Source organism: Haloarcula sp. Atlit-120R, from assembly GCF_003665885.1.
Lineage (GTDB): Archaea > Halobacteriota > Halobacteria > Halobacteriales > Haloarculaceae > Haloarcula > Haloarcula taiwanensis.
In genome coordinates this window covers 1,327,743-1,383,444 of record NZ_QPLN01000001.1, presented here as the reverse complement: position 1 = coordinate 1,383,444, position 55,702 = coordinate 1,327,743, and the positions used below count along the sequence as shown (strand labels likewise).

General features: G+C 65.7%; 59 protein-coding genes (2 of these 59 only partly in view). 37 read left to right on the top strand and 22 right to left on the bottom strand.

Going from position 1 to position 55,702, the window contains the following annotated elements; all coding sequences use genetic code 11:
* Positions 1–287, top strand: the end of a protein-coding gene (locus DVK01_RS07175; RefSeq protein ID WP_121536120.1) for an HAD family phosphatase. The gene continues 370 nt to the left of window position 1, outside the view; the window shows 287 of its 657 coding nt (coding positions 371–657); its start codon lies beyond the left edge, outside the window; the stop codon is at positions 285–287.
* A 187-nt stretch (positions 288–474) separates the two neighbouring features.
* On the opposite strand, the gene DVK01_RS07170 is transcribed toward DVK01_RS07175, so the two are convergent.
* Positions 475–714: a hypothetical protein gene (locus tag DVK01_RS07170; protein WP_232794503.1), complete on the bottom strand. Its 240-nt coding sequence runs from the start codon at positions 712–714 to the stop codon at positions 475–477.
* Between the two features lie 205 nt (positions 715–919).
* Complete coding sequence (locus tag DVK01_RS07165; RefSeq protein WP_101351384.1) at positions 920–3,289, bottom strand: DEAD/DEAH box helicase; 2,370 nt, start codon at positions 3,287–3,289, stop codon at positions 920–922.
* A gap of 184 nt (positions 3,290–3,473) precedes the next feature.
* Here DVK01_RS07165 and DVK01_RS07160 point away from each other — a divergent pair, with 184 nt between their 5' ends.
* Both DVK01_RS07160 and lipA read left to right on the top strand, forming a co-directional pair.
* Positions 3,474–4,307, top strand: a complete 834-nt coding sequence (locus tag DVK01_RS07160) for a bifunctional 2-polyprenyl-6-hydroxyphenol methylase/3-demethylubiquinol 3-O-methyltransferase UbiG (protein ID WP_121536118.1) — start codon at positions 3,474–3,476, stop codon at positions 4,305–4,307.
* 25 nt (positions 4,308–4,332) lie between these two features.
* A complete protein-coding gene (gene lipA / locus DVK01_RS07155) occupies positions 4,333–5,388 on the top strand; it encodes a lipoyl synthase (RefSeq protein ID WP_255410205.1) in 1,056 nt (351 codons plus the stop codon).
* Positions 5,389–5,394: 6 nt separating this feature from the next.
* On the opposite strand, the gene DVK01_RS07150 is transcribed toward lipA, so the two are convergent.
* From DVK01_RS07150 to DVK01_RS07140, 3 genes are all read right to left on the bottom strand, one after another.
* Positions 5,395–7,284 (bottom strand): archaea-specific SMC-related protein, encoded by a 1,890-nt coding sequence (locus tag DVK01_RS07150; protein WP_101349007.1) that lies wholly within the window; start codon positions 7,282–7,284, stop codon positions 5,395–5,397.
* 206 nt (positions 7,285–7,490) lie between these two features.
* A complete protein-coding gene (rdfA, locus tag DVK01_RS07145) occupies positions 7,491–8,123 on the bottom strand; it encodes a rod-determining factor RdfA (RefSeq protein ID WP_101349006.1) in 633 nt (210 codons plus the stop codon).
* A gap of 33 nt (positions 8,124–8,156) precedes the next feature.
* Complete coding sequence (locus DVK01_RS07140; protein WP_121536114.1) at positions 8,157–9,284, bottom strand: sensor histidine kinase KdpD; 1,128 nt, start codon at positions 9,282–9,284, stop codon at positions 8,157–8,159.
* Between the two features lie 238 nt (positions 9,285–9,522).
* Between DVK01_RS07140 and DVK01_RS07135 the strand changes: the two genes are divergently transcribed.
* The 14 genes from DVK01_RS07135 (at position 9,523) to DVK01_RS07070 (ending at position 23,266) form a co-directional block, all read left to right on the top strand.
* Positions 9,523–10,380 (top strand): hypothetical protein, encoded by an 858-nt coding sequence (locus tag DVK01_RS07135; protein WP_121536112.1) that lies wholly within the window; start codon positions 9,523–9,525, stop codon positions 10,378–10,380.
* Positions 10,381–10,386: 6 nt separating this feature from the next.
* Positions 10,387–12,132: an ABC transporter ATP-binding protein gene (locus DVK01_RS07130; protein WP_121536110.1), complete on the top strand. Its 1,746-nt coding sequence runs from the start codon at positions 10,387–10,389 to the stop codon at positions 12,130–12,132.
* Entirely contained in the window at positions 12,129–12,938 is an 810-nt protein-coding gene (locus DVK01_RS07125; RefSeq protein ID WP_121536108.1) for an energy-coupling factor transporter transmembrane protein EcfT, read from the top strand. The genes DVK01_RS07130 and DVK01_RS07125 overlap by 4 nt, the downstream gene beginning before the upstream one ends.
* 131 nt (positions 12,939–13,069) lie before the next feature.
* Positions 13,070–13,819, top strand: coding sequence for a 2-phosphosulfolactate phosphatase (locus DVK01_RS07120; RefSeq protein ID WP_121536106.1), 750 nt, complete (start codon positions 13,070–13,072; stop codon positions 13,817–13,819).
* Between the two features lie 3 nt (positions 13,820–13,822).
* A complete protein-coding gene (locus tag DVK01_RS07115; protein WP_121536104.1) occupies positions 13,823–14,593 on the top strand; it encodes a PHP domain-containing protein in 771 nt (256 codons plus the stop codon).
* Positions 14,594–14,872: 279 nt separating this feature from the next.
* Entirely contained in the window at positions 14,873–15,979 is a 1,107-nt protein-coding gene (pdhA, locus tag DVK01_RS07110; protein WP_101348999.1) for a pyruvate dehydrogenase (acetyl-transferring) E1 component subunit alpha, read from the top strand.
* Positions 15,976–16,974, top strand: coding sequence for an alpha-ketoacid dehydrogenase subunit beta (locus tag DVK01_RS07105; protein WP_101348998.1), 999 nt, complete (start codon positions 15,976–15,978; stop codon positions 16,972–16,974). The genes pdhA and DVK01_RS07105 overlap by 4 nt, the downstream gene beginning before the upstream one ends.
* A gap of 3 nt (positions 16,975–16,977) precedes the next feature.
* Positions 16,978–18,618: a dihydrolipoamide acetyltransferase family protein gene (locus tag DVK01_RS07100; protein WP_121536102.1), complete on the top strand. Its 1,641-nt coding sequence runs from the start codon at positions 16,978–16,980 to the stop codon at positions 18,616–18,618.
* A 143-nt stretch (positions 18,619–18,761) separates the two neighbouring features.
* Positions 18,762–19,070 (top strand): hypothetical protein, encoded by a 309-nt coding sequence (locus DVK01_RS07095; protein WP_121512080.1) that lies wholly within the window; start codon positions 18,762–18,764, stop codon positions 19,068–19,070.
* A 39-nt stretch (positions 19,071–19,109) separates the two neighbouring features.
* Complete coding sequence (gene lpdA, locus DVK01_RS07090) at positions 19,110–20,528, top strand: dihydrolipoyl dehydrogenase (protein ID WP_121536100.1); 1,419 nt, start codon at positions 19,110–19,112, stop codon at positions 20,526–20,528.
* A gap of 142 nt (positions 20,529–20,670) precedes the next feature.
* Positions 20,671–21,300, top strand: coding sequence for a hypothetical protein (locus tag DVK01_RS07085; RefSeq protein WP_101348995.1), 630 nt, complete (start codon positions 20,671–20,673; stop codon positions 21,298–21,300).
* 225 nt (positions 21,301–21,525) lie between these two features.
* Positions 21,526–22,341: a prephenate dehydratase gene (gene pheA / locus DVK01_RS07080; protein ID WP_101348994.1), complete on the top strand. Its 816-nt coding sequence runs from the start codon at positions 21,526–21,528 to the stop codon at positions 22,339–22,341.
* Positions 22,342–22,403: 62 nt separating this feature from the next.
* On the top strand, positions 22,404–22,811 hold the full coding sequence (locus DVK01_RS07075) for an Hsp20/alpha crystallin family protein (RefSeq protein ID WP_101348993.1): 408 nt from the start codon (positions 22,404–22,406) through the stop codon (positions 22,809–22,811).
* Positions 22,812–22,813: 2 nt separating this feature from the next.
* Positions 22,814–23,266, top strand: a complete 453-nt coding sequence (locus DVK01_RS07070) for a peroxiredoxin (RefSeq protein WP_101348992.1) — start codon at positions 22,814–22,816, stop codon at positions 23,264–23,266.
* A gap of 32 nt (positions 23,267–23,298) precedes the next feature.
* Here DVK01_RS07070 and leuS read toward each other — a convergent pair whose 3' ends face one another.
* Positions 23,299–25,974, bottom strand: coding sequence for a leucine--tRNA ligase (gene leuS / locus DVK01_RS07065; protein ID WP_121536098.1), 2,676 nt, complete (start codon positions 25,972–25,974; stop codon positions 23,299–23,301).
* A gap of 147 nt (positions 25,975–26,121) precedes the next feature.
* Between leuS and DVK01_RS22810 the strand changes: the two genes are divergently transcribed.
* The 4 genes from DVK01_RS22810 (at position 26,122) to DVK01_RS07050 (ending at position 27,639) form a co-directional block, all read left to right on the top strand.
* Positions 26,122–26,919 (top strand): response regulator, encoded by a 798-nt coding sequence (locus DVK01_RS22810; protein WP_158598760.1) that lies wholly within the window; start codon positions 26,122–26,124, stop codon positions 26,917–26,919.
* Positions 26,920–27,027: 108 nt separating this feature from the next.
* A complete protein-coding gene (locus tag DVK01_RS07055) occupies positions 27,028–27,213 on the top strand; it encodes a hypothetical protein (protein WP_101348989.1) in 186 nt (61 codons plus the stop codon).
* Positions 27,213–27,380 (top strand): hypothetical protein, encoded by a 168-nt coding sequence (locus DVK01_RS22150; protein WP_014039217.1) that lies wholly within the window; start codon positions 27,213–27,215, stop codon positions 27,378–27,380. Before DVK01_RS07055 ends, DVK01_RS22150 begins: the two co-directional genes overlap by 1 nt.
* 43 nt (positions 27,381–27,423) lie before the next feature.
* Positions 27,424–27,639, top strand: coding sequence for a hypothetical protein (locus DVK01_RS07050; RefSeq protein ID WP_121536094.1), 216 nt, complete (start codon positions 27,424–27,426; stop codon positions 27,637–27,639).
* Here the strand turns inward: DVK01_RS07050 and DVK01_RS07045 are convergent, their stop codons facing one another.
* Positions 27,640–28,635 (bottom strand): ornithine cyclodeaminase family protein, encoded by a 996-nt coding sequence (locus DVK01_RS07045; RefSeq protein ID WP_121536091.1) that lies wholly within the window; start codon positions 28,633–28,635, stop codon positions 27,640–27,642.
* Positions 28,636–28,711: 76 nt separating this feature from the next.
* On the opposite strand from DVK01_RS07045, the gene DVK01_RS07040 reads away from it, so the two are divergent.
* On the top strand, positions 28,712–29,575 hold the full coding sequence (locus DVK01_RS07040; RefSeq protein WP_101348986.1) for a hypothetical protein: 864 nt from the start codon (positions 28,712–28,714) through the stop codon (positions 29,573–29,575).
* 296 nt (positions 29,576–29,871) lie between these two features.
* Here the strand turns inward: DVK01_RS07040 and thsB are convergent, their stop codons facing one another.
* Positions 29,872–31,551 (bottom strand): TCP-1/cpn60 chaperonin family protein, encoded by a 1,680-nt coding sequence (gene thsB, locus DVK01_RS07035; protein ID WP_394337668.1) that lies wholly within the window; start codon positions 31,549–31,551, stop codon positions 29,872–29,874.
* A gap of 174 nt (positions 31,552–31,725) precedes the next feature.
* Positions 31,726–32,115, bottom strand: a complete 390-nt coding sequence (locus DVK01_RS07030) for a hypothetical protein (RefSeq protein WP_101348985.1) — start codon at positions 32,113–32,115, stop codon at positions 31,726–31,728.
* Positions 32,116–32,229: 114 nt separating this feature from the next.
* On the opposite strand from DVK01_RS07030, the gene mutS reads away from it, so the two are divergent.
* Entirely contained in the window at positions 32,230–35,058 is a 2,829-nt protein-coding gene (mutS, locus tag DVK01_RS07025; protein ID WP_121536088.1) for a DNA mismatch repair protein MutS, read from the top strand.
* Positions 35,059–35,067: 9 nt separating this feature from the next.
* Here the strand turns inward: mutS and DVK01_RS07020 are convergent, their stop codons facing one another.
* Positions 35,068–35,784, bottom strand: a complete 717-nt coding sequence (locus DVK01_RS07020) for a bacterio-opsin activator domain-containing protein (RefSeq protein ID WP_101348983.1) — start codon at positions 35,782–35,784, stop codon at positions 35,068–35,070.
* 119 nt (positions 35,785–35,903) lie between these two features.
* Between DVK01_RS07020 and DVK01_RS07015 the strand changes: the two genes are divergently transcribed.
* Complete coding sequence (locus DVK01_RS07015) at positions 35,904–36,152, top strand: HalOD1 output domain-containing protein (RefSeq protein WP_101348982.1); 249 nt, start codon at positions 35,904–35,906, stop codon at positions 36,150–36,152.
* Between the two features lie 15 nt (positions 36,153–36,167).
* On the opposite strand, the gene nucS is transcribed toward DVK01_RS07015, so the two are convergent.
* Positions 36,168–36,887 carry an endonuclease NucS gene (gene nucS / locus DVK01_RS07010; RefSeq protein ID WP_121536085.1) on the bottom strand — a complete coding sequence of 240 codons (720 nt, stop codon included), beginning with the start codon at positions 36,885–36,887 and terminating at the stop codon, positions 36,168–36,170.
* Between the two features lie 9 nt (positions 36,888–36,896).
* On the bottom strand, positions 36,897–37,334 hold the full coding sequence (locus DVK01_RS07005) for a DUF6735 family protein (protein WP_121536082.1): 438 nt from the start codon (positions 37,332–37,334) through the stop codon (positions 36,897–36,899).
* 183 nt (positions 37,335–37,517) lie between these two features.
* Here DVK01_RS07005 and DVK01_RS07000 point away from each other — a divergent pair, with 183 nt between their 5' ends.
* The 7 genes from DVK01_RS07000 to DVK01_RS06975 all read left to right on the top strand — a co-directional run bounded on the left by DVK01_RS07000 (position 37,518) and on the right by DVK01_RS06975 (position 42,422).
* On the top strand, positions 37,518–37,805 hold the full coding sequence (locus tag DVK01_RS07000; RefSeq protein ID WP_101348979.1) for a zinc ribbon domain-containing protein: 288 nt from the start codon (positions 37,518–37,520) through the stop codon (positions 37,803–37,805).
* 109 nt (positions 37,806–37,914) lie between these two features.
* The gene (locus DVK01_RS06995; RefSeq protein ID WP_101348978.1) at positions 37,915–39,207 is read left to right on the top strand and encodes a hypothetical protein; all 1,293 of its coding nucleotides are present in this window, start codon (positions 37,915–37,917) and stop codon (positions 39,205–39,207) included.
* A 30-nt stretch (positions 39,208–39,237) separates the two neighbouring features.
* Entirely contained in the window at positions 39,238–40,221 is a 984-nt protein-coding gene (locus DVK01_RS06990) for a Gfo/Idh/MocA family protein (RefSeq protein ID WP_101348977.1), read from the top strand.
* A 117-nt stretch (positions 40,222–40,338) separates the two neighbouring features.
* Positions 40,339–41,133 (top strand): aldo/keto reductase, encoded by a 795-nt coding sequence (locus DVK01_RS06985; RefSeq protein ID WP_101351382.1) that lies wholly within the window; start codon positions 40,339–40,341, stop codon positions 41,131–41,133.
* A 6-nt stretch (positions 41,134–41,139) separates the two neighbouring features.
* Complete coding sequence (locus DVK01_RS06980) at positions 41,140–41,325, top strand: hypothetical protein (RefSeq protein ID WP_101348976.1); 186 nt, start codon at positions 41,140–41,142, stop codon at positions 41,323–41,325.
* Between the two features lie 74 nt (positions 41,326–41,399).
* Complete coding sequence (locus DVK01_RS22145) at positions 41,400–41,537, top strand: hypothetical protein (protein WP_004516449.1); 138 nt, start codon at positions 41,400–41,402, stop codon at positions 41,535–41,537.
* A gap of 168 nt (positions 41,538–41,705) precedes the next feature.
* Positions 41,706–42,422, top strand: a complete 717-nt coding sequence (locus tag DVK01_RS06975) for a type 1 glutamine amidotransferase (RefSeq protein WP_101348975.1) — start codon at positions 41,706–41,708, stop codon at positions 42,420–42,422.
* Positions 42,423–42,446: 24 nt separating this feature from the next.
* Here the strand turns inward: DVK01_RS06975 and DVK01_RS06970 are convergent, their stop codons facing one another.
* The 3 genes from DVK01_RS06970 to DVK01_RS06965 form a co-directional block, all read right to left on the bottom strand.
* Complete coding sequence (locus tag DVK01_RS06970; protein WP_101348974.1) at positions 42,447–42,914, bottom strand: cupin domain-containing protein; 468 nt, start codon at positions 42,912–42,914, stop codon at positions 42,447–42,449.
* A gap of 97 nt (positions 42,915–43,011) precedes the next feature.
* Positions 43,012–43,176: a DUF6757 family protein gene (locus tag DVK01_RS22140; RefSeq protein ID WP_004516452.1), complete on the bottom strand. Its 165-nt coding sequence runs from the start codon at positions 43,174–43,176 to the stop codon at positions 43,012–43,014.
* A gap of 54 nt (positions 43,177–43,230) precedes the next feature.
* A complete protein-coding gene (locus DVK01_RS06965; RefSeq protein ID WP_101348973.1) occupies positions 43,231–44,007 on the bottom strand; it encodes a PHP domain-containing protein in 777 nt (258 codons plus the stop codon).
* 146 nt (positions 44,008–44,153) lie between these two features.
* Here DVK01_RS06965 and DVK01_RS06960 point away from each other — a divergent pair, with 146 nt between their 5' ends.
* Positions 44,154–44,441 carry a DUF2795 domain-containing protein gene (locus tag DVK01_RS06960; protein WP_080508797.1) on the top strand — a complete coding sequence of 96 codons (288 nt, stop codon included), beginning with the start codon at positions 44,154–44,156 and terminating at the stop codon, positions 44,439–44,441.
* Positions 44,442–44,557: 116 nt separating this feature from the next.
* Here the strand turns inward: DVK01_RS06960 and DVK01_RS06955 are convergent, their stop codons facing one another.
* From DVK01_RS06955 to DVK01_RS06940, 4 genes are all read right to left on the bottom strand, one after another.
* Positions 44,558–44,968, bottom strand: coding sequence for a hypothetical protein (locus DVK01_RS06955; protein WP_101348972.1), 411 nt, complete (start codon positions 44,966–44,968; stop codon positions 44,558–44,560).
* Positions 44,965–45,651 (bottom strand): ATPase domain-containing protein, encoded by a 687-nt coding sequence (locus tag DVK01_RS06950; RefSeq protein WP_053966959.1) that lies wholly within the window; start codon positions 45,649–45,651, stop codon positions 44,965–44,967. The genes DVK01_RS06955 and DVK01_RS06950 overlap by 4 nt, the downstream gene beginning before the upstream one ends.
* Positions 45,652–45,724: 73 nt before the next feature.
* Positions 45,725–46,432: a hypothetical protein gene (locus DVK01_RS06945; RefSeq protein ID WP_121536079.1), complete on the bottom strand. Its 708-nt coding sequence runs from the start codon at positions 46,430–46,432 to the stop codon at positions 45,725–45,727.
* 50 nt (positions 46,433–46,482) lie between these two features.
* Complete coding sequence (locus DVK01_RS06940; RefSeq protein ID WP_101348970.1) at positions 46,483–47,388, bottom strand: acyltransferase; 906 nt, start codon at positions 47,386–47,388, stop codon at positions 46,483–46,485.
* 131 nt (positions 47,389–47,519) lie between these two features.
* Here DVK01_RS06940 and DVK01_RS06935 point away from each other — a divergent pair, with 131 nt between their 5' ends.
* Together DVK01_RS06935 and DVK01_RS06930 are read left to right on the top strand one after the other, a co-directional pair.
* Positions 47,520–48,533 (top strand): CPBP family intramembrane glutamic endopeptidase, encoded by a 1,014-nt coding sequence (locus tag DVK01_RS06935; RefSeq protein ID WP_101348969.1) that lies wholly within the window; start codon positions 47,520–47,522, stop codon positions 48,531–48,533.
* A gap of 24 nt (positions 48,534–48,557) precedes the next feature.
* Positions 48,558–49,610 carry an aldo/keto reductase gene (locus DVK01_RS06930; protein WP_101348968.1) on the top strand — a complete coding sequence of 351 codons (1,053 nt, stop codon included), beginning with the start codon at positions 48,558–48,560 and terminating at the stop codon, positions 49,608–49,610.
* A 421-nt stretch (positions 49,611–50,031) separates the two neighbouring features.
* On the opposite strand, the gene radA is transcribed toward DVK01_RS06930, so the two are convergent.
* From radA to htpX, 3 genes are all read right to left on the bottom strand, one after another.
* Positions 50,032–51,081 carry a DNA repair and recombination protein RadA gene (gene radA, locus DVK01_RS06925; protein ID WP_101348967.1) on the bottom strand — a complete coding sequence of 350 codons (1,050 nt, stop codon included), beginning with the start codon at positions 51,079–51,081 and terminating at the stop codon, positions 50,032–50,034.
* A 132-nt stretch (positions 51,082–51,213) separates the two neighbouring features.
* Positions 51,214–51,831, bottom strand: coding sequence for a hypothetical protein (locus DVK01_RS06920; RefSeq protein WP_101348966.1), 618 nt, complete (start codon positions 51,829–51,831; stop codon positions 51,214–51,216).
* Positions 51,832–51,933: 102 nt separating this feature from the next.
* Positions 51,934–52,812, bottom strand: a complete 879-nt coding sequence (gene htpX, locus DVK01_RS06915; RefSeq protein WP_101348965.1) for a zinc metalloprotease HtpX — start codon at positions 52,810–52,812, stop codon at positions 51,934–51,936.
* Positions 52,813–52,940: 128 nt separating this feature from the next.
* Here htpX and DVK01_RS06910 point away from each other — a divergent pair, with 128 nt between their 5' ends.
* The 3 genes from DVK01_RS06910 to DVK01_RS06900 all read left to right on the top strand — a co-directional run.
* Positions 52,941–53,834 (top strand): NAD(P)-dependent oxidoreductase, encoded by an 894-nt coding sequence (locus DVK01_RS06910; RefSeq protein WP_101348964.1) that lies wholly within the window; start codon positions 52,941–52,943, stop codon positions 53,832–53,834.
* 84 nt (positions 53,835–53,918) lie between these two features.
* Positions 53,919–55,055 carry a 60S ribosomal export protein NMD3 gene (locus DVK01_RS06905; protein WP_121536076.1) on the top strand — a complete coding sequence of 379 codons (1,137 nt, stop codon included), beginning with the start codon at positions 53,919–53,921 and terminating at the stop codon, positions 55,053–55,055.
* On the top strand, positions 55,048–55,702 hold the 5' portion of the coding sequence (locus tag DVK01_RS06900; RefSeq protein ID WP_101348962.1) for a class I SAM-dependent methyltransferase family protein. It continues 386 nt past the right edge of the window; the window shows 655 of its 1,041 coding nt (coding positions 1–655); it begins with the start codon at positions 55,048–55,050; the stop codon falls past the right edge of the window. Before DVK01_RS06905 ends, DVK01_RS06900 begins: the two co-directional genes overlap by 8 nt.

Genomic DNA, 55,702 nt, shown 5'->3' with positions numbered 1-55,702 from the left:
GCTTCGACCTCCTCTCGAAGTTCGATGTCGCCATCAGCGCAAATGACATCGACGGTCCCGGGAAGCCGGAGCCGGACATCTACGAGCAGGGCGCCGCAGAGCTGGGCGTTGTGCCCGAGGACTGCTGGGCCGTCGAGGACTCCACCGCGGGCGCACGCGCCGCCGTCGCCGCCGGAATGACGACCGTCGGGTTCCGTGGCGACGGCGACGAGACGGACCTCTCGATGGTTCACGAGACCGCAGACGATGCCGCGTCGCTGCGACAGGTACTGTTAGGGAGTGTGTAACGGCTGCGAGTCTGTGCGGAAGTGGAGAGATGACAGACGCAGAAGCAGCGGTATGGCGCTCCGATACAGAATTGAGCCAGAAACCGAGAGGCAATACCGGACAGGTGTTAGTACGGTGCGCAGAAGTTCAAGAGGCACAGAACAGTGTGCAGGAAATGCCAGCGTGGAGGGGAAAGACCCGGCCAGGTCAGGCGGGGTCACCGTATCCGCGGCCCGCGAGGAGGCCGAAGATGTTGAGGGCAACGACACCCACGAAGATGAGGAAGCTCTGACTGTCCAGTCCGCCCAGCAGTAGCGGCGGATATGCCAGTGGCGTAACGATAGCCAGCCAGAACGCGATGAATTGCAGGGGACGAACGAGTGATCGGAGGGCGACGCTACTGGGGGCGGCTTCCATCGGGGAACGGAAGGGCGATGCACTGGACATTGTGGGCTTCCTCAGTTCTTCGTAAGAACCCATACCCCAATATAAACGCCAGACCCTTGGGGAGAATTCGTGCTCTTTTCGGAATGTTAACCGGATTTCAGCACCTTTCAGCGATGTTTCACAGAGCACTGTAACGCTTTTAGAGGTGTTTATAAATTTTATCGGCCATTCTAAGCGTGTTTCAGAGCAGGAGTCGAAACGGCGATTACCGAACGAGAACTGACCGGGTTTCGGTTATCGTCGGGAGCGGCAACGCGGGGAACGCGACCTCGACGGTGAACGTGAGTTCGTCCGCGTCCGCGCCGAAGACGGCCACCGGAAGCGTCGCTTCACCGAGATACGACGGTTTGGCGGTCATCTCACGCCCGTTGACAGTGACCCGCAGGCCCGCACGGGCACTGCCACCAGTGTTTTTCACCGTCACCTCCCGCATATCGTTGTCACCGGGCGCGATGGTCTCGGGGAACTCACCCCAGTCGATGGAGACAACAGGGAGGTCCCGGGCGTTGGCCAGCACTTGCTCGGCGACGCCTTCGGAGAGTCCGGCACGGACGAGGCCGTCTTCGCCGGCTTCGACCACCTCGGCGGGCGAGGACAGGCCCGCGGCGGCGAGCTTGCCCGCGCGACCGCTGCCGACACCGTCGATGGCGGTCAGCCCCACCGCATCGGCACTGATGCCGTGTTCAACGCGGGCCTCGACCCGGCAGGCCAGGTTCGCGTAGCGAGCCGGCCCGAGCGTGTCGACGAACTCCCGCATCGCCGCGAGCAGGCGCAGGGCGTTCTGGCGGATGACCCACGCGTCGCTTTTGAGTTCGGTCGGCGTCGTCCCGGTCATGCCCGAGCGGAGGATGGCAAGCACCTTCCGCTGGCCGGCGTCGAGACTGTCGTCGACACTGTCTCCCAGCACCGCGTGGACAGCGTCCTCCTCGTCGGAGCGGGCGCTGACGCTGTCGAACTCCGTCGCGCCGGCCACCGCGGTCAGCAGGTCGTCCGCGTCAACAGAGACAGCGGAATCCGGGTCCGCGGCGTCCTGACACCGTTCGGCGACATCAGCGAACCGGCGTGCGGTCGACAGCCGGAGGTAGAACTTCGAGGCGAGCTGGCCGAGTCGCGTCGGCTCGACGTTGAGGCCGTCCTGCTCGACGAAGCCCTCGTCGACAAGCGCCGAGAGCGTATCGCTGACCCGGTTTCGGAGATCGCTGCCGGCGTCATATTCGTCGGGGGCCGACTGCGAGCGGGCGTAGTAAAACGTGGTCCCGAGCCACTCCATTACGTCGTCCACGTCGTCGATGGTGCCGAGCGCGATTTCGGCGTTCAGGTGGGCGTCGAGTTCGGCCGCCAGCCGGGACTCGATCTCCTTGCCGTCACGGAGCAGGCGGCGGTACTTGTCGGCGTCCGAACGGTCACAGACGACCCAGGCGTAGCCCATGTCGTCGTAGCCGGGCCGGCCCGCGCGGCCGAGCATCTGAAGCACGTCGAGCGGGCTCATGTCGACCTCGCCCTCCAGCGGGTCGTGGAGTTTGGTGTCGCGGATGACGACACAGCGGGCGGGGAGGTTCACGCCCCAGGCCAGCGTCGACGTCGAGAACAGCAGTTGTATCTTCCCCTCCTTGAACCACTGCTCGACGCGGTTCTTGTCCTCACGCGCGAGGCCGGCGTGGTGGAAGCCGACGCCGTCGAGCACGGACTGGCGGAGCGTGTCGTTCGAGAGGTCCGCGGCGTCGTTGTGGAAGTCGTAGTCTCCGCGTGCGCCCATCGGAATATCTCGCTCGACAATTTCGTCGCGGGCCTTCTTCGCGGCCTGGACGGTATCCTGCCGCGAGGAGACGAACACGAGCGCCTGACCCTCCTCGCGGATGTGTGGCTCGGCGAGGTCCAGCGCCCGGTAGAGCCGGCGGTACTTGTCGGCGAAGGCGTTCTCGCCGTGGGAATACGTCTTCACGTCGGCGTTGAGTGGGACCGGGCGGTACTTTTCACCGAAGGCGAAGGTGGTCTCGTCGGGAGCGTCTAGCCAGTCAGCCACGTCGTCGATGTTCGGCATCGTCGCCGACAGCGCCACGACACGCGGGTCACAGAGCCGGCGCAGGCGCGAGACGGTGACTTCGAGCACCGCCCCGCGACGGTCCGAGTCCAGCAGGTGGACCTCGTCGATGACACAGCAGTCCACGTCAGTGATAAAGGAGTAGCGGCTGGTCTCGTGTTTCCGGGTGGCCGAGTCGGCCTTCTCCGGCGTCATCACGAGGATGTCGGCCCGCTCGGCGCGGCGGGGGTTCAGGTCCCGCTCGCCGGTGACGACGTAGACGGAGTAGCCCAGGTCCTCGAACCGTTCCCACTCGCTCTCTTTCTCGTTGGTGAGCGCACGCAACGGCGCGAGAAAGAGCGCGGTCCCGTCCTCGGCGAGGGTCTTGCAGATGGCCAGTTCCGCCAGCGCGGTCTTCCCGCTGGCCGTCGGCGCGCTGACGACGACGTTGTCGTCGCGGTTCAGCAGGGCCGGCAGGGCCGCCGACTGCATCCGGTTGAACTCCTCGAAGGGGAAGGCGTCGGCAAACTCGGGGAGCACCTCCGCGACCGCCACAGTCGGCTCGCTGTCGGTTCGGGATGGCACGTCACAGTCGCAGTTCCGCGACGGCAAAGGCGTTTCTATGGGGGAACCGAAGTGTGGGAGAAGATATAGTTCCGGAGCCATTGCGTAGCTGCCCGCTGTGAGCGCCTCACACGCCTGCCCAAAGATTAACCCGGCCGGCTGACAGTGCGCAAGCGTGCCCCTCAGCGACCCCGAAGACTACTACGACGAGAACGACGAGAGCGAGTGGGACCGTCTGGCGGCCACGCTACACGGGCAGTTAGAGTGGACGGGGACCGTCGAACAGCTCGAAGCGACCCTCCCCGACACGGGACGCGTCCTCGACGTGGGCGGCGGCGCTGGTCGGTACGCCGTCTGGCTGGCCGAACAAGGGTACGATGTCACGCTCGTCGACCCCAGCGAGGGCCAGCGGGCTCTCGCACAGAAGAAGATCGCCGAGCACGGGCACGAGGAGCGGGTGACCGTCAGGGCGGGGGACGTACGCGACCTCGAGTTCGACCGGGACGCATTCGACGCGACGCTGTGTCTGGGTGGGCCGCTCTCGCACGTGCTCGACGCCGACGGACGCGTGGCTGCCGTGCAGGAGCTTATGCGGGTGACAAAAGCTGCGTGTCCAGTGTTTGCATCCGTTATGGGGCGGCTCAATTGGCTGGTGCTCTCGCTGGTTGGCGGGTCGGACCACCTTGTCCATGCGGCCGAACTGGCCGAAACGGGCGATTACGACCGTCCGTTCGTGGCGCAACTCGGTCACGACGCGGCGTTCACCGAGACCCATTTTTTCCGTGCCGACGAGTTCGAGGCGCTGCTAGAGGCGGGCGGAGCAACCGTCGAGACGCTGGTCGGGCTGGAAGGGCTGGCGTCGGTACTTGCCGCCGCCCCGCTCCGGGGAACCGCTGACGAGCTGTCAGCGCGCGAGCGGGCCGGTGTCCGAGCGCTCGTCGACGAACTCCGGACGGACCGGACCGCCGTCGACATGTCCGCACACATGCTTGCCGTCTGTCGGGCATGAGCCGGCAACGCGGACAGCAAAGTGAGTGCTCGGAAGTACGCCGCCGACCACCGTTTCGATCCGGTTGCCGGACCAGTCGATTGTCGTTCACACGCTATACGGGAGACCGCGTGAGCCCCGCACGTTTTTCACCGGGCGAACCGAACTCCGGATAATGAGTCGTTCGCGCAAGCCTGACTGGCTGAAGATGCGGCCACCGTCGGGCGAGCGGTTCACCGATATCAAGCAGACGCTCCGGGATCGAAACCTCAACACGGTCTGTGAGGAGGCTAACTGCCCCAACCTCGGGGAGTGCTGGAGCGGGCGCGACGGACCGGGGACAGCCACGTTCATGCTGATGGGCGACCGCTGTTCGCGGGGCTGTAACTTCTGTGACGTGGAGACGGGCGGGATGGAGCCGTTGGACCCTGACGAGCCACAACAGGTGGCCGACGCTGTCGCGGATATCGGGCTGGACTACGTAGTACTGACGAGTGTCGACCGCGACGACTTGCCCGACCAGGGCGCGGGCCACTTCGCCGAGACGATCCGGGCCATCAAAGAGCGTGACCCGTCAATCCTCGTCGAGTGTCTCATCCCCGATTTTCAGGGTGAGCCGGACCTCGTCCGGAAGATTATAGACGCCGACCCGGACGTCATCGCCCACAACATCGAGACGGTCGACCGCCTCCAGTGGCCGGTCCGGGACCGTCGGGCGGGCTACGAGCAGTCCCTCTCGGTGCTCCGGCAGGTCGACCGAGAGAGCGACGTGTACACGAAGACCAGCCTGATGCTTGGCGTCGGCGAGTACGCCCACGAGGTGTACCAGACGCTGTCGGACCTCCGGCAGGCCGGCGTCGACGTGGTGACGTTCGGCCAGTACCTCCAGCCCTCCCGCTCGCACCTCGAAGTCTCGGAGTACGTCCACCCGGACGCCTTCGACACCTGGCGGCAGGTCGCTGAGGAGGAGTTCGACTTCCTGTACTGCGCTTCGGGGCCGATGGTCCGCTCGTCGTACCGGGCGGGCGAACTGTTCGTCGAGAGCGTCCTGCGCGACGGCGACGACCCCGCCGAGGCCCGCGAGAGGGCGCGGAGCGCCTGACCGCCGTCAGACGTTTCGAATCCGGTGGTAGGAGTCCGGGAGCGCCTGCGCGTCCTCGGGGAGGAGCGCGACGACGAGGAAGTCCGTGTATGGCCTGACGTACCCCACCAGGTCGCTGATTCGCTCCGAGTCGATGGCTTCCAGCGAGTCCAGCAGCATGAACGGGACCGTCTCGTACACCTCGTGGACGAGGTAGCCGGCGAGGGCGAACACCAGCCCCGTGACCTCGCGCTCGGACTCGCTGAGGTGCTCAATGACGTCCTCGTAGGTCGTTCCGTCGTCGGTCCGGCGGACGATGTGGAGGACGAACTCGCTCTCGGGGAGCCCGGTCCCCGACCCGTCTTCCTCGGGCTGTCGTTCGATCCAGATGCGGGCGAGCCGCGAGTAGTCGAGGACGTCCAGCACCTGGCTCATGTGGTCGTTGAACTCCGCGACCGCGGCCCGTTCGAGGCGTTCGATATGCCCCCGAAGCGACGCTATCTCCGCGTCGATGTCGTCCCGCCGAGCGACGAGGTCCTCGCGCTGGTCGAGTTCGCGCTGCAGGGCGTCGATGTCCTCGGCGACGGTCGCCCGGTCGGACCGGAGCTGTTCGAGTTCGAACTCCAGGCGGTTGACGGCGCGGTGTCGGTCGAGCGTGTCGGACTGGGCCGGCGCGTCGGGGCCGCCGACCGACTCCCGGACCGCCTCGACCTCGCTCCGGAGGTCCTCACGGCGCTGTTGAAGTTCCTCGACGCGGCGGGCGCGGTCGTCGCGTTCGGCCGTGAGTTCGTCCAGCCGGTTTTCGAGGTCCTCGCGCTGGCGCTTGCTCTCCCGGAGCTCCGCCTGTCGGTCGAGCAGCGCGTCGATGCGCTCGCTGACCGCGGCGCGTTCCTCGCGGCGCTCCGACTGGAGCGTCCGGAGCTGGTCGACCGTCCGCTCGATGTCGGCGGGGTCGACGGCCGACCCGCAGGTCCAGCAGACGACCCCGTCGGACTCCGACCGGTCCGCGGTCGGCGGCCGTGGAATCGAGCGGTCGTCGCCCTCGAGCAGGCGCTCGTTGAACTGGATGGTCTGTTGGAGCTCCGTGATGTCGGAGTCGAGGCGCTGTTTCCGCTCACGGCAGTCGGACAGCTCGGACGCCACCGCGTCCAGTTCCTCTTCGGGGGCCGCCGGGAGGTCCGAGAGCGACCGTTCGAGGTCCGCACACTCCTCGCGGACGGCGTCGAGGCTGTCCCGTTCCGCTTCGAGTTCGAACTCGACCTGGTCGAGTTCCGTCGTCAGGTCCTGCAGCGTCTCGAGCCGGTCGGTCGGGTCGCCGTCGGCCGCGGTCGTCCGGTCGAGGTCCCGGCGCGCCGCCTCCAGGTCGGCCTCGGTCGACTCGATTTCCGCGTCGAGTTCGTCCCGGCGCGCCCGCAGGTCCGGCAGGTCCGACTCCAGCGACGACAGTTCCTCGAGCCGCCGACCGATTTCCCGGCGTTCCGAGCGCAGAGACTCGATGTCGCGCTGGATAGACTCGGTGTCGACCGGCCGCATGAGGACGTCACGGAGGGCCGCGTCCTCGGTGACGGCCTGTCGCGCCTCGTTTGATTCCAGCAGGAACGCGAACAGTTCGGCGACGGTCACGTCCGCGTCGAGGTACGGCGACCCGTCGAACGTGACCGCGCCGTCCTCGCGCGTGAGCGTGCGCGTGTACGACTCGCCACGGAGGGTGAGTTCCACCGAGCCCGCCGCCGCGTCGCTTTTCAGCGACGGCGCTTCGCTGCCCAGCGCGGCCATCAGGCCCTGGAGGAGCGAGGTCCGGTTCGTCGCGTTCCGTCCCGTGAGAATCGAGACGCCGGCAGCGAGCGTCACCTCGGTCGATTCGATACCGCCGACGTTCTCGACGTGCAGTTCCGCCGTCTCGGAGGACGGAGCCATGCGTCAGCCCAGGCGCGAACCGCTGAAAGTCGTTTCCGTCCGAGCGGCAAACCCGTTACAGCCGTACGACTGGAACGGGTTTCGCGGACTCGTCGAAACAGCCGGACGTGCAGCCAGTCGCCGGTCCGGCCGAGGCCCGCAAATCCTGTTACAGCCGTACGTGTGGAACGGGTTTCGAGTCAGCGGCGAAATCACCCGACGGCGACCTACTGGCAGTCACAGCCGCCCCGCGAGAGCAGGTCGTGGAGTTCGTACTGCGCGTCGCAGGTCGGGCAGTGGACCTGCACGTCGACGTACACGTCGGCGTCGTCGACGGTGAGTTCGCCCGCGTTCGAGAGGTCTTGGACGGTCCCCTCGGTGACGCGTTCGAGTCGGCCGACGAGCCTGTCGAGGCTCCGCTTCCGGCGGTCGAGGGCGTCACCGTCGTCAGCCCGCTCCGACGGCGGCGTCACTCCGCGACAGGAGGTGAGATACGAGCGGACGGCGCGGTGCGAGACGAAGTCGGAGCGGAGGGCGTCGACGTCGAGGCCGCTCCGGCGGAGGCGGTGGCGGGCCTTGGTGCGCGCGCCGGTCGACGCCTCGTCGTCCGTGAGCAGGCGGTACAGGTTCGCCGCTTCGCCGTCGAGCGGGGCCTCGTTCTCCGCGGCGAGGGCCGCCTCGACGAGGCGATGGTTGAACTCGGTCGCCAGTTCGCGGAGGCTGGCCCCCGCGTCGCCGTCGGCGGTCCAGCGGCGTTCGAGGGTCGCGCCCACGCCGTCCAGGTCGTACTCGTCGATGAGCCTGCTGACCTTGTTCTCGGGCCCCCGCTTCGACCCGCTCGTCGCGTCGGTGTCGGTCACAGCCGAGGGTACGGCAAGCGAACACTAAACCGTTTAGCGAGGCGAGCGTGCGTCCACCGGGTCGAAATCGGGGAGCGGGCCGCTGCTGGCGACCCGCAACACGACGGTGAAGACGGCACCCCCGGTCTCGGCGTCGGCGACCCGAACGTCGCCGCCGAACTCCGCGACGAGAGTCTTGACGAGATAGAGCCCGAACCCGGAGGTCGGCGGCCCGTCGCCGGACTCGGTCCTGGCGAAGACGGCGTCTTTCCGGTCGTCGGGAATCCCCGGCCCGTTGTCGGCGACGCGGACGTGGACGGCGTCGCCGACCCGCTCGGCGCTGACGCGGACTGTCGGCGTCGCCGCGTCGTTGTGTTCGACGGCGTTCGTCAGGAGGTTCCGGAAGACGGCGGGGAGCATGCTGTGGGCGACCACGTCGACGCGGGGGAGCGAGCCGTCGATTTCGACCCGCGCGCCGTCGTACCGGGCCCGTAGCTTCTCGACCTCGCCCTCGATGGTCGGGGCCAGCGACCGCCGTTCGAGGTCGACCGTCTCGGCCGTCGTCAGCGCGTCCGTGAACTCCTCGGTGGTCTCGGTCAGGTCGATGATGCCGTTCGCGGCGGCAACGATTCGGCCGAGGCGGTCGTCGGCATCGGCCCCCGCCTCGCGCTGGAGCACCGAGGCCCACCCCCGGATGACCATCGTGTCGTTCCGGACGTCGTTCCTGAGAAGGCGGTTCAGCACCTCCAGCTGGTCGGTCCGGGACTGGAGTTCCTGTTCTCGCTCCCGGCGAGCGACCGTCCAGCGGTAGATGCCGACGACCAGCAGGACGGTGCCGACCGCCTGCGCGCCGTTCTCGAACAGGAGCCCGTAGGCGTTCGGGGGGCTGACGAACTCGTCCAGGAAGTCCGTCAGCGCGAACAGGTGGAAGACGGTGAGCCCGCCCATCAGCGGGCGGTACAGTCGCCGCTCCGGAATGCGCTGGACGACGAAGACGGCCGCGAGGAGCGCGAGCACGACCGCGCCCTCGCCGACGACGTCGGGGAGCGCGTGGGCGGTCTCCCAGGGCCAGAGGAGCAACTGGACGAGGACGTACAGCGCGGACCCGGCGACGACGGCGCAGGCGGGCCAGTAGGTGTCGGCGAAGGTCTCCCAGTCACTCCCGTCCGAGAGCGGACGCATCGTCGTATCGTCCTCGAAGCGGCCATCTAAGGGTGACTATGAGCACTCTATCGACGACATTGGAATATATAGACCGGCTCGTAGCGTACTGCCTGCGCGTGGCGAGCGACGGAGTGCCGAGAGCAATTGTTCGAACGTATCGCCATATAGACGTATACAGAGCTGTTGTCGACCAATAGCTATCAGAGTACTATTATAAGCGTTCAAATAGGGAACCAGATGTCGGTTGGGCTGAAGCATGAGCGCAACGTCGACCGCGTCAGAGAGCTGGTTCACGTTCGACAAACAGGACATGATGGTGTTCATCCTCGTCATGTCCCTCACGGGGTTGCAAAACGCCGTGACAGAGATACTCCCGGAGTTCACGCTGGGGCCGCTCGAACTCGGGGTCGGTGAGTTCGTCTTCATCCCCGTCGTCCTGGTCCTCCTCTTTCGGACCTACTGGGCGGCGCTCGCCGTCCCGGTCGGCGAAATCGTGTTCGGCGAAATCCTGCTGGGCGAGTTCGACGGGCTCGGGGCGATGGAGGGGCTCCTCCTGATTCCGGTCTGTTACTACTTCGCCGCGAAGCTCCTGCAGGACCCGGAGAACACGACTCAACTCGCCCTCGTCGTGTTCCTCGCGGAGGGCTTAGAGGAGTTCTTCGCGATGTTCATCGACATCGGCAAGGTGTACGTCGGCGTCGAGGAACTGGAGGCCGTCCCCGGGCTCCCCGAGAGCATCCTCGTGCTGGAGGCCGTCGACCTCGTCACGCAGATGGTCATCACCGGCATCGTCTTCGGCGTCATCCCGGCGCTGTACCTCTACCCGAAGCTCCACGGCAAGGTCGAACCGCTGCTGGGGATGGAGCCCTACGAGGGCGAGCGCGGGGCCTCGATGTGGCGCGGGTTCTCCGCGAAGGCGTTCCTCGCGATGCTTGTGGCCTTCCCGCTGGCGTTCGTCGCCGAAGCGGCCAGCGAGGTCGGCGGCGCGATAAACGTCGTCTGGGAGCCCGAATTCCTGGAGGTGTACGGCCAGACCTTCATCGCGGTCCCCATCGCGGTCTCGGCCGTCGTCGCCGCCGTCGTCTGGTACCGAGCGACCCAGCGGCCGTCCTGAACAGCGATGGACGAAACACACGACGCCGCCATCGTCGTCGACGACCTGTCGTTTCGCTACCCCGGGACCGACGAGAACGTCCTCGACGGGGCCGACGTGACCATCGAGCCGGGCGAGTTCGTCGCCGTCGTCGGCGGGAACGGCTCCGGCAAGACGACCCTCTGTAAGTCGTTCAACGGCATCGTCCCCCACTTCTACGAGGGGACGTTCGACGGGCGCGTCACGGTCGCCGGGCTCGACACCGCGAGCAGTTCGGTCGCCGAACTCTCACAGCACGTCGGCTACGTGTTCCAGGAGTTCGACAATCAGCTGGTCAACCCCACGGTGTTCGAGGAGGTGGCGTTCGCGCCGCTGAATTACGGCCGGGAGGACTACCGCGAGCGGGTCCACCGCACACTCGACCTGCTGGACCTCGACGGGCTCGAAGACCGGTTCATCTGGGAGCTATCGGGCGGTCAGAAGCACCTCGTCGCCCTCGCGGCGGCGCTGTCGCTCGACCCCGAGATACTCGTCGTCGACGAGCCGGCGGCCCAACTGGACCCCGTCAACGCCCGGTCGACCTACGAGCACCTCACCGACCTCAACGCCGACCACGGGAAGACGGTGGTCACCATCGAACACCACACCGAGTTCATCGCGGAGTACTGCGAGAGCGTCGTGCTGGTCGCCGATGGAGCGGTCCAGTGGAAGCTCCCGGTAGAGGACGCGCTGAACAGGCTCGACGACCTCCGGGCACAGGACGTCCACCCGCCGCAGGTGACCCGCGTCGCCGAGCGGGTGTGTGACGGCGACGGGGACCTCCCCGTGACCGTCGCCGACGGCGCGGCGCGGTTCGAAGGGCGGGCGGCCGGCGGCGCGCGAGCAGACGGCGCGGTCGAACCGTCCCCCGCGTCCGCCGCGGCCGACGCCGGGCGGGAGCCGGTCATCTCGCTCACGGACGTGTCCCACAGCTACGAGACGCTCCGCGAAGGGACGCGACAGGCGCTCGACGGCCTCTCGCTGGACCTCTACCCGGACGAGCGGGTCGTCCTCGTCGGAAGCAACGGCGCGGGCAAGTCGACGCTGCTGCGCCTCGTCACCGGCATCGAGCGCGCCGACGCGGGCGAGGTGACCGTCGACGGCGTCGACGCCGGGGCGGCGCTGCCGGAGACGCTCGCCGAGGACGTGGTGTACGTTCACCAGAACCCCGAGGAGATGTTCATCGAGGACGAGGTGCGCGCCGACGTGGCCCACTACCTCCGCGACCGTGGGTACCCGGACGTGGACCAGCGGGTCGACGACGTGATAGAGTTCCTCGACCTCGACGCGCTCCAGCACCGCGACGGCCGCCTGCTGAGCGTCGGCCAGCAACGGCGCGCCTCGCTGGCCATCGGGCTGGCGACGGACCCCTCTATCGTCCTGCTCGACGAGCCGACGGGGAGCCTGGACCTGGCGAGTCGGGCGGAGGTCGGGCGGACCATCGACCGGGCGGGCCAGCGCGTCGAGACGGTCGTCGTCGCGACCCACGACCTCGAACTGGCGGCGTCGTGGGCGACCCGCGTCGTCGTCCTCGACGAGGGCCGGGTCATCGCCGACGGACCGCCGGAGACGGTCTTTTCGGACGCCGAGACGCTGGAACGGGCGAGCCTGCGACCACCGCAGGTCGTCCGGCTGAGCGAGCGCCTCGGGCTCTCGCCCGCGCCGTTGACCGTGGAAGACCTCGCGAGTCGGCTTGAAACCGCCGAGAGCGCCGCCGCGGAGGCCGAGCGATGACGTACCTCGACGGGCTCCGGGACGCCACCTCGGTCGACGCCATCAAGAACGACCTGCTGAAGACGGCCTACGAGAACGAGGGGTCGTTCCTGCACCGACTGGACCCCCGCGTGCTGTTGCTGTGGTACGTCGTCTTCCTGTTCGTCCCGTGGCTGTTCTACGACGTGGGGGTCCTGCTGGCCCTGCTGGCGTTCGTCTCGCTGCTCGCGTACGCCTCCCGGGTGAGCCTCTTTCTGGTCGCGCTGATGGCGTTTACCGTCGCCTCGACGCTGGCGTCGTACGCCGTCGTGACCGCGTTCACGGGCGACCCGCTGGCCGCGATACGGGCGCTGATTCCGTTCACGCTGAAACTGACCATCATCTCGGTGTCGAGCCTGGCCGTCTTCTCCAGCATGGGGCCGAAGACGCTCGCGCGGGGACTTCGGAGCCTCGGCATCCCCCGGCAGTTCACGTTCCTCATCACGTACGGCTACCGGATGCTGCCGGTGCTGTTCGAGGAGTACCACGACCTCGTCAACGCCTATCGGCTCCGCAGCGCCGCGCCGGAGTCGCCGGGCCGCTTCCGGTGGCGACACTACGCCTACCTGCTGAAAACGTCGATGCGGGCGTTCTATCCGATGATATTCAACGTCGCGAAGCGCAGCCGGGTCACCGTCGAAGCGATGGAGACGCGGGGGTTCTCACACTCCCTGCACGACGAGGCGAGCAAGGAACTGCAGTTGGCCGACATGCGGGTCCGGCCCCGCGACGTCGGGTTCTTCGCCGGGTCGCTGGCCGTGGTCGCAGTCATCGCCATCGCGCTGTGAGCGCGGCCGCCAGCGTCCGGCGCTCCCGACCGGCAGGGACCCCGTCGGCCGAAAAAACGGCTATATAGACGTATGCAGCCTGGTATAGCACTCTTAGTTCGAATTAAATAACGTGGAGAAAACCTGCACATATGCGCTTGGTTTCCGACGGCGAAGACGACCTCGAAGCGGAACTGCTGGAGACGATGATTCCGGCGCGGGCACAGATTCCCGACGACCCCGAGCCGGGCAACTACGTCGTCGTCGACGTGGCCCAGTTCTCGACGACGGTCCCCGAACTGTTCGCCAACGGGGCGGAGTACATCTACATCACCGAAGAGCGAGGCAACGAGCCCGACTTCAAGGCCGAACACCCCCGCGCGAAAATCGGCGGCAGTTCCGGGCCGAACTACGAGGGCGAGGAAGGCTACGACTTCTTCAACTCGCCGAGCTTCGTCCAGGACGTGGACGTGGCCGGCCGACCGACGGCGATGACCTCGACCAACGGCGGCAACGCGGTCACCGACCTCCGGCTCGCGGGCGGCGACGACGTCGACGTGTACGTCGGCGGTCTGACCAACGGCAAGGCCGTCGCCGAACACCTCAGGGACAGCGACCGCCGGGCGTACTTCGTCGGCGCGGGGTCGAACGGCAAGCCCTCTCCCGAGGATCTCGCGGGGGGGCTGTACATCGCGCGACACCTCCACGAGCGTCCGCCGACAGAAGAACAGCGCGCGGTGTTCCGCGAGATGGTCACGTTCGGGAAGGGGCCGAAGTACGAGCGAAAGCCCCAGGTCAAGCGGACCGACCTCTACGAGTACACCCTCGACTTCGACAGCCGCGAGGTCGTCCCGAAGCTCGTCGACCAGCGCCTGGTCGACGTGAGCGACGGCGGCGAGTGAGCGATGGACGCCGACGGACACGCCCACACGACGTTCTCCGACGGGTCGGCGCTCGGCGACATGGTCGCGGCCGCCGAGGCCGCCGGGCTCGACGCGCTCGGGCTCACGGACCACTGCATCGTGACCGACGACCCGTTCGGGCGGCGCGAGCGCTACGACCTCGTCGAGACGTACGCCGACCGGCGGGCGGTCATCGACGAAGCGCGAGCGGGGACCGACCTGCGGCTGTACGACGCCGCCGAGGTGAGCTACGTTGAGGGCGACGAGGCCCGTATCGGGGCGTTCCTCGACCGTGCCGAGTTCGCCTACACCATCGGCAGCGTCCACTTCGCGGGGCCGTACGACTACACCAGCGCCAGCCAGTACGCCGACCTCGACGGCGCGGACCGGCGCGCGGCGGTCGAGCGGTACTACGACGCCGTCGTCTCGCTCGTGGAGTCGGAGCTGTTCGAGGTGCTCGGTCACCTTGACCTCCCCGAGCGGATGGGGGCGCTCCGGCGGTACACCACCCGCGAGGACTACGAGCGCGTCGCCGCGGCGCTCGCGGACTCGCGGACGGTCCCCGAACTAAACGCGGGCCGGGTCCACCGCTCGCTGGGCCGGGTCCACCCCGACCCGGCGGTCCTCGACGTGTTCCGCGAGGCCGGCGTCGAGTTCGTCCTCGGTACCGACAGCCACGCGCCGGCGGAACTCCGCGAGCGCGTCCCCGTTCTGCGCGACGCGGTCAGGGACGCGGGGCTAGAGCCGCTCCCGCTGGGGACGCTCGTGGACTGAGCCGAAACATCGGACCGGCCTATCCCGGCGGCTGGTCGGCCCTGCGAGCGACGAGTACGGCAGACACCGGGTTCGACGCGTCGTCGGTCCGGGCCCACACCGACTGATACATCCGAGTTATCGGTGATAAATTTTCCAGAATTAAAGATGCCTTAGAACATCTGAAGCGCCCATATAGTCAGTAATACCCACGTCGGATATATTTTTCAGCGCCGCGAAAGCTCTAAACGTAGTGCGAGTGAACAGTCGGCGTATGCCACTTCGAGGGAGGCGGTTTCTATGAGTGTCCTCCAGCGCGACCCAGCGGACAGGGTACAGATTCTCGACGAAGACGGAACAGTAGTCGACGGCGCAACCGTCCCAGACCTCTCGGACGACGAACTGGTTGAGATGTACCGGTATCTCAAACTCGGCCGGCACTTCGACCAGCGGGCGGTGAGTTTGCAACGGCAGGGCCGGATGGGAACCTACCCCCCGATGTCTGGACAGGAGGCCTCGCAGGTCGGCAGCGCCTTCGCGCTGCGAGACGGCGACTGGGCCTTCCCGAGCTACCGAGAACATCTCGCGATGTACGTCAAGGGATGGCCCCTGGCCGACGACCTGTTGTACTGGATGGGGTCTGAGTCGGGTAATTCGCCGCCGGAGGACGTGCAGGCGTTTTCCTTTGCAGTCCCAATTGCGACGCAGATTCCGCACGCAACCGGGGCCGCGTGGGCATCGAAACTCAAGGGCGATGACACCGCTGTCCTCGTGTACTTCGGGGACGGTGCGACCTCCGAGGGCGACTTCCACGAAGGCCTGAACTTCGCGGGCGTGTTCGACGTTCCAGCGGTGTTTTTCTGTAACAACAATCAGTGGGCGATTTCGGTGCCGCGGGAGCGCCAGACCGCCAGCGAGACGCTCGCACAGAAGGCCAACGCCTACGGTTTCGACGGCGTGCAGGTCGACGGCATGGACCCGCTGGCGGTGTATCAGGTGACTCGGGAGGCCGTCGAGAAGGCGCACGACCCGCCCGGGGACGGGCTCCGCCCGACGATGATCGAGGCGGTGCAGTACCGCTTTGGCGCACACACGACTGCCGACGACCCGTCAGTGTACCGCGACGACAGCGAGGTCGAACGCTGGAAGCAGAAAGACCCTATCCCGCGGATGGAGACGTTCCTCCGGGACCGGGGCCTGCTTGACGACGAACGGGTCGACGCTATCGACGAATCGGTTCAGGATGAGGTGGCCACAGCCATCGACGAGGCCGAGGCGACCGAGCGACCGAAACCGGAGGAGATGTTCGCGGACGTGTACGCGGAGATGCCACAGCGACTCGAACAGCAGCTAACCTACCTCGAAGAACTGCGCGAGCGACACGGCGACGAGGTGCTACTGGAATGAGTACACAGGACGCAGCGACACAGAGTTTGACGCTCGTACAGGCCGTCCGTGACGGGCTCTACGGCGAGATGGAACGGAACGAAGACGTGGTCGTGATGGGGGAAGACGTCGGGAAGAACGGCGGCGTCTTCCGGGCGACACAGGGCCTGCATGAGGAGTTCGGTGACGACCGAGTCATCGACACGCCGCTCGCGGAGGCCGGTATCGTCGGGACGGCCATCGGCATGGCCGCCTACGGGCTCCGGCCGGTTCCGGAGATGCAGTTCTCAGGGTTCATGTACCCCGCATTCGACCAGATTGTCAGCCACGCCGCCCGGCTTCGGAACAGGAGCCGCGGCCGATACAACTGCCCGCTTACTGTCCGCGCACCGTACGGCGGTGGCATCCGCGCGCCGGAACACCACTCCGAATCCAAGGAAGCGTTTTACGTTCACGAGGCGGGGCTGAAGGTGGTCGTCCCGTCGACGCCGAAGGAGACAAAGGGGCTGCTGACGGCGGCTATCCGGGACCCGGACCCTGTCATCTTCCTCGAACCGAAGCTTATCTATCGGTCGTTCCGCGAGGAGGTCCCCGACGACCCATACACGGTTGAGTTGGGTGAAGCGAAGACCCGCCGTGAGGGAAGCGACGTGTCCGTGTTCACCTGGGGCGCGATGACCCGGCCGACGGTCGAAGCTGCCGAAGAACTGGCCGAGGAGGGCATCGACGCCGAAGTGATCGACCTGCGAACGCTGTCGCCGATGGACACCGACGCCATCGTCGAGTCGTTCAAGAAGACCGGGCGAGCGGCCGTCGTTCACGAAGCCCCCAAGACCGGCGGGCTGGCCGGCGAAATCATCGCCACGATTCAGGAGGAAGTCCTGCTGTATCAGGAGGCCCCTGTGACCCGGGTGACCGGCTTCGACGTGCCGTACCCGCTGTACGCGCTGGAGGACTACTACCTCCCCGAACCCGCCCGCATCAAAGACGGTATCAGAGAGGCAGTGGAGTTCTGACGCATGTTCGAGTTCAATCTCCCGGACCTCGGGGAAGGGGTCGCAGAGGGTGAGGTGCTGACCTGGCACGTCTCGCCGGGCGACGCCGTCACCGAGGATCAGGTCCTCGCGGAGGTAGAAACCGATAAAGCCGCCGTCGACGTGCCGTCGCCGGTCGACGGCGTCGTACGGGAACTGCACGCCGAAGTCGGCGAGATGGTACAGACCGGTGAGGTGCTCGTCACTATCGAGGAAGCGGGCGACGGCGAATCGGCTGACGCGGCGGCTGGGGGTACGGATGAGGCTGAATCGGCGGGTGCCGACACAGCACAGGCCGATAGCGGTGCGGGCGAAGCCACAGCGGCCGATGCACCGGACCAGTCGGACGCAACCACGGCCGACGGTCGCGTGTTCGCCTCGCCGAGCGTGCGCCGGCTCGCCCGTGAGAAAGGGGTCGACATCGCGGCCGTCGACGGGAGCGGGCCGGGCGGCCGCGTCACCGAGGGAGATGTCGAGGCGGCCACGGCATCAGCCGGCGAGACGGCTGGCAGTGACGACGGTCCGACGTCGGTTGTCTCGAAGGCGTCGGACGACGGGGACGGCCCGACCGCAGTAGTTTCGCAGGTCGACGATACGGGCGATACAGGCGACGGGGATGCTGTCAAGTCAGCCGTCAGAAGTGTCTCCGGGGACGGACAGGAGGCCGCCAGCCGCGACCAGACGCTGGCGACGCCGGCCACCAGAAAGGCCGCCCGCGAACTCGGCGTGAACATCGACGCCGTCCCGACTGACCAGACGCGGGACGGCCAGCCCTACGTCGACGAATCGGCCGTTCGGACGTACGCGGAGACCCAGCAGGCCGCACAGGCAGCCGATGCCGAAGCTGTCAGTGCCGAAGGTGGCGCGGCAGGGACGGCAGCCGAGGCGGGCGGCACTGGGGCCGACGCGACGGCCGTCGAGACAGGCGACGGCGAACGCCGCGAACCGTACCGTGGCGTCCGTCGGTCCATCGGCGAACAGATGGCTCGGTCCCGGAGAGAGGTGCCCCACGCGACCCACCACGACCAGGTCGTCGTGTCTGGCCTCGTCGAGGCCCGTGAGCGGCTCGCCCCACTCGCCGAAGAACGTGATGTCACCCTGACGTACACGCCCTTCGTGGTGAAATGCGTCGCCGCGGCGCTGGACCAGCACCCGGTGCTCAACACCGCGCTTGACACCGAAAACGAGGAAATCGTCTACAGAGACGTCCACAACATCGGCGTGGCGGCAGCGACCGACCACGGACTGGTCGTGCCGGTCGTCGACGACGTGGACGGGAAGGGGCTGGTCGAACTCGCAGACGAGATCAACGACCTCGTCGGACGGGCCCGAGAGCGGGACATCGAGCGGTCGGAGATGCAGGGCGGGACGTTCACCGTCACGAACTTCGGAGCCATCGGCGGCGAGTACGCCAGCCCGATCATCAACGTCCCCGAGACGGCGATTCTCGGTATCGGAGCGCTGAAAGAGCGGCCGGTGGCCGAAGACGGCGAGGTCGTCGCGAAACCCACGCTCCCACTCTCGCTGGCAATCGACCACCGCGTCATCGACGGGGCCGACGCGGCGCGCTTCGTCAACACGCTCAAGGAGTATCTGGCGGACCCAACGCGACTCCTGCTGGAGTAGCTGCCGGGTCGCAACGGAAAACCAGACAGGTCACAGGACAGACACGATTCGTGCTGCCCGCCACGCGAGACACATGAATCTGGTACGGATTAGCCGCGCTGTTTGTGCTGGTTCCGGGCTGTGCCGCCCTCTCCCGACTAGGAATGGCGCTGGTCGTTTCGTCGGGGTCAGTCAGTGATGGGAATCTCGGGACGTTTCTCGGCGCGTTTGCCCTGACCGTCCTCGCCAGTTGGGCGAGTGTACTGTTCAGCCTGCTTCTCACGGTCGGCCTCTTTTTCTACAGTCGACAGCTCCGGCAGACTGACCGAGACTGGTCCCCGACACCGCTGTCTGCGCTCGCCGGCATCGTCCACGCTGTCGGAACAACACTGTTCGCGACGTTTGTGGTGTCGGTGCCGGTCGTCGGCTACTACCTGTATCGGCGGCGGAGGCGAGACACGTCACCAAGGTGAAGGGCGATAGCTTTTCACGGACCCGGACAAGGCACCGCTATGGTCGTCGGAGATGTCACTACGGGAACGGAACTGCTTGTTATCGGCGGCGGTCCGGGCGGCTACGTTGCCGCCATCCGGGGCGCACAACTGGGACTGGACACGACGCTCGTTGAGCGGGACGCCTACGGCGGGACCTGTCTGAACCACGGCTGTATCCCCTCGAAAGCACTCATCTCGGCCTCGGACGTCGCCCACGATGCCCGGCAGGCCGAGGAGATGGGCGTGTTCGCGGACCCGGCCGTCGACATGGCCGGGATGACAGAGTGGAAGGACGGCGTCGTCACACGGCTGACACGAGGCGTCGAATCGCTGTGCAAGAACGCCGGCGTCAATCTGATCGAGGGCACTGCCGAGTTCGTCGACGACGGGACGGTCCGAGTCGCTCACGGCGGCGAGGGGCAGGGCTCGGAGTCGCTGTCGTTCGAACACGCCATCGTTGCGACGGGAAGCCGACCGATGGCGGTCCCGGGCTTCGAGTTCGACGGGGAACACATCCTCTCTTCGAAAGACGCGCTCGCACTCGAATCGGTCCCCGAGAAGCTGCTGGTCGTCGGCGCGGGCTACATCGGCATGGAGCTTTCGACGGTGTTCGCAAAGCTTGGCGCCGAGGTCACCGTCGTCGAGATGCTCGATGACGTGTTGCCCGGCTACGAGGACGATATCGCGGCGGTCGTCCGCGACCGCGCCGAGGAGCTGGGGATCGATTTCAACTTCGGCGAGGCGGCCGACGACTGGGACGAGACAGAGGAGGGCATTCGCGTCCAGACCGTCGACGAAGACGACGCGGTCACCGAGTACAACGCCGAGAAATGTCTCGTCGCGGTCGGCCGCGAGCCGGTCACGGAGACGCTCGCGCTGGAGAACATCGACCTCCAGACGGACGAGAACGGCGTCATTCCGACCGACGACCAGTGCCGAACGGCGTTCGAGTCGGTGTTCGCAGTCGGCGACGTGGCCGGCGAGCCGATGCTCGCTCACAAGGCAATGGCAGAGGGTGAGGTTGCTGCGAGAGCCGCCGCCGGCGAACCGGCCGCGTTCGATCATCAGGCGATTCCCGCCGCGGTGTTTACCGACCCTGAAATCGCGACCGTCGGTATGACTGAGTCGGAGGCCGAGGCGGCGGGCTTCGAGCCAGTCATCGGACAGATGCCGATACGGGCCAACGGCCGTGCACTCACCGTCAACGAGAGGGAAGGCTTCGTCCGCGTCGTCGCCGACGCCGACGAGGAGTTCCTGCTCGGGGCACAGATTGTCGGTCCGGAGGCGTCGGAACTCATCGCGGAACTCGGGTTGGGCATCGAAATGGGCGCGCGGCTTGAGGACATTGCTGGGACGATCCACACGCACCCGACGCTCTCCGAAGCGGTCCACGAGGCGGCCGCGGCGGCACGCGGCGAGGCGGTCCATACGCGCTAAGACCGTTCTGGACGGGGCCACCAGAGGGTGATTTAAACACAACTCTGGAGCGGTTTACCGACAGCAAGTCTGAATCTTGCACCGTGCAAAAGGGTTATATGGTGGATTGAGTAAACTGTCGGTGAATAGGAACCGGTAAGATATGTCTACTGATTCACAACCCGACGACACCATCGCCAAAGCGATCATCTCGGGGTCGACGTATGAACGACTCCGCTACGAACGGCACTCGTATCTCAGACAGACTGTCCCGCGAACGCTGGCGCTCCAGAGCGCCCTTCTTGGCGCGCTAGCGCTGTTACTGCCGATTTACGGGCTGTATCCGGACAGCACCGCGGCGTTTCTCCCGGCAGTTGACCCCGCCGTTGCTTCGCCGAAGGTGCTGTTGCTTGGACTGTTCGGCGGATTCTTGCAGGTGTTCGGTGCGACGTTGCTCGTCGGGTCAGTCCTCTACCGCGTTCGGCTCGCCCCGCTGACCGAGCGACAGGCACACGCGGCGCTCAACGCCGAGGACTTCGCCCGCTACGTCGGTCTCGGAACCGGCGGACTGGCTATCGCGCTCTCGCTTTGCCTGTTCGCCGTGGGGCTGGGCGGCGGCGAGATGGTGTCGTCGTACATCGCGGCGATGGGTCGGAACCCGTTCGTCGCCTCCGGGTTCGGCGTCTCAGTCGCGGGCGTCTCGCTGTTCGCCTTCGTCGCCAGTGTCGCGGTCTTTTACGCCTCGCGGTATCTCCTCGTTCACCTCGCCCTGTTCCACCGCGGCGGCGAGTGAGCGCTCGACATGGGGTTCGACACCCGTTGCAGTGACGAGCGGAGCTGGCGGGCTGTTTTCAGGCGTTCGGACGGCTGTGTTCAACCTCGAACAGAACTGGCCGCAAGCGCTATCGACCTCACTGACGAGGAACTAGCGCGGTTGTCCTGACCCACGGGAGACGGCGGCGGAACAGCGCTTGCCGATGACCACCGTTCTTTTGGTTCCTACCGCTGTACCCCGGGTATGACCACTGTTACCCTGGGTCCTGAGGGGACCTACTCCCACCGCGCCGCACAGGCAGTCACCGACGACGAGATCGACTTCTCCGAGTCGGTAACCGCCATCGTCGAGGCCGTCGCCAGCGGCGAGGCCGAGCGCGGCGTCGTTCCCGTCGAGAATAGCATCGAAGGCTCCGTCACCGAGTCGCTGGACGCCTTCGCGGAGTACGACATCGCCGTCGTCGAGGAAATCATCACGCCCATCCGTCACGCCCTGCTCGCACAGGACGACTCCTTCTCGTTGGTGGCCAGCCACGCACAGGCGCTTGCCCAGTGTCGCGGCTGGCTCGACGAGCACTACCCCGGCGTCAATGTCGAGGCCGTCGCGTCGACCGCCCGCGGCGTCGAACGCGCCCGAGACGACACAGACATCGCCGCTATCGGCCACCCGGAAAACGCAACCAACGGCACTGAACTGAACGTGCTCGCCGAAGACATTCAGGACCGATCGTCGAACGCGACCCGCTTCGTCGTCGTCGCCCCGAAAAGCGAGCGCAGCGAGGCCGGCGGCAAGAGTTCCTTCATTGTCTATCCCGACGTCGACTACCCCGGCCTATTGCTCGAGCTGCTGGAGCCGTTCGCCGACCGCGATATCAACCTCACCCGCGTCGAGTCCCGCCCCAGCGGCGAGCGGCTGGGCGATTACGTCTTCCACATCGACATCTCGGCCGGGCTCTACGAGCAGCGCACCCAGGATGCCCTCGCCGACATCGAGGCCATCGCCGAGAAGGGGTGGGTCCGCCGGCTCGGGTCCTACGACTCCAAGACGGTCGTCAACTGAGCCACCAGTCATCCACCAGCCCCGCTTCAAGGGTTAAGTCCCGGGGCTGTGTACCCCCACGTATGTCTGATCGCGATCCGTTCAGTGAGATTGAGCGCGCGTTCGATATGCTCGGCGAGCAGTTCGGCGTCGACATGGGCGCTGTCCCGGTCGACGTTCTCGACGAGGGCGACGCCTTCGTCGTCAGTGCAGACCTCCCCGGCTTCGACAGTGCGGACATTGAGGTCCAACTCGTCGAAGACCGGAAGCTCACCATCAGCGCCACGTCGAGTCAGGAACGGGAGTCGACCGACGGCCAGTACGTCCAGCGCGAACGCCGCCAGCAGTCGCTGAGCCGGTCGGTTCACCTCCCCGAAGCCGTCGACGACGAGGAGACCACTGCGAGCTACGACAACGGCGTCCTCACGGTACGGCTGGCGAAGGTCGTCCACAGCGAGGACGACGACGGAACGGATATCCCGGTAAACTGACGATGGTGCTCGACCCCGGCACGGACGTGCCGACGATTAGAGCGACGAACCAGCACGGCGACGCGGTCCAGCCGGGCTTCGAGGAGCCGACGGTGCTGTATTTTTACCCGGCCGACAACACCCCCGGCTGCACGACAGAAGCAAATCAGTTCGAGGCGCACGCGGAGCGGTTTATCGAGGCCGGCGTCGAGCTGTACGGCGTCTCGACGGACAGCGTCGAGAGCCACCGTGACTTTGCTGAAGCCACCGACATCAGTTTCGACCTGCTGGCGGACCCCGATGGACGACTGTCCGAAGCGTTCGACGTGCCGCTCGTCGACGGCCGAGCACAGCGGACGACGTACGTCATCGCGCGGGAGCAGGTCGTCGCCGTCTACGAGCGGGTCGGCCCCGACGGGCACGCGGCGAGCGTTTTCGAAGACCTCGTCGATACCGGGCTTGTCAGGGCCGAGTAAGCCGCGGCAGGCGAAAATCGGCCGGCCGCAGGCTACTCTTCGATGTCGATGGCCGGGCGGCCAGGACCGGCTTTGCCGACGAGGTCCGAGGCGGCCTCCTCGGGGCCCTGAACGACGACCTCGGCTCCGAACTCCCGTTCGACGAGCCACGCAGCCCGTTCGAGCGCCGTCTGTTCACGCTCGGGCGGCAGTTGCTCGTCAAGCGACTGCGCCCGGCCTGCGATTTCCTTGGCGAAGTCCGCGGCCGCCTCGCCCTGTTCGCGCAGTTCCTCGTCCTGCATGACCGTTCCGACAACGTTGCCGTCGGCATTGCGGGCGAGGTCGAGCACGCGGTGTTTCCACTGCGGTGCGACCGCGAGCGTGATGGTCTGGGGGTCCTCGATGCCGACGGTGTCAACGATGTCGCGGACGTCCTCGCGGGTGTTCTCGACCAGTTGCCGCTCCGTCTCGTAGTCGTCAGGGGCCTCGGCCGCCGGCCACTCGGCCTCGGCGATGAGACCGTCGCGGTCCAGTTCCGCCCACATCTCCTCGGCGGCGTGGGGGGCGACCGGGGCGAGCAGTTTCGCCGCCGTCGCCAGCCCGCGCTCGAAGGTGTCGGCGTCGGGAGTGGTCGCCTCCTGGTACCGGCGCAGCAGTGACACCAGTTCCCGTACGGCCTGTAGCGCGTGGTTGAACCGGAAGTCCTCGAACTCCGCCGTCGCGTTCGCGGCGGTGGCGTCGATTTCACGGGCGACGTAGTCGGCGATGTCGCCGGCGTCGCCTGTGTCAACCTCGCCCTCAGAATACTCCGAGACCAGCGTGTACACGTTCTGGAGGAAACTGTGGGCCGACTGGACGCCCTCGGGGCTCCAGGCGAACTCCTTCTCGGGCTGGGCGGCCTCCATGATGAACAACCGGGCCGTATCGGCCCCGTACTCCTCGATGATGCGCTGTGGCGAGACGCCGTTGCCGAGGCTCTTTGACATCTTGTTGCCGTCCTCGCCCAGCACCATCCCCTGGTTCGTGAGGTTCGTAAAGGGCTCGCGGACGCCGTCGACCATGTCGAGATCGTCGAGCACCTTCGTGAAGAAGCGGGCGTACAGCAGGTGCATGACGGCGTGTTCGATGCCGCCAACGTACTGGTCGACGGGCATCCAGTCGCTCGCCCGCTCGGCGTCGAAGGGCGCGTCGTCGAGGTCCGGCGAGGTGTAGCGCAGGAAGTACCACGAGGAGTCGACGAACGTGTCCATCGTGTCCGTCTCCCGCACCGCGTCGGCCCCACAGTCGGGGCAGTCGACCTGCTTCCACTCCTCGGCGGCGTCGAGCGGATTGCCGGTGGTGTGGACGAACTCCGGCAGTTCGACGGGCAGGTCCTCGTCGGGGACCTCGACGTAGCCGCAGTCGTCGCAGTGAATCATCGGGATGGGCGTGCCCCAGTACCGCTGGCGCGAGATGCCCCAGTCTCTGAGGTTGTACTCCGTGCGGTGCTCACCGTCGAACTCGGAGACGAAGCGGTCGCGCGCCTCCTCGCTGGTGAGGCCGTCGAACTCGCCGCTGTTGACGAGGACGCCGTCCTCGGTGTAGGCCGCTTCCTGCACGTCGATGTCGTCAGGGTCGGCGTCCGCGTCTTCGGTCGGCTCGACGACCTGCACGATGTCGATGTCGTGAGCCTCGGCGAACTCGTGGTCGCGCTCGTCGTGGGCCGGCACGGCGTACAGCGCGCCCGTCCCAACGTCGGTCAGGACGTAGTCGGCGACGTAGACGGGAATCTCCTCGCCGGTGGCGGGATTGGTCGCGTACTCGCCGGTGAACACGCCGGAGGTCACGTCGAGGTCGTCCTCGTCTGCGTCCTCGGCCATCTCGATGTACTCGGCGACTTCCTCGTTGTCCGCGGCGATTTCCTGAGCGACGGGGTGGCCAGGGGCAAGCGAGAAGAAGGTCGCCCCGTGGATGGTGTCCAGCCGCGTGGTGAAGATGTCCACGTCGCCGTAGTCGCCGACCTCGAAGGCGACGCTCGCGCCCTCCTGTTTGCCGATCCAGTTGCGCTGCATCTCCCGGACGTTGTTCGGCCAGCCGTCCAGATCGTCTAAGTCTTCCAGCAGTTCCTCGGCGTAGTCGGTGATGGTGAAGAACCACTGGTCCATCTCGCGGGCCTCGATGGGGGTGTCACACCGCCAGCAGAGCTCGTCCTCGCCCTCGACCTGCTCGTCCGCGAGGACGGTCTCACAGGAGGGACACCAGTTCAGTTCAGCGGCCTGTCGCTCGACGAGCCCTTCCTCGCGGAACTGCTTGAACAACCACTGGTTCCACTGGTAGTACTCGGGCTCGCAGGTGGCGAGTTCGCGCTCCCAGTCGTAGCCAAAGCCCATCTCCGTGAGTTGCTCGCGCATCGAGTCGATGCACTGCATCGTCCAGTCACGGGGGTTGGTGTCCCGTTCCTCGGCGGCGTTCTCGGCGGGCAGGCCGAAGGAGTCCCACCCCATCGGGTGGAGGACGCTCTCGCCGCGCATCCGCTCGAAGCGGGCGTAGGCGTCCGTGATGGTGTAGTTCCGGACGTGACCCATGTGTAGCTCGCCGGAGGTGTAGGGGAACATCGCCAGGACGTACTCCGGGTCGGTCTCGTCGTCGTCGATGCGGAACACGTCGGCCTCGTCCCACGTGCGCTGCCACCGGGGCTCGACCTCGGTGTGGTCAAAGCCCCGCTCGCGTTCCTCGCCGGTCGTGGTCATGATATCGGAACATCCGATAGCGACGGTGCTATACCTTTCCCTTCGGGAGACCGGACGGCCGCCACGGGCGACGCGAGCGGGCCTGTCTGTGCATCGACCAGTTTCGCCGAGATGCTTTTATCGGCTGGGAACGGTGGTTACTGCAGCGTGCCCGAAGCAATCGCCGTTCTCCACGTCGACGACGACCCCGACTTCGCCGAGTTTGCGGCGAGCCTCCTGGAGCGGCAGGACGACCGCCTCACCGTGGTCCGGGCAGACAGCGCCAGCGACGGCCAGGCACTGCTGGCGGAGCGGCCCGTCGACTGTGTCGTCTCCGACTACGACATGCCGCGCCTGAACGGCATCGAGTTCCTGCAGGCGATACGCGAGCAGTATCCCGACCTCCCGTTTATCCTGTTTACCGGGAAGGGGAGCGAGGAGATCGCCAGCGAGGCCATCTCCGCCGGTGTCACCGACTACCTCCAGAAGGGCAGCGACGTCGAGCGGTACGAACTCCTGGCGAACCGGGTCATGAACGCCGTCGCGCAGAACCGGGCCCAGCAGCGGGCGCTCGAAACCACACAGCGCTACGAGACGCTGTTTACGCACACGACCAACGCGATTGCCTCGGTCGAACTGCGAAACGGGGCCCCGATAATCCAGTCGGTCAACCCCGCGTTCGAGGCGACGTTCGTCCCGCCGGGAACGGACGTCGTCGGCCGGAACCTGGACCGGGTCATCACGGCGACCGACGCCCAGCGGGAACAGGCCGAACGCATCACGAGACGCGCCGAGACGGGGGACGTGACGACGACCGAGGTCACGCGCCAGACGGTCGACGGCCCCCGGACGTTCCAGCTCCAGGCGGTGCCGATAGACCCCGGCGAGACGGGCGGGGTCTGTTCGGCCTTCGCGGTGTACACCGACGTCACCGACATCGCTGGGGACGACGAGACGCCGCCGTAGCCGAGTCGGCGACCCACCGGCGGCCGCGGTACCGGGCCCGCCAGACCCCGGTCGACGGTCGGGCACCCACACAAGATTTTTGCCGGACTCAACAGGTGTCACAGACGTATGGTACACTGCCCTGACTGTGAGACCTCGCTCGAAACGGCCGACGACATCGAGTTCGTCGAAGTGGATGCTGTGACCGGGTTCATCAAAGCCTCCAAGCGATTTTACACCGCAAACTGCGCAGCGTGCGGCGTGACTATCGGTAGCGGCGTCGCCGGCGCGAAGTCCAACGGGGGTGCGGCCTGATGGTCCACTGTCCCGAGTGCGACGCGGAGATGGCCGACCAGGACGACGTTGAGTTCCTCGATATGGACTCGACGACCGGTTTCTTCACGGCCTCGAAGCGGTTCTACCTCGTCGCCTGTGGCGAGTGCGGGGCCGCCATCGGCAGCGGCGTCGCCGGCGCGATGTAGTCGCCGGGGCTAGGCTTATACACGTATCAGCGCAAGAGAGCGTATGGCAGAATCACCTGACGACACGGACGACAGCGGACGACTGCCGGCGGCGCTCCGGTCGGTCACGCCGGGGACGCGGAGCCGTCCCAACGAGGGGATGGATATGATCGGCTGGGGCATGCTCGCCGGCCTGCTCGTTTTGCTCTTCCCGCTCCTGCCGTTCATCGTCATCGTCTGGGGCATCTCGAAGGTCACGGACGCCCTCACGCCGACCTAGTCAGGTCGCGTCGGTGTCGACGAGCGGGAACGCCGTCCCGTCGCCCTCGGCGCTCGCGTTCTCGTAGACGACGTGTGCGGCCGCGACATCCTGAATAGCCAGCCCTGTCGAATCAAAGAGCGTGATCCCGTCGTCGTCGGTCCGCCCCGAGAGCGTGCCCGCGACGATGTCGCCGAGTTCCCCGTGGAGATCGGCATCTGTCAGAACCCCCTCGCCCCACAGGACGTTGATCTCGCCGGAGTGAGTACACTGCTCGTAGTTGTCGATGACGACTTTCGCGTCGAGCAGCGTGCGTTCGTCGTGTTCCTGCTTGCCGGCGGCGTCAGCCCCGATGGCGTTGATATGGGTGTGCTCGTCGAGCCACGCCCGCTCGACGATGGGGGACTCGACGGGCGTAATCGTCGACAGCACGTCACAGCCGGCGGCGTCCTCGATGGGACACGCCTGCACGTCGAATCGGTCGGCGAACGTGTCGACGAACGCCTGCTGTTTCTCCGCGTCCCGGTCGGCGACGACCACCGTCTCAATGTCCCGCACCGACGAGATGGCTTCCAGTTGCGTGTAGGCCTGCGTGCCAGCCCCGACCAGTCCGAGCGAGGCCGCGTCGTCGACGGCAAGGTGGTCGGTGGCGACGGCGGCCGCCGCCCCGGTCCGCAGGCGGGTCAGGACGGTGCCGTCCATCACGGCCAGCGGGAACGCCGTCTCAGGGTCCGAGTAGATGAGCGTCCCGAGGACGGTCGGTAGGTCGTGGTCGCGGGGGTTGTCCAGATGGACGTTGACCCACTTGACCGCGGCAGCGTCCCACGTCTCCGCGTTGACGTAGGCCGGCATCGACCTGAAATCGCCGTTGTACTGCGGCAGGTCGATGTAGGACTTGGCCGGCATGATGGTGTTGTCTCTGGCATCGGCGGCAAAGGCCGCGGCAACCGCGTCGATAACTGCTGGCATCGTCGCGTGGTCCTCGACCGCGTCCGCGCCGAGAAGCAGCGTCTGCATACGAAATATTGGCACTCGGTAGCACTTATACCCCCGCTGTCACAGGGGTTATATTACCACGCGACCAGGCATCGGTATGCGTCGCGGGGTGGCAATTGCCGCGGTCTGTCTCTGTCTGCTGAGCGCCGGGTGTACCGGTCTGTTGGGGGACGACGCGGCTGCCAGAGAGACGGTGACGCCAGCCCCAGTCCCGACTGCAGACGCACCGACGGGTCCGGTACAGCGTGCCCCTGGCGTCGTCGGCGACCGCGTCGTCAACGCTACCGCGCTCGGCCGCGCCCACGTCAGCCAGCTCTCGAACACCTCCTATCGAGTCCACCACACCAGAACCGTCATGAACGGCAGCGGCTTGCACAAGCGCGTCCGGACCCGTGCCAGTATCAGCGCGGGCTACGAGTCGTACACGGCCACTCGAACGATATCCGGACAGGGTGTGACAGCGCGTGCGGTCCACAGCACCTGGCGGGACGGCCGTGCGCTCAGGCGGACGACCGTCAACGGCTCGACATCGGCGAAGGTGGTGGCGGACAGTCGGGGTATCGGTGGCCCGCCGCGCTCTCCTCGGGCCGCGCTGTTCTTCGAGCCAACGTTCAATGCGCGTCTCATGGCGTTGTTTTCCGCCACCAACAGCACAGCCATCCGCCCCGGCGATGAGGTCATCAAGCAACTGTACGGAGTGTCGCTGTATCGCGTCAAAGGAACCGGCACAATCGACGACAGCGCGATTGCCACCCGCCCCGTCGACCGTGTGAGCAATGTCTCCCTCTCGGCAACCGTGACGCCTAACGGCATCGTTCGGAGCTACGCGCTCCAGTACACGGCCGTCAACGGAACGGCTACCCACCGAGTGACTGAGATCCTCCGCTACAGCGACCTCGGGACGACGGACGTGGTGTTCGAAGACCGACACCAGCGAAACCGAACAACAGGACCCGACTGATGCGAGGGACGGCTGGACACTGTCACGGGAGCGCCAAAACGGAGAGAGGCCCCCACCCACTGTCACCAGTCCGTCCCACCAAACGGACCGGGACAGTCGATACTTCGTAGAGAGATACCTAACTGTTCCTCCAGTTTCACGTCTCGATATACACGCTGGGATGACTCGGCGCGTTACAGAACCGCAAAAAACCGAATCGCAAGCGGCGATTCGCTCGTTCGGAGGTCTCTCCGGTCGACTGCTGACTCACGGGCCGATGGCCCGTTCGTCTATCCGAGGTTCCGACGGAACCTCGCTTACATCATGCCGCCCATGCCGCCGCCCATGCCACCCATGCCGCCAGGGGCGCCACCGGGGCCGCCGGGGCCGTCTTCGTCGCCGCCGGAAGTCGAGAGTTCGCCGGCAGCGATGATGTCGTCGATCTTGAGGACCAGGTTCGCGGCCTCGGCAGCCGAGGAAATCGCCTGTCGCTTGGCGTGGGCTGGCTCGACGACGCCGGTATCGAGCGTGTTCTCGACATCACCGGAGAAGACGTTCAGGCCGGCGCTGACATCGCCGTCCTCGTGGGCGGCGCGCAGGTCGACCAGCGTGTCGATGCTGTCGAGACCGGCGTTCTCGGCGAGAGTGCGCGGGATGATTTCCAGCGCGTCGGCGAAGGACTCGATGGCGAGCTGCTCGCGGCCTTCGACGCCGTCGGCGTAGTCGCGGAGACGGCGGGCGACTTCGACTTCGGGTGCGCCGCCGCCACCGAGAACGCTGCCGTTGGCAACGGTGGACGCGACGACGTCGAGCGCGTCCGTGACGCCACGTTCGAGTTCATCGACGACGTGGTCGGTCGACCCACGGAGCAGGAGGGTGACGCCGTGAGCCTCGTCGCCGCTGCCCTCGACGTAGAACAGGCCTTCGGCGTCGTCGCGGGTGACGGAGCCGTGGCCGAGGTCCTCCGCGGTCGCGGAGTCGAGGTCCGAGACGATGCGAGCGCCGAGGACTTCCTTGAGGAACTCGATGTCGGACTTCTTGGCGCGGCGGACGGCCAGAATACCCTTCTCGGCGAGGTAGTGCTGGGCCATGTCGTCGATACCCTTCTGACAGAAGACGACATCGGCGCCGGTGTCCGCGATCTGGTCGACCATCTGCTTGAGCTGCTCCTCTTCCTTGTCGAGGAAGTTCTGGAGCTGGCTCGGGTCGTCGACGGAGAGCTGGGCGTCGACTTCGGTCTCGTCGAGTTCGATGGCCGTGTCGACGAGCAAGACATCGGCGCCGTCGACTTCGGTCGGCATCTCCTCGTGGACCGGGTCTTTGTCGATGACCGCGCCTTCCAGCAGCTCGGAGTTGCCGGCGGAGCTGCCGGTCTGGGTCTCGATGTTGAGGTATTCGAGGTCGGCAACGACGGAGCCGTCATCGGCCTCGACGGTCACGGCGTTGACCGCGTCGACGATGAGCTGGGCGAGCAGCTCCTTGTTGAGCTCCGCGCCCTTGCCCGTCATCGAGGTTTCGGCGACCTTCTTCAGGAGTTCCTCGTCGTCGGGGTCGACTTCCGTGGCGATGTCCGCGAGCTCATCCTTGGCCTGCGTGGCGGCCATGTTGAAGCCCTTGATGATGGCCGTCGGGTGGATGTCCTGTTCGAGGAGGTCCTCGGCGTTCTTGAGGAGTTCGCCTGCGATGGCGACGGCGGAGGTGGTGCCGTCACCGGCCTCGTCTTCCTGTGTCTCGGCAACCTCGACGATCATCGACGCTGTCGGGTTGTCGATATCCATCTCCGAGAGGATGGTGACGCCGTCGTTCGTGACGGTCACGTCGCCCATCGAGGAGACGAGCATCTTGTCCATCCCCTTCGGGCCGAGCGTCGAGCGTACTGACTCGGCGACCGCGCGAGCGGCCGAGATGTTGTGTTCCTGTGCAGACTTGTCCTTCATCCGCTGGGAGTCCTCTCCCAGGATGATCATCGGCTGGCCCTGCATCTGGCGTTGGCTCATAATCAAGCGAAGATTGCATGTGGTTCTATATAAAAGTAGGGGTTATAGGATGCTCACCGGCCGCCCGCCGACACGACCGGAACAGGTGAAATCACCCGACTGAGGTGGTACTGTCCGTCAACAGTGGTAGCTGTTGGCACGCCCCATCAGGACGGTGCCGGGCTGTTTATATATTCACTCGACGGGTTCCGTCCAGTGGACCGTGACCGACCCGACGACGAATGCGTCCTTCGAGTCAGTGTCCCGTCGGAACTGAATCGTGTTCTCGCCGCGGTGCAGTCGCTCGGGCGCAATCGTGTCCATCCAGAGCTGCCACCCCTCGCCCGGCGCGATGTCGAACCCCGACAGCGGGTCCCCGTTGACCACGATTTCGTGGTCGAAGTCCTCGACGTCGTAGACCTGCATCTGCACGTACGGGTCTGCTGGTGACGAGGTGGGGATGTCGACGGAAACCGGGTCGGTCGAATCACCGCTGTACTCGGCCCACGGAACGTCGAGCGAGTCCGCCGACGGGCCGAGGTGTTGCTGGAACTGACAGAGCGCGTAGTTGGCGCGACGTGACATACAGCCTACGTCTCTCGGGCGGTATAAAAATCAGAGGCCGGGTCGGCGATACCTAGCGGTCACGCTACGGCGGAGAGCGGAGCGCCTATGGGGAGTCGGCTGTTGCCACCGGGTATGGACGCTGCGCTTGGCCCGCCCGAGCAGATGGCCGAGCTCGAGGGGGACCTGACGCCGATGATGGCACAGTACTACGAGCTGTGCCGCCAGTACGACGACGCCCTGGTCCTCTTTCAGGTCGGGGACTTCTACGAGGCCTTCTGTGCGGCCGCGAAACGGGTCGCCCGACTGTGTGAGATTACGCTGACCCAGCGCGAGGACTCGACCGGCGAGTACCCGATGGCCGGTATCCCCATCGACAACGCCGAGTCCTACGTCGAGACGCTGCTGGACGCTGGCTACCGGGTCGCTATCGCCGACCAGGTCGAGGACCCCGACGAGGTCAGCGGCGTGGTCAAGCGGGCGGTCACCCGCATCGTCACGCCGGGGACGCTCACCGAGAGCGAACTGCTCGGCGGCGCGGACAACAACTACGTCGCTGCTTTGACCGAAGGCGAACGGTACGGGCTGGCGCTGCTGGACGTGTCGACCGGCGACTGCTACGCCACGAGCGTCGGCTCGGAGGCCGCCGTCGCCGACGAACTCAGCCGGTTCGGCCCCGCCGAGGCAATCGTCGGGCCGGATGTCGACGTGGACCGGGACGCCGTCTTCGGCCCGGCCTGTCTGGTGACGCGCTACGACGCGGACGCCTTCGCCCGGGAGCGCGCCGAGGACCGCGTGTCCCAGTACTTCGGCCCGCCGGAGCGCCTGCTCGCCGGCGACGCGGAGATTCGGGCCTGCGGCGGCCTGCTGGCCTACGCGGAGTACACCCGCGGCAGCGCGGGCGCGGTCGGCCCCGACGGCGAACCGGTCGACCCCGACGTGGACCCCGCCGGCACGCTCGATTACCTCAATCACCTCACGCGGTACGACCCGCGGGAGTACATGCTGCTTGACGCCGTCGCCGTCGAGAGCCTCGAACTGTTCGAGCGGCGGTCGGTGCGGGGCCACGAGAACCGCACGCTCGTTGACACGGTCGACGAGACGGCGTGTGCGCTGGGCCGGCGGAAGCTGACCGACTGGCTCCGCCGCCCGCTGCTCGACGCCGAGCGCATCGAAGCCCGCCACGGCGCGGTCGCAGAACTTCAGCGTGACCCCGCCACCAGAGAAGCCCTGTCTGACCTCCTCGCGGAGGTGTACGACCTCGAACGGCTCATTTCTCGCGTCTCTCGGGGTCGGGCGAACGCCCGTGACCTCCGGTCGCTGGCCGCCACGCTATCTGTCGTGCCCGAGGTCCGAGAGGAGCTGGCCGACGCCGATGCCCGCCTGCTCGCGGACCTGCACGCGACGCTGGACCCGCTAACTGAAACCCGCGAAGAAATCGAGGCGGCCATTCGCCCGGACCCGCCACAGCAGGTGACCGAAGGCGGCGTCATCCGCGAGGGCTACGACGATGAACTGGACCGACTGCGTTCGACCGAGCAGTCCGGCAAAGAGTGGATAGACGAACTGGAAGCGAGCGAGCGCGAGCGCACCGGCATCGACTCGCTGAAGGTCGGCCACAACTCTGTCCACGGCTACTACATCGAGGTGACCAACGCCAATCTCGATTCCGTCCCCGAGGACTACCAGCGCCGTCAAACGCTGAAAAACAGCGAGCGCTACTACACGCCGGAACTCAAGGAGCGCGAAGAGGAGATTCTGCGAGCCGAGAGCGCGGCCGACGACCTGGAGTACGACCTGTTCTGTGCGGTCCGGGACGAGGTGGCCGACGGGGCCGAGCGCGTGCAAGCCCTGGCCGAGCGGCTGGCTCGCCTCGACGTGCTGGTCTCTTTTGCCGAGGTCGCGGCGCAGTACGACTACTGCCGGCCCACCGTCGGAAGCGACGGTATCGACATCACCGCCGGCCGCCACCCGGTCGTCGAACGCACCGAAGACGCCTTCGTCCCCAACGATACGGGGCTGGGCGGCGGGCCGGTCGGGGACAAAACGGACGGGAGCGGCGACGGCGATGCCGCGGACGACAGACAGCCCTTCCTCGCGGTCGTCACGGGACCGAACATGAGCGGGAAGTCGACGTACATGCGCCAGGTCGCGCTGATATGCCTGCTCGCGCAGGCGGGGAGTTTCGTCCCCGCGAAGGCGGCGGACCTCCCGATTCTCGACCGGGTGTTCACCCGCGTCGGGGCCAGCGACGACATCGCCGGCGGCCGCTCGACGTTCATGATAGAGATGACCGAACTGGCGACGATTCTGGACGCGGCGACCGGAGACTCGCTGGTCCTGCTAGACGAGGTCGGCCGCGGCACGTCGACGGCCGACGGGCTGGCTATCGCCCGCGCCGTCACCGAGTACCTCCACGACGAGGTCGGCGCGTACACGCTGTTTGCGACCCACCACCACGACCTGACCGCCGTCGCGGCCGACCTACCGGGCGCAACCAACCGCCACTTCGAGACCAGCCGCGAGGACGGCGACGTTCGCTTCGACCACGAACTCGCGCCCGGCCCCGCGGCGGCCTCCTATGGCGTTGAGGTCGCGAGTATGGCCGGCGTCCCCGAATCCGTCGTCGACCGGTCACGGGCCCTTCTGGCGGAGGCCGAAGCGACCGATTCGGGCGTCGAAGGGTCGAGTGGGGCAGAATCCGAGGGCAAAACGATGGGTGACTCCGATACGGGTTCCGCCCCCACGGCGACGACTAGAGCGACGGAGAACGGACCAGCGGTGGCGGCGGCCGATGAGGCTCCAGCAGACGACCACAGACAAGGGATGCTTCGGGCGAACGGAGCCGCCGAGGGCGAGTTGCCAGAGTCAGTGGCACAGCAGTTAGCGTCGCTGGACGTCGCGACGATGACGCCGATAGAGGCGATGAACGCGCTCGCGGACTTGCAGGACAGACTCGAATGACAGCGCCGGTCAGCTATCACCCTCAGCAGCCAGGTCGTCGTGCGGGCAGGCGAACATGGTCGCGACGAGTTTCTGTTCGGCAGCCCGCAGATGCTTGTGAAGCGTTGGCTCCGAAATATTGAGAAGCGAAGCGAGGTCCGCAGCTGTCGCTTCGCGGGGCCAGCTGTAGTACCCCGCTTCGTGGGCCGTCACGAGAGCCTCCCGCTGGCGGTCGGTCAGTGATTCGGTGTGGGACGCGTAGTTCTGGAACCCGAACAGCGGGGCGATGGACTCGTGCTGCTTTTTCGCTGCGAGTTCGGCCTCTGAATGGGCCGTCAGGAACGATTCGATAACCGAAGCCGTCTCGGTCTGCCTTGGAACATCGGCTACGATAGTCCCCTGTCCGTCGACACTCCGGGCGGTCCGTGGTACCGCCCCGGCGTCCGCAAGCGAGACAACGGGACAGTTGTCCTGTACGGTGATCTCGACGAGGCCGCCGTCGTCGGTGCGCTCAAGTACCCGCGCCTTACCACGGGTGTCGTCACTGATTCGCTCAACAAGCCGCTCAGGGGGCGTGTCTTCGACCGAAAAAAACTCCGCATACGTGTCGTCCGTCTGTGGCAGGCATTTCTCGAGAATCACTGAACACGATTCGGCTGCAGACACGGATACGAAGGGGTACGAGCCATCAGACAGGGCAAATTCCACACGGGTTACCGCCCGGCCGTTACCAGGCTGTTGGGACATGAATAAGTGCAGTCGGCACATCGTGAAGAATGTTGGCATGGGTCGTGGTTCGGCGTTTACTATACTAGCCATACTGAACTTTACACTACAGAGTGAATCCAGCATGAGGGCAGAGAACCGTGTCTGGAACATCACCAACCGTTATCGAAGCTCACGGCCCTGACCAGTCTATCGTCACGGCAGTCGTTCGCGCTGTCGCGACCGCGGAGAGACGGCCGGTCAAGACGCTCCCGCCGCTGGCCGACAGTATCAATCCAGATGCACTGACGACGTGTATCGCGGATTCGAACACTACCGGTCACGTCGCGTTCGACTACAGCGGCCACCGCGTGGTCGTCGACACCGACGGAACGGTCACCGTGGACTAGGAGCCGACACGGGCGTTACGGCGGCTCCAGCGAGACGAACTCCAGACCGTTCTCGGCAAGCAACTGCCGCGCCCGATCCGTCACGGACGGTGCGACGAGAATCCCCCGGACCTCGGTGTCAGCGTGTAAGTCGCGTCCCAGAGCATCGACGTACCGACCAAGCTGGCCGACAGCGTCGGGACCCACGCGGCGGCGCTTGAGTTCGAGTATCGTCGTCCGACCGTCGGCGTCCTCGCCGTAAACGTCGACCGCTCCGGCGGGGGTCTCGCGTTCGGTCGCCAGCGGCGTAAACCCTGACTCGACCAGCGCCGGCTCGGCGAGGATGCGGTCTTTCAGGTCGGCTTCCGTCCCGGTGAGTGTGAGGTCTTTGGAGTCCGTCACGTCGAAGGCGGCGGCGTGGGCGACTGTCTCGAACGCGACCTCCAGCGACTCCTCGGGGGTCGACCGCGTGGAGCGGACGACCAGCGAGCCGTCGTCGACGCTGATGCTGTGCTCACAGCCCGGCGGCTGCCAGTTCACCGGCTGTTGGCCCTCGTCGGTGTGGACCAGCGCGGCCCCGTCGGGCTTGAGCATCACATGGCGGTCACCGAGCCCCAGCGAACTGGCCGCTCGGCCCTCGTACTCGACCGTACAGGTGCCGACAAGCGTCACTAGCGCGCCGCGGTCAGTGGCACGCGACGCGAGGTCCAGCGCGTCGGCGGGGTCAGGGTACGTCAGCGTTTCGACGGCGGTCACGGATGGCGGTTAGCGGTCCCCGCGTAAAAAGGACGCGTCGTCGGGGCAGTGGACGGACGAAGCACGGTCACGGAGCGACGCGAGCAGGGCACGCCGAACGGTCGCCGGGTCACGGCCTTCGCTGTCGAGGGCGCGACAGGCCTCGTCCTTGCGCCCGACCCACCACGTCCGGAACGCATCCGGGTCGGCAGTGCGGGCCAGAACGATATCGTCGAGGTCCGACAGCGTCGGGTCGAGCCAGCAGACGGCGTAGGTCCGGACCGGCCCGTCGAGCACGACCAACTGGTCGTAGGTAGCATCGATGGCAGCGAGGACGGCCGACGCCGTCCAGTCGTTCCCCAGCGGCCGGGACTGAGCGATGGGGTCGGCGTCGACGCCCCAGTGTGCGACGCGGCAGTCGTAGCGGCCGTCGGGGCGAGCGACAGCGACGAGCGTGCGACGGCCCATCAGGGACCTCCGAGCGTGTCAACGGGCATGCGTACCCCTGGCTGCGTGGTCCTATTTGAACGCTGGCCCACAGGACACCTCCGATGCCTGCTCGGTACGGGAGACAGTGCCAGACCCGTCGAAATCGCCGACCATTGGTAACTCGGCACAACCCTCAAGTAGTACGTTCACGTACCGTCACATATGATGGTGAGCGAGTGGCTCTACGGCGCAATCGCGCTTCTCGTGGGGCTCCACGTCCTGACCATGCTGTACGCGTACCGGCACCGGGGTGACCCAGCCGGTGCGACTGGGCAGGGCGAGGCCGAAGGGCGCCGTGGCAGCGCCACCGACGACAGCACTGAATCCATCGACTGTCCCCACTGCGGGGCGAGGAACGAGCAGGACTACCAGTTCTGCCGGCAGTGCGTCGCCGACCTGACCAGCGGAAGCCCGCAACGCCAGCCGACGGACCGAAGCCAGCCGTACTGAGAGCGTTGCAAGGGAGGGTCGAAACGACCAGTTTGAGCGCTGCTATCGGCCAAAGGATTTATTTCTACGACAATATATTTGAATATACTGTCACGAACAGGGGTGAACTGTGGAAACTGTTATCGACGTACGTTCCGCGGGTCGACCAGCGGTATTCGACCGGGCGAACACCGACGGGCTGTTCGGACGCAAGCGCCGCCTGCAGCAGCCGCTGGAGCAGTATCTACAGCGGGCAGAGACACCGAGCTATCTCGCGTACAACGACCAGTCCGGCGTCGTCGCTGCCCGGGGGAACAGCGAGTCGCTCACGCCGGCCGGCGACTACCGCGCGTATCTGCTCGCCACGACCGTTCGAGTCCTGTTCGTCGTCGGCGACGACGACCGCGACCGGACCATCTCGCTTCCCCACGAAGGCATCGTTGCCGTGCACTGTTCGTCGGGACTCCGCACGTCGACGCTCGAAATCGTCACCGTCGACGAAGACCGCTGGGCGTTCGAATGCAAGGGCGATCTAGCGCCAGTTCGGTCGTTCATCGACGAAGCCACACAGGTCTGGACGCGCACGCTCACCGAGCTTGATCGGGCAGAGTCCCAGGTCGAGGCCGCTGTGACAGCACTCGAAGCAACAGATTTCGAGACAGCAGCCACGCATATCACGGCCGCACAGGAAGCGCTCGACAACGGGCGAAAGCGGGTCGAAGCACTGGGCGAGGGGGCGAGAGCGGCCGTCGATGGACGACTCCAGTCAGCGCAAGCACGCATCAACACCTGCCAGCGCCGACGCCACGTCAGCGCGGGCGATGAGTACCGCGACACGGCCCGCCGCGCATGGGAGAACCGGTCGTACGAACGGGCCGCAGATGCATACGCACAGGCCGGCGTCGAGTACGAGCGAGCGCTGGCCGTAACGGCATCGGAGCCGCCCACAGAAGCCATCACGGATGCTCGAAACGCGGTCGAAGCGGAGTACACCGAACTCCGGTCAGCCCCAGTCGACGCGGCGCAGGTGGCTGCAAGCGCGGCCAGAGCCACGACAGACCCAGCAGAGCGAGCGAGACACTGGGAAGACGCTCTCGACCGCTACCGGACGGCGTACGAACTTGACTGGGGTCGTGACCGTCGCTTCGACGGCGACCGGGCGTCGCTCCGACAGGCGCTCGCGGACATCGCTGTCAAACTAGTCGATGCACATCGTGAGGCGGGGCGACAGGCGCTTGGGGAAGCTGGCGAGTCAAAACGAGCGGCGTCCGAGACCGCGTGTGACAGCGCGACGATACACTTCGAGCGCGCACGCGAAGTTGCCGCCGAACTCGTGCCGGACAGACGCGGGTCGGCGACGGACGAACTAGCCGCCGTGTCCGAACAGGGCGTCAGCGTCGAGGCGGAGCCGAAAGGTCGGTAATTGTTTATCACCGCGGAGCCGGGTATCGGTATGCGCTTTGGAATTATTTCGACGGCAGGAATCGCGCGCAAGGACGTGATTCCGGGTATCCAGAAGTCTGCCCACACGGTCGCGGCCATCAGCTCCAGAACCCAAGACCGTGCCAGCGAGGTAGCCGACGACCTCGGTATCGACAGTGCCTTCGGCGACTACGAGACGATGTTCGCCGAGGCGGACATCGACGCGGTGTACAACCCGCTTCCGAACGCGCTCCACGCCAAGTGGAGCCAGCGGGCCGCCGATCACGGCCTCGACGTGCTCTGTGAGAAGCCACTGACCGTCGACACCGCTGAGGCAGTGGACCTCTTCGATTACTGTGCCGAGCAGGGCGTCACGCTGATGGAAGCGTTCATGTATCAGTTCCACCCGCGGACCCAGCGGGCCAGGGAAATCGTCGAAACCGAACTGGGCGAGGTACACACCGTCGACGCATCGTTCAAATTCTCGCTCACAGACCCCGACGATATCCGTCTGGACCCGGAGCTGGCCGGTGGGAGCCTGATGGACGTAGGCTGTTACGCCGTCAGCGCGGTCCGGGGCTTCCTCGGCGAGCCAAGCCAAGCGTTTGCGCATGCCCGGGACTCCCAGAACAGTGGCGTGGACACGAACCTCAGCGGCGTCCTGTCGTACGACGACGGGCGGGTCGCCTCGATTTCCTGTGGGTTTGACGGACCGAGACGGGAGTACTACCGAGTCGAAACGGACGACGGCTGGCTCGAAGCGCCGAACTGCTTCGGCCCGGACCACGACCAGTCCGTCTCGCTGACCTACAGCGTCGACGGCCGCGAGGTCACCGAAACGTTCGATCCGGTCGACCACTACCAGTTGCAGGTCGAGGCGTTCGCAGACGCTATCGAGAGCGGGGAGACACCGCCCATCGACCGGGCCGAAACACTGGGGAATATGCGCGCCATAGATGCGCTGGCCAGAAGCGCGGACACCGGCGAACCGGTCCACGTCGCCAGTCCCGAGTGAGAGGCGACCGGGTGTGTACTGTAATGCGGCGAGCGCGAAACGGTTTTGACTGCCGCGGGTGAGGCACGTACTGTGACACCCCCAACAGCGACACTCCCGAGTGGCGACGAACTGCCGATGGTCGGCGTCGGGACGTGGGACATCGACGGCGACACCGTTCAGCAGTCCGTTCGAGCCGGACTCGACGCGGGCTACGGCCACGTGGACACGGCCGAAGGGTACGAGAACGAGGGCGAAATCGGCGCGGCCCTCGCCGACTACGACCGCGAGGACGTGTTCCTCACATCAAAAGTGCTGCCAAAGCATCTCGACTACGAGTCGGTCATCGAGGCCTGTGAGGCGTCGCTGGACCGACTTGGGACTGATTACCTCGACCTGTATCTCGTCCACTGGCCCAACCCCGCAACCTCCATCCGGGAGACGATGAACGCGATGGCCACACTCCGCGATCAGGGGAAGATCCGCAACGTCGGCGTCTCGAACTTCAGCGCGTACCAGCTCGGGGCCGCCCAGCATGTCGCCGACGTGCCTATCGCTGTCAATCAGATCGAGTACCATCCCTGGAACACGCAGGACCAGGTGGTCGAGTTCTGTCGCGACACCGACACTGTCGTTGAGGCCGCCGCGCCACTGGGTCGAACGGAAGTGTTCGCGGACGATGTCATTCAGGACCTGGCAGAGAAATACGACAGGTCGCCGGCTCAGATTGTCCTGAAGTGGGCGGTCGAGAACGAGGTGGTCGTCCTGCCGAAGTCCTCCTCGCCCGAGCACGTCCGCCAGAACTGCGACCTGTTCGACTGGGACCTCGACGCCGCCGACCACGAGCGCATCGATGCCATCGAACGCGAGCAGGCAGTCTACGATACCGGTGTCTACGACTGGGACAACGACACCTACGGTATCTCGCAATAGGTTCCGATGGTCGAACCGCCCGCACTGGACCGCTGGGACGCCACGGCCGCGGCAAGCATCGCCGTTTTGCTTGTCGTGGCGTACGTGCTGATTCCCGACCCGACGATCCAGTACGGGACGTGGCTGATCGTCTTTTGCATCTGGATGGCCTGGTTCGTCTCTTTCGGTGCCAAATGGTTATACGGCCCCTAGAGGGGTGCGTTGAAGCTTTTACTCGATTCCGTGTCAGCGGAGATTTATTTACTCCCGCTCTCTATACACGCTTGATGCCCCGTATCGAAGTCTCGGAAAACCTGTACCGGCAGATCGAGAGCGAGGCCAACAACGACGACTTCAACGACACGCTGTGGAAGATGGTCGGCTCCTATCGGCGGACGAACAACCCGGAAGCGGACCAGACGTAACACGTATCGCAGTCGTCGCCCCGTAGCGGGACGATTCTGAGTGGTCAGTTGCTCCTGATAGCCGCTGTGCCAGCGGGCGCTTCGACACGCCGGTGTCCCGTCACTGTGAGCGGCAATCACTGCCGTCGGTACGCACGTTTTTACGATTCGAACCGCTCCGTACTGGTAATGAGGCCACGAATCGCCCTGCTGAACGCAGCCCACGACGGCGGCGACAACCGCCGGAACTTTCGGCGGGAACTCGACGCCGACCTCGTGGAATACGACGTGACCGAGCGCGAACTGCCCGACACCTTCGCGTTCGACGGCTGTCTGGTCACGGGCAGCCGCGCGTCCGTCTACTGGGACGAACCATGGATCCGTGAACTCGAATCCTGGGTCACGGACGCAGTCGACCGTAACATCGCGTTCCTGGGCGTCTGTTTCGGCCACCAGTTGCTCGCACATGCGCTCGGCGGCACCGTCGAGCCGATGGACGAGTACGAGATCGGCTACCGGACGGTCGACCACGACGGCGAGAACGAACTGCTCGCCGGCGTCGACGAGTCGTTCACTGTCTTTACGACGCACTCGGACCGCGTCGCCGAGGTGCCACCGGGCGCGACCACGTTCGCCGAGAACGACTACGGCATTCACGGGTTCCGGAAGGAGAACGTCTTCTCGGTGCAGTTCCACCCCGAGTACGACCCCGAGACGGCCGAGACAGTGACGAAGGGCAAGGACGACCAGCTCGCCGACGAGCGCATCGAAGCGGTACTGGACGGCGTCACCGAGGCGAACTATCGCGCCGCCTGCGAGGCCAAGCAGCTGTTCGACAACTTCACCGAGTTCGCTGCGCGTTACGCGGGTGACGTGACCGGCGCTACCACCGCTGCCGACGACTAACCGACCGGCTTCGCCGCAGTGGCGCTACGAGAACCGGCCGGTTTCTGCGTCACATTCCGCACAGCGTGTCACGAGCGCGTCCCGGTCGGCCGTCATCTCGACGTAGTTGTGCGTGCGACCGCCACACTCCTCGCAGTGTCGAAGCATATCCGTATCGCCCATCTCCTGTGGTGCGCCGAGCGCAAGCGCGACGACACGCTCCTCGCCCTCGTTGTGGCCGCGTTGCCACTCACCGGGCGCAAAGCGGATCGCCTCTCCGGCTGCGACGCGGACATCACCGTCCTCCGTTTCGAACGTCGCCGTGCCCGACTGGATGATAAATACTTCCTCCTGTTCCGGGTGGCGGTGGTAGCCGAAGCCGAAGGATTCGCCGGGTGCCAGTTCGTAGTGATTCAACGCGATATTGTCGGTGCCAAGTGGACCAGCGAGCGCCCGCTTGACCGACGCCGGCCCCATCCGCGATTCGACGGCGTCGATACTGACTTTCTCCATAGTTGCCATGTACGGGGGACAGTCCTTAACGGTTAGTCAGAGTGGGTCACAGCGGAGACGCGGGGGACACAGCAGAAGCAGCAAAACGGAGCGTCGGTCACTCGCGTCGGTCGATGTCGAGTTCCTCGTCGAGGTCTTCGAGCCAGTCGGCGTCTTCCAGCTCCGCCATCTGTTCACGGAAGTGCGTCTTGCAGACACCGACCTTGACGCCGTCGTTCTCGACGGCGATGTCGGCTTCACGGTCGCAGTAGTGACACTGCATACTCGAATAGTAGTCCCGCACGACATTGAACCCTCGGGTTCCGTCTGCCGGTTGTCAGACACCGAGGGCTGTTTCGACCCGGTCCCAGGCGGCCGCGCCCAGACCAGTGTCGCCCAGTGTCTCTCCGTGGGCGTCGCTGCCGCCGGTCGGAATCAGTCCGTGCCGCTCGATGGCGTCGTCGACGAGACCGTTGTCGACCGCTCGGCCGTACGGATACCACCGTTCGACGGCATCGAGCGACGCACACGTGGACAGCGCGGCCGCAGTGTCCCGGTAGCGGAACGGGTGCGCGAGGCCGACCAGCCCGCACGCGTCCGAGAGCAACGCACAGCCGCGCTCGAACGACGGGACCTCCCGGGCGACATAACAGGGGCAGTCATCGCCGATGAGGTCGTCGAACGCGGACTGAAAGGTGTGGTCCGACACCTCGGCGATAGCGCTGGCGATGTGGGGACGACCGAGGCCGTCACGCGGCTCGACGGGGAGCGAGACGCCCAGGCGGTCCTCGACACACTCGATGATGCGCGCGCCGCGCTCGCGGCGGTTCCGCTGGATGCGCGCACACTCGACCCGGAGTTCGTCGGTCGGGTCGACACCGTAGCCCAGCAGGTCCAGTCGCTGTATCTCGCTTTCGACGCGGAGTTCGATACCGTGGAGCAGCGTCACACCGTCCCGTTCGGTGACGGGACCGTCGAGAGCAGGCTGGAGGCGGTCGTGGTCCGTAACGGCGACAACCTCGACACCCGCTTGTCTCGCGGCGGCCGGGACCGAATCGAGCGTGAGCGTCCCGTCGGAGCGAGTCGTGTGTACGTGCAAGTCAGCGACGACCATACCACGTCCACACCTCCCAACAGCAAGCCGCTTCTGATTAGACCATGTGTCGTGACCACACGAAACGTGGGTTCCTTATACGCATTAAGGGATATTATGATTATCTATAGTGAAGGTTTATTAGGAACCATGAACTTTCGGTAGATATGCGAATGCTAAGCAACGCGACGGACGCCTTCCAATCGTACGACTACCCGATTTCCGCGGAGGAAATCATCGAGAGCGACGGCGACATGGAACTGGAACTGCCAAACGGCACCGAACGGCTGGGCGACGCACTCAGCCGATCGGCCCCAGAAACCTTCGAAAGCGCGGAAGACGCTGAGTTCGCAGCGTTCTCGGGTGTGTCGAGCAAGGCCATCGGCCGGAAGGGCTACTCCGACCGCGACCCGATCTGCATGGGCGAAGACGGACCGGACCAGGTCTCCTTCTAACGGCCTGGAACGGCCTGCAGTCATCCCCAGCTCTGGACGGATTTTCCGTCTCCTTCGGTTTTACACAGGCGAGCGGCAGCACTATTCGGACAGTCGCCGCGCGCACCATAGAACGGCTATCGGTCGAGAAAGTCCGGTTTGTCGACGGCGTCAGTGCTGTCGATTGACTGCCTGTCCAGCAGTTCCGACGAATCGAGCGCCGACGGCAGGCCATCGCGGCCGCCAGTCGGCACGTCCGCCTCGTCGATGTACGTCTTCTCGCCGTTGATCAGGTCGGCCCAGACGGCGTCCCGGTCGGCGCTGGTCGCCTCCGCCGCTTCCTTCGCTTCGTTGCGACCTTCGTCGTACGCGAGTTCGACCATGCTCTTGTGGTACGCCGAGTTCATCTCGGCGTAGATGGCTTCGAGTTCGTCGCGATTGAACTCCCCGAGGCGCTCGGCGACGCCGATAGCGTAGGCCCTGTCGGTGGCCTCGTCCTTGTCGAGAGTGTCCCAGTCGGTGCCGAACTCGCGCTCGTAGCGGCTCATGTCTCCACTTTCCGATCAGGGTTGACCCGAAGTCCGGCGTCAGAAAAGGAGATTTCACGGATGTCACAGTCGATAGCTGTCCCCCGCATCTTGATAACCTGAACGCCGCGGGTCATGCTCCCGTTCTCGAGGAAGTTGTGGAAGAAAACAACGCCGTGGGCGAGATAGTGCTCGTCACTGTAGGAGGACGGGTCGGTCATCTCGGAGATAAGGAGCGTCGTCGCGTCCGTCTGTTTCAGCGCGGAGAGAAAGCCCGTGATCTCGTCCTCGACGTCGTTCATAAAGTGCTGCAACAGCATCGTCGAGTCGATAACGACCCGCTGGATATCGTTCTGTCTGATATAGGCGACGAGTCGGTTCGTCAGACCGCCTTCGCTGCCGAACTGCGTGATAGTTCGTTTCCCGCTCTCGGTGACGAGGTTGAGGAACTGGATGGCGTCAGATTGCATGGCCCGGTCGAAACCGAAGTCGTAGCCGGCCATGTCCTGCATCAACTCCGACTTGGTTTCGTGCATCGTCACGTACAGGCACGTCTCACCCTCCTTGACGCCCTGTGTAATGAACTGTGAGCAAAACGTTGTCTTCCCGCTGCCCGGCGGGCCGCTGACCACGTAGAGACGGTTCGGAAGTAAGCCCCCCTCAATGAGTTCATCGAATCCGGGGACCCCACTAGAGAGACGCATATCAGCTATCTGAGTCCGTCTGGACATATGCTTTCACATTCTATTTTCACCGGTGATAACTCATTCGGCTGCGTCAGCGTTCGATAGCGCTGGGGTTGCTATCGGCCAGTTCGAGCAGTCGCTCCGTGCCGGCCTCGTCGAACCGCATCGGCCGTCGCCACCACGGCCCCTTCCCCGAGTCGGACGACAGTTCGGTGACCAGTTCGTTCGCGTCGGTGCCGCCGCTCGGGGCCGACAGCGGGACCACTGTGTTGTACAGTTGTGACTCGGCGGCATTGCCGCGGATGAGAACGCGAGCGTCGAACGGGTCCCGTTTCACGTGGGCGTTCGAGGCGAACTGGGCCCGGTCCTCGGGCGAGAGGTCGCGGTACTCGTCGCCGGTCACCGCGTCGCGGACGAGGCGGAAGTGGCCGATGACATACGCGCCCCATTCTGGCGGAGCCCAGGCCGGCGCGTCGCCGACGGTCGAGAGCGTCGCGTAAAAAAAGAGGTAATCGCCGGCCGACAGCCCCGAGAGCGGGCCGGCCTTCACGCCGTGTTCGTCGCCGTAGGTGTAGCGCTCGCCGCCGGCCTCGGGGAACTCCGGGTCGAAGTGGACCGGCCGGTCGGCCACCGCGGAGACGTCAGTCCCCAGGTCGAGGTCGGCGTAAGTCGGCACTGGCTCGCTGGTCGGCTCCGACTCGGGAATCGGGACGTATTCGAAGGAGCCGTCGGGAAACAGCGGTCCTCGGAAGCCGGGTTCGTTCGTGTTAGCTCCGACGTTGATGGCGACGCTGCGCATACGTAACCGTCGTCGGGTGTAACAAAAGGGATGACGGCGCGTGCTGACACCTACTCTCGGTCCGGCGGCGAGAGAGTCCGCTGGAACTCGTCGAACTTGTCGAGGTCGTCGGGGAGGTCGTACGACAACTGCCGCTCGGCACGGCGGTCGACGTTCGCCCCTTCGATTGGCTCCGCAACGGACTCCCAGCCGTCCTTGACTGTCAGGGATTTCGCCGGCGTGCCGGCAGCGATGTGGTGGGCGGGGATGTCCTTCCCGGCGATAGACTTTGCTGCAAGGATGGCGTTTTCCCCGACCTTCACGCCGGCCCGGACCATCGAGTCGTAGGTCAGGCGCACGTCGTCTTCGATGATGGTGTGGTAGTTGTCGACGTGGGTCTGGTCGACGGCGTCGTGGTCGTGGCTGTAGACGTGGGTGTCATCGGAGATGGAGACGCGGTCGCCGATAGTGAGCTTCCCACGGTCATCCAGATGAACGTCGTCATGGACAACGACGTTGTCGCCGATCTCGATGTTGTGGCCGTAGGTAAAGGAGATACCCTTGAAAAATCGACAGCCCTCACCACAGGACTCAAAGAGGTGGTCGGCGAGCATCCGCCGGAACCGGAGCGCGAACTCAACGTTGTCCGCCATCGGCGTCGCGTCGAACTGCCGCCAGAGCCACTGGAGGTGCTTCGAGCGTTTGAACCGTTCCTCGTCTTTTTCCGCGTAGTACTCGCTCTCGAGGGTCGTGTTACAGGGGTCATACCCTTGGAGCCGGACCCGCTCGGCCGGGGAGATATCCGCGCCGTCCTGCCAGCGCTCGTAGGCCTCTCGGTCGCCGTGGAGGTCGATGAGCACGTCAGTGACAACGTCGCAGGTGTCCTCGTCACCAGAGAGGCGTTCGTCGACCTCGTCGATGAACGCCCTGAGCCCCTCTTCGGCGAGCGGTGGCAGCGACACGTGACGCTTCGTCATGTCGAGTACGTGGCTTCGCGGGCAGATAGGGGTTTCCGTTACGTGAAACCTACCCAGTAACATCCGTGTCACGACACCAAGTGGCACAGCGAGCAAGCCACAGTTAAGACAACGCCGTCCCAGACGACGGCATGGTCAGGTCGGATTTCATCATGGAGATACGGCGCTACATTGTCAATCCCGCCGAGCGCCGGCTGCGAGCGCCGTGGCGGGTGACGGTGTGGCTGTTTCTCGCCGGATTCGGCCTCGTACTCCTCTCAGGGGTGGTCGCGGTGGTGTCGTCGGTAGTGCGCATGACGCCGGCGGTCGCAGTCACGCGCCAGATTGCGCTCTTCGCTGCCGGAACCGGCATCGCTGTTGTAATCGGCTATCTGCTCGACCGGCGGACACTCCGGGACTACGGCCTAGGGTTCGACGGGCAGTGGTGGCGCGACGCGGCGTTCGGCCTCGCGCTCGGGGCGGGGCTGCCCACGCTCGTCCTCCTCGTCGAGGTGGCCGTCGGGTTCGCCGAGGTCAGCGTCGCCCTCGCAACCGTCGACAGCGGACCGCTTCCGCTGACTGCGTTCGGGCCACCGGTCGCCGTCATCCTTCTGGGGGCGTTCTTCCTCGTCCAAGCAACTGCCGAGGAGGTGCTCGTCCGTGGATATCTCCTGACAAACACGGCTGAGGGGCTCGCCGGGTGGGTCGGTAAGCGAGGCGCGATCATCGCGGCGACAGGGCTGACGGGCGCACTGTTCGGTGTCCTCCACTGGACAAACCCCAGCGCGTCGCTGCTCAGTGTGGCCAACATTACTCTCTACGGCTTCCTGCTCGGTGCGTGTTACGTCCTGACCGGGCGGCTCGGAGTCGCCAGCGGCTTCCACGTCGCCTGGAACTACACGCTGGCACTGCTTGGCTTCCCAGTCAGCGGCCTCCGGATGGGCGTCGCCATGCTCTCGACGACCGCAACCGGCCCCGCGCTCGTGACCGGCGGCGGGTTCGGTCCCGAAGGGGGACTCATCGCCATTCCACTGCTCGGCGTTGGCGGGGCCGCGCTGTACTGGTGGGTCCACCGCGAGTACGGCGCGGTCGAGTTGCTTGACGACATTGCGACCCCACAGCTCCGGGTTCGAACGCGGTCCGACACGGCAAACCAAGACGGCTAAGTGGACAGCGCCGCTACGTCGGGTATGGAATACGCGACACTCGGAAACTCCGGCGTCGAGGTCTCGGAAGTCGGGTTCGGTGCCTGGGTCGTCGGGACGGACTGGTGGGGCGACCGCACCCGCGAGGACGCCGTCGAGATGGTCCAGCACGCGCTCGAAGAGGACGTGACCTTCTTCGACACCGGCGACGTGTACGGCCACGGCGACAGCGAGGAGATAATCGGCGAAGCGCTGGCGGAACACCGCGACGAGGTGACGGTCTCGACGAAAATCGGCTACGACTTCTACAACAACCCACAGGCAGGCCACGGCGAACTCCCGAAGAAGATTACGCCCGAGTGGGTCCACACCGCCGTCGACCGCTCGCTCGACCGCCTCGGCATGGACCACGTCGAACTCCTGATGCTTCACAACGCCAACGTCGACGAGGTCGACGAGGACGTACTGGAAGCGCTGGACGAACTCCGCGAGGAAGGCAAAGTCGAGGCCATCGGCTGGGCGCTTGGCCCCTCCATCGGCTGGCTCGCCGAGGGCGACGCCGCGGTCGCAAACGAGTTCGACGCGCTCCAGACCGTCTTCAACCTCTTCGAGCAGACTCCCGGCCAGCACTTCATCGACACTATCCGCGAGCAGAACGCCGATACGTCGGTACTCGCTCGTGTCCCGCACTCCTCGGGCCTGCTGAACGAGCAGGTGACCCCCGAGACGGAACTCGGCAAGGGCGACCACCGCTCGCACCGACCCAGCGAGTGGTACGAGACCGGCTGGGAGAAAGTCGAGGAAATCCGCTTCCTAGAGCGGGACGGCGAGCGGACAATGGGACAGGCCGCCATCCAGTGGCTCCTGTACAACGACGAGGTGGCGTCGGTCACCCCAACGTTCCGGACAAACGCCGACATCGACGAGTGGGCCGGTGCGCCTGACACGCCGCCGCTCAGCGACGAGGAGTACGACCGCGTGCAGGACCTGTACCGGGACAACTTCGGCATCGACCGCGACGACGGGATGGACGCTCTACGCTCGTCGGTCGGCGGTGCGGACCTCGAAGACACCGGCATGAAATCTGCCGGGGACTGACGGCGAGGCGGTGGAGCGCCGACGCACGGGCAGACGTGCGACTGATTTGACGCTGCGCACCTGATTTCCACATCGTCCGACCACCGAGGAGCGGGCACTGAAATCTCCAGTCGACGGTGTACCCTCTGCAAACATCGACGACCGGACAGCCGTCTGCTGATTCCCGGCTACGACCCCCCTGTTTCAACAGGAGATGTATCGCCGTCCTGCGGTTAGGGTGTTGAAGTTTCACATTCACCACGGTGCGTCTGACAGCCGCAAGACGCCAGACGGGAGTCGGTTCGAGATGAAACGAAGGGGTTCGAGTCGCGGGACCAGTCCACATACTAGTCCGGGAAAAAGCTGTCGGAGGTGTCAAAGGCCGCTGGAGAAAACGCTCTGCAGTCGATCGAGTCGGCGAGCCGTGACTGCCGGATCTGGACTACTCGTTCAGCAGGCCGTCCTCTTCGACGCGCATGACACCCTCGCCGTCCGGGAGGTTCGGCGCGTCGACGAGCTTGACGATGCGCTTGTTCCCCTTGGACTTGCGGAGGTACATCCGGAACGTGGAAGTGTGGCCGAGGATGTTGCCACCGATGGGCTGGGTCGGATCGCCGAAAAAGGAGTCCGGGTTCGAGGCGACCTGGTTCGTGACGACGACAGCAGTGTTGTTGAGGTCACCGACGCGCATCAGGTCGTGGAGGTGCTTGTTGAGCTTCTGCTGCCGGTCGGCGAGTTCGCCACGCCCGACGTACTCGGCGCGGAAGTGAGCAGTCAGCGAGTCGACGGCGAGCAGGCGGACGGGGAACTCCTCGTCCTGACTCTCGCTGGCGATTTCCTGTGCCTTCTCGGCGAGAAGGATCTGGTGGTTGGAGTTGAACGCCTTCGCGACGTGAATCTTCTCCAGCACGGAAGAGACGAGGGCGTCGAGCTGGTCGTCGTCGGTGGGGTCAGCGTCGTCTGCTTCCTCAACGACGCCGTGGAGGACCAGCGTGTCGGCCAGAACCTCGTCATCGAGGCCCTTGACCATCTGTTCGATACGCTCGGGGCGGAACGTGTCCTCGGAGTCGACGAAAATGGCGCTTCCCTCCAGCCCGCCGTGTTCGGCGGGGAGCTGGACGTTGACGGCGAGCTGGTGCGTTACCTGAGACTTACCGGCCCCGAACTCGCCGTACACCTCGGTGATGGACTGGGTCTCGACGCCGCCGCCGAGCAGGTCGTCGACCTCGTCGACGCCCCAGGAGAGCTTCCCGATCTGTTCGCGGCGTTCGAGTACCGTCGATCCAGTCTCGAAACCACCGATATCGGCCGCTTCACGAGCTGCCTGGATGATATCGGCTGCCGACGATTCGCCGATGTCGGCCGTGTTCGACAGTTCGCCGGGAGAGGCAACCGCAATTCCCTGGTAGGAGTCGTAGCCGTTGTCTTCGAGTTTCTCTGCTGTCGCCGGACCGACACCCGGCAGCTCTTCGAGGTCCTCACTTGCGGACATAGACGTGGCTTGTGCGTCCGTGGGTATAAAGCCTCGTTAACACCAGAGTGAAAGTGAAAGTGTAGGACGGCAGCGGGATAATACGGAATGGAATCGGGAGTTTTAGATGTGAAAGGGAAAGAGCGAGCCGTCTTACTCCCAGGGGTGGTAGCCGGGACGGTCGGGCCACAGTGGATACCAATACTCCTTGTCGCCCTCGACAGTGATCTCGTCGCTGAGGTTGCTGTCCAGTTTGAACTCCGCGGACGTGTTGCGCTCGTGGCTGTTGTGAGGGTCCGGAGCAAACGGGTAGTACGCGCCCCGGCGGAAGGAGTACACCCAGTAGACGGTCTGGTCGTCACGCGTGTGTTCGAACGCGAACAGCGCCGCGAGCAGGCGCGACCCGTAGCGCCGCTCGACGAGCGTGTCCGCTGCGAAGTGGATCGACGTGAGCAAATCCTCGAAGTCGTTGTCGTGGAGCACAACCCACTGGTAGCCGTGGTCGTCGGTCTCAAACGTCGCCCGCGTGCCCGTCTCGACCATTCCGGCGTCGAGGATGGATTCGACCTCGTCGACGGCATCCTGAAAGTCCGTGCTATCCACGTCGGCGAAACATAGCGCTGCCTCGCCGGTCGACTCGTACCCCAAGTCGGCTTCCATCGTGATGTAGGCGGTACTCATCCCGAACAGGTCGTCCGGGTCGGCGTCCCGCGTCGCGTCGGCCTCGGCTTTCACCCCGAGGACGCTCTTGAGTCCGTCGAGCAGTCCCATATGCGAGCCCCTACGGGCCGGAGACCAAGGTGGTTTGCGTCTCGACCAGTCGGTGTCTGTGTTCGGTGACGCGTATTCGAACAGCCAGACAGCCAGCGGAAATTACCGACTTTCGAGTTCGCGTTCGAGGTCCTGCAGGCGGTCGATGCGTTTCTCCGTCGAGGGGTGAGTGCTGGCCAGACGGCCGATCCACCCGACGTCAATCGGGATGATGAAAAACGCGTTCATTTCGGCCTGATCGCGCATATCCTCCTTTGGCACCTTGTCCATCCGACCATCGATTTTCATCAGTGCGTTCGCAAGGGCGGCAGGCTTGCCGGTAATCATCGCGCCGCCGCGGTCAGCGGCGTACTCGCGGTAGCGGCTGAGCGTCCGGATCAAGAGGAAGGAAACGACCCAGACGACCAGCGAGATGAGTATGGCGACAATAACCGGGACCTGCTGGCCGCCGCGTTCGCGGCCGCCGCTGAACAGCCAGCCCCATCGGACGATGAGGAAGGCAATCGTCGAGAGGAACGAGGCGATGGTCATCACCATCACGTCGCGGTTCTTGATGTGGGCCAGTTCGTGCGCGATGACGCCCTCCAGTTCGTCCTGGTCCAGCGTATTCATGATGCCCGTCGTCACGCAGACGGCCGAGCTACTCTTCGACCGGCCGGTGGCGAAGGCGTTGGGCACCCGAGAGTCGGCGACGGCGACCTTCGGCTTCGGGAGGTCGGCCTGCTGGGCCAGGCGGTCGACGGTCCGGTGGAGTTCCGGATACTCCTCCGGTTCGACCGTCCGGGCTCCCATCGAATACAGGGCGAGCTTGTCGCTGAAGAAGAACTGCGCGCCGAGGAACAGTCCCATGACGACCACGATAAGGGCGAGATTGCTGAAATACAGCGTGAGCGCTCCAAGGAAGACGATGTACAGCGCGAACAGCAGGAACATCGTCAGAGCCATCCGGCCACGGAGCCCCCAGTCTGTTTGCCACTCCATACCCACTGATAGACGGTCGACACTCTAAAACCTCGCTATCGTGGGAAAGCGCCACACGGCACGGGCCAGTGGACCGTCAACGGGGCAGCTGTCCACACACATTTACTCTCCGGGCAACAATCGGATACATGACCGACACAGTCGCCGTCACTGGCGGGCGCGGGCGCTCCGGGCGCTGGATCTGCGACCACCTCGCCGGCGAGTACCACGTCGTCTGCGTGGACCTAGACCACCCCGGCTGGGAGATTCCGACGCGAGAGCGCATAGATTTCAAAGCTGTCGACGTGACCGAGGGGGTGGAAGTTCGGGACCTCTTCAGCGAGGTCGATCCGGACGCCGTCGTCCACTGGGCTGCGTTGCCAGCGCCGGAGCGGCACGCGGGCACGCGGGTGTTCGACACTAACGTCTCGGCGACGTACAACGTCATCGACGCCGCAGGTCGCGCCGGCGCAGATGTCGTCTGGGCGTCCTCCGAAAGCGCCTACGGGCTGGCCTTCGCCGACGAGACGCCGCTGCCGGCGTATCTCCCGATAGATGAATCACATCCGACCGCGCCGGAGGACCCGTACGGCACGTCGAAGGTCGCCGGCGAAGAGATCGCAAAGATGGTCGTCCGGCGCGACGACGTGGACGTGGCCTCGATACGGCCGTCGTGGATTCAGTACCCCGGCGAGTACAACTGCCGGGACGTGGCCGCAGGCGACCTCGCCGACGGTGCGGGTAACTGCTGGTCCTACGTCGATGTCCGTGACGTAGCGACGGCCGTCGCGGCGGCGCTCGATGCCGACATCGGCGGGCACGAAGCGTTCAACGTCGCCGCCGCCGAGAACTACGTCGGACGGCCAACGGCCGACCTCGTGGAGGAGCAGTGGGGCGAGCTTCCCGCGGAGTGCAAGCTCGACGGCGACCAGTCGGCGCTCTCGACCGCGAAAGCACAGGGGCTGTTGGACTGGGTGCCCGAACACGAATGGCGTGAGGCCGCCGACGCCGACGTTACCGCGCCGACACTCACGGGTGAGTAGGCGAGGGCGGTATCGGGCCTGCCAGCGGCGTCATCTCGATGGCGGAACACACGGCTTAAGCGGTTCAGTACAGTAGGACCGGTAATGAGCCGGTCGGGAGAGTTCTGTCCACGCTGCGGTGACGAGATACCGGAGGGCACCGACGAGCGCCCGGAGCTTTCGGGTGCCGGCGGCCAGCGCAACTCCGAGCACGTCCTCTGTGACGCCTGCTACTTCGAGGAGTTCGACCTGGTGGACGCCCCTGACACCATTCAGGTGCGGGTCTGTTCGCGGTGTGGCGCGGTCCACAAGGGGAACCGCTGGGTCGACATCGGCGCGGAGGACTACACCGACATCGCCGTCGAACAGGTCAGCGAGGCCCTGGGAATTCACGTCGACGCCCAGTCGGTCGCCTGGCAGGTCGCTCCCGAGCAACTCGACAAGAACAACATCCGAATGCACGCCGAGTTCTCCGGCGTCATCCGCGGGACGCCGGTCACTGAGGAGGTCACCGTCCCCGTCCGTATCTCCCGGCAGACGTGCAAGCGCTGCGGGAAAATCGCCGGCGGCTCCTTCGCCAGCATCGTTCAGGTGCGGGCCAGCGGGCGCGACCCGACCGACGAGGAGCGGGAGCGGGCCGAAGAGATAGCTCAGGAGTACATCGCCGCCCGCGAGGAGACCGGCGACCGCAACGCCTTCATCACCGAGACCAAGTCCGTCGACGACGGGCTGGACATGAAGATATCGACGAACCAGATGGGGCTTGGCATCGCCAAGCGCATCACGTCACAGCTGGGCGGTTCCTACTCCGACTCGCGGCGTCTCATCTCCGAGGACGAGGACGGCCAAGAGCTGTATCGGATGACCTACGCCGTCCGCCTGCCCCGCTACCGACAGGGCGAAATTATCGACCCGGAGGACGGCGACGGGCCGGTGCTGGTCCGGTCGGTCCAGGGGAACCTCAAGGGGGTCCGGCTGGCGACCGGCGAGGACTACGAGGCGAGTTTCGAAGAGGGTGAGACACCAGACGCTCAGCGGCTGGGGTTCCGCGATGATGCCCAGACGACCACGCTCGTCGCTGTCGAGGACGAGCGGGCCGTGCAGGTCCTCGACCCCGAAACCTTCGAGAGCAAGACCGTCCCGCGACCGGATTACCTCGACACCGACGCCGACGAAGTGCCGGTGCTGAAAAGCCACGCCGGGTTGCACGTCCTCCCGGCCGAGACGGACGCCGATGAGTGACGACGCGGGAGGGCATGGCGACCAGCGGCTCGCCGCCGTCGTCGCCAAACCACGCTCGCAGGCCGCTATCAAGTCCCTGCAGGCCGAGGGCGTCTACGACGACACCAGAAGCATCACCGAGTGGACCGCCGACAGCGTTGCCGTTCCGGTGACGGCACCGCCACAGGAGACGCAGTTCCGGGAGGTCGTCCGCCAAGTCGGCGAACGCCGCCTCCGAACGCTCGATGACCACCTTCGGGAGCGCGGCTGGACCGACGCAGAAATCGCCGCCGCACCCGGTTCCTGGGCCGTACTGGGCTCCGTCGTGCTGGTTGACATCGGCGACAGTCCCCGGCCGTCCGAGGTCGGCGAGGCGCTACTGGCGCTCCACGGCGAGGCAGAGACGGTGCTGGCCCGCCACGGCATCTCCGGCGAGCACCGCGAACCCAGCGTCGAGGTCATCGCCGGTGACGGAGATACCGAGACGATCCACACCGAACACGGGACCCGGTACGCGATGGACCTTGCCGAAGTGATGTTCTCACCCGGCAACAAGGCCGAGCGGGCACGGATGGGCGATGTCGTTGCGGCAGATGAGCGCGTGCTGGATATGTTCGCCGGCATCGGCTACTTCACCCTCCCGATGGCCCGCGCCGGCGCGAACGTCA

Bases quoted from the DNA above. Each gene is read 5' to 3' on its own strand.
- DVK01_RS07170 (WP_232794503.1), bottom strand. From the start codon at position 714: ATGTCCAGTGCATCGCCCTTCCGTTCCCCGATGGAAGCCGCCCCCAGT.
- DVK01_RS07150 (WP_101349007.1), bottom strand. From the start codon at position 7,284: ATGGCTCCGTCCTCCGAGACGGCGGAACTGCACGTCGAGAACGTCGGC.
- DVK01_RS07140 (WP_121536114.1), bottom strand. From the start codon at position 9,284: ATGCGTCCGCTCTCGGACGGGAGTGACTGGGAGACCTTCGCCGACACC.
- DVK01_RS07135 (WP_121536112.1), top strand. From the start codon at position 9,523: ATGAGCGCAACGTCGACCGCGTCAGAGAGCTGGTTCACGTTCGACAAA.
- DVK01_RS07130 (WP_121536110.1), top strand. From the start codon at position 10,387: ATGGACGAAACACACGACGCCGCCATCGTCGTCGACGACCTGTCGTTT.
- DVK01_RS07125 (WP_121536108.1), top strand. From the start codon at position 12,129: ATGACGTACCTCGACGGGCTCCGGGACGCCACCTCGGTCGACGCCATC.
- DVK01_RS07120 (WP_121536106.1), top strand. From the start codon at position 13,070: ATGCGCTTGGTTTCCGACGGCGAAGACGACCTCGAAGCGGAACTGCTG.
- DVK01_RS07115 (WP_121536104.1), top strand. From the start codon at position 13,823: ATGGACGCCGACGGACACGCCCACACGACGTTCTCCGACGGGTCGGCG.
- pdhA (WP_101348999.1), top strand. From the start codon at position 14,873: ATGAGTGTCCTCCAGCGCGACCCAGCGGACAGGGTACAGATTCTCGAC.
- DVK01_RS07105 (WP_101348998.1), top strand. From the start codon at position 15,976: ATGAGTACACAGGACGCAGCGACACAGAGTTTGACGCTCGTACAGGCC.
- DVK01_RS07100 (WP_121536102.1), top strand. From the start codon at position 16,978: ATGTTCGAGTTCAATCTCCCGGACCTCGGGGAAGGGGTCGCAGAGGGT.
- DVK01_RS07095 (WP_121512080.1), top strand. From the start codon at position 18,762: ATGGCGCTGGTCGTTTCGTCGGGGTCAGTCAGTGATGGGAATCTCGGG.
- lpdA (WP_121536100.1), top strand. From the start codon at position 19,110: ATGGTCGTCGGAGATGTCACTACGGGAACGGAACTGCTTGTTATCGGC.
- DVK01_RS07085 (WP_101348995.1), top strand. From the start codon at position 20,671: ATGTCTACTGATTCACAACCCGACGACACCATCGCCAAAGCGATCATC.
- pheA (WP_101348994.1), top strand. From the start codon at position 21,526: ATGACCACTGTTACCCTGGGTCCTGAGGGGACCTACTCCCACCGCGCC.
- DVK01_RS07075 (WP_101348993.1), top strand. From the start codon at position 22,404: ATGTCTGATCGCGATCCGTTCAGTGAGATTGAGCGCGCGTTCGATATG.
- DVK01_RS07070 (WP_101348992.1), top strand. From the start codon at position 22,814: ATGGTGCTCGACCCCGGCACGGACGTGCCGACGATTAGAGCGACGAAC.
- leuS (WP_121536098.1), bottom strand. From the start codon at position 25,974: ATGACCACGACCGGCGAGGAACGCGAGCGGGGCTTTGACCACACCGAG.
- DVK01_RS07055 (WP_101348989.1), top strand. From the start codon at position 27,028: ATGGTACACTGCCCTGACTGTGAGACCTCGCTCGAAACGGCCGACGAC.
- DVK01_RS22150 (WP_014039217.1), top strand. From the start codon at position 27,213: ATGGTCCACTGTCCCGAGTGCGACGCGGAGATGGCCGACCAGGACGAC.
- DVK01_RS07050 (WP_121536094.1), top strand. From the start codon at position 27,424: ATGGCAGAATCACCTGACGACACGGACGACAGCGGACGACTGCCGGCG.
- DVK01_RS07045 (WP_121536091.1), bottom strand. From the start codon at position 28,635: ATGCAGACGCTGCTTCTCGGCGCGGACGCGGTCGAGGACCACGCGACG.
- DVK01_RS07040 (WP_101348986.1), top strand. From the start codon at position 28,712: ATGCGTCGCGGGGTGGCAATTGCCGCGGTCTGTCTCTGTCTGCTGAGC.
- thsB (WP_394337668.1), bottom strand. From the start codon at position 31,551: ATGAGCCAACGCCAGATGCAGGGCCAGCCGATGATCATCCTGGGAGAG.
- DVK01_RS07030 (WP_101348985.1), bottom strand. From the start codon at position 32,115: ATGTCACGTCGCGCCAACTACGCGCTCTGTCAGTTCCAGCAACACCTC.
- mutS (WP_121536088.1), top strand. From the start codon at position 32,230: ATGGACGCTGCGCTTGGCCCGCCCGAGCAGATGGCCGAGCTCGAGGGG.
- DVK01_RS07020 (WP_101348983.1), bottom strand. From the start codon at position 35,784: ATGTCCCAACAGCCTGGTAACGGCCGGGCGGTAACCCGTGTGGAATTT.
- DVK01_RS07005 (WP_121536082.1), bottom strand. From the start codon at position 37,334: ATGGGCCGTCGCACGCTCGTCGCTGTCGCTCGCCCCGACGGCCGCTAC.
- DVK01_RS07000 (WP_101348979.1), top strand. From the start codon at position 37,518: ATGATGGTGAGCGAGTGGCTCTACGGCGCAATCGCGCTTCTCGTGGGG.
- DVK01_RS06990 (WP_101348977.1), top strand. From the start codon at position 39,238: ATGCGCTTTGGAATTATTTCGACGGCAGGAATCGCGCGCAAGGACGTG.
- DVK01_RS06985 (WP_101351382.1), top strand. From the start codon at position 40,339: ATGGTCGGCGTCGGGACGTGGGACATCGACGGCGACACCGTTCAGCAG.
- DVK01_RS06980 (WP_101348976.1), top strand. From the start codon at position 41,140: ATGGTCGAACCGCCCGCACTGGACCGCTGGGACGCCACGGCCGCGGCA.
- DVK01_RS22145 (WP_004516449.1), top strand. From the start codon at position 41,400: ATGCCCCGTATCGAAGTCTCGGAAAACCTGTACCGGCAGATCGAGAGC.
- DVK01_RS06975 (WP_101348975.1), top strand. From the start codon at position 41,706: ATGAGGCCACGAATCGCCCTGCTGAACGCAGCCCACGACGGCGGCGAC.
- DVK01_RS06970 (WP_101348974.1), bottom strand. From the start codon at position 42,914: ATGGAGAAAGTCAGTATCGACGCCGTCGAATCGCGGATGGGGCCGGCG.
- DVK01_RS22140 (WP_004516452.1), bottom strand. From the start codon at position 43,176: ATGCAGTGTCACTACTGCGACCGTGAAGCCGACATCGCCGTCGAGAAC.
- DVK01_RS06965 (WP_101348973.1), bottom strand. From the start codon at position 44,007: ATGGTCGTCGCTGACTTGCACGTACACACGACTCGCTCCGACGGGACG.
- DVK01_RS06960 (WP_080508797.1), top strand. From the start codon at position 44,154: ATGCGAATGCTAAGCAACGCGACGGACGCCTTCCAATCGTACGACTAC.
- DVK01_RS06955 (WP_101348972.1), bottom strand. From the start codon at position 44,968: ATGAGCCGCTACGAGCGCGAGTTCGGCACCGACTGGGACACTCTCGAC.
- DVK01_RS06950 (WP_053966959.1), bottom strand. From the start codon at position 45,651: ATGCGTCTCTCTAGTGGGGTCCCCGGATTCGATGAACTCATTGAGGGG.
- DVK01_RS06945 (WP_121536079.1), bottom strand. From the start codon at position 46,432: ATGCGCAGCGTCGCCATCAACGTCGGAGCTAACACGAACGAACCCGGC.
- DVK01_RS06940 (WP_101348970.1), bottom strand. From the start codon at position 47,388: ATGACGAAGCGTCACGTGTCGCTGCCACCGCTCGCCGAAGAGGGGCTC.
- DVK01_RS06935 (WP_101348969.1), top strand. From the start codon at position 47,520: ATGGTCAGGTCGGATTTCATCATGGAGATACGGCGCTACATTGTCAAT.
- DVK01_RS06930 (WP_101348968.1), top strand. From the start codon at position 48,558: ATGGAATACGCGACACTCGGAAACTCCGGCGTCGAGGTCTCGGAAGTC.
- radA (WP_101348967.1), bottom strand. From the start codon at position 51,081: ATGTCCGCAAGTGAGGACCTCGAAGAGCTGCCGGGTGTCGGTCCGGCG.
- DVK01_RS06920 (WP_101348966.1), bottom strand. From the start codon at position 51,831: ATGGGACTGCTCGACGGACTCAAGAGCGTCCTCGGGGTGAAAGCCGAG.
- htpX (WP_101348965.1), bottom strand. From the start codon at position 52,812: ATGGAGTGGCAAACAGACTGGGGGCTCCGTGGCCGGATGGCTCTGACG.
- DVK01_RS06910 (WP_101348964.1), top strand. From the start codon at position 52,941: ATGACCGACACAGTCGCCGTCACTGGCGGGCGCGGGCGCTCCGGGCGC.
- DVK01_RS06905 (WP_121536076.1), top strand. From the start codon at position 53,919: ATGAGCCGGTCGGGAGAGTTCTGTCCACGCTGCGGTGACGAGATACCG.